At 64.2% G+C, this 56,365-nt stretch carries 56 protein-coding genes and 1 tRNA gene (2 of these 57 running past the window's edge); 41 read left to right on the top strand and 16 right to left on the bottom strand.

The annotated features are described in order from the left end of the window. The 5 genes from hisG to ASD73_RS06410 all read left to right on the top strand — a co-directional run. Window positions 1-91, top strand: the final stretch of a protein-coding gene (gene hisG / locus ASD73_RS06430) for an ATP phosphoribosyltransferase (RefSeq protein WP_056370793.1). It extends 572 nt beyond the left edge of the window; 91 of the gene's 663 nt are visible here — the last part of the coding sequence; its start codon lies beyond the left edge, outside the window; its stop codon occupies window positions 89-91. Beyond that, a complete protein-coding gene (hisD, locus tag ASD73_RS06425) occupies window positions 78-1,370 on the top strand; it encodes a histidinol dehydrogenase (RefSeq protein WP_056370791.1) in 1,293 nt (430 codons plus the stop codon). The genes hisG and hisD overlap by 14 nt, the downstream gene beginning before the upstream one ends. A gap of 10 nt (window positions 1,371-1,380) precedes the next feature. Beyond that, entirely contained in the window at window positions 1,381-1,830 is a 450-nt protein-coding gene (gene nusB, locus ASD73_RS06420; protein WP_056370790.1) for a transcription antitermination factor NusB, read from the top strand. Between the two features lie 111 nt (window positions 1,831-1,941). Then, window positions 1,942-2,874: a thiamine-phosphate kinase gene (gene thiL / locus ASD73_RS06415; RefSeq protein ID WP_056370787.1), complete on the top strand. Its 933-nt coding sequence runs from the start codon at window positions 1,942-1,944 to the stop codon at window positions 2,872-2,874. 182 nt (window positions 2,875-3,056) lie between these two features. Then, window positions 3,057-5,180, top strand: coding sequence for a sodium-translocating pyrophosphatase (locus ASD73_RS06410; protein WP_056370785.1), 2,124 nt, complete (start codon window positions 3,057-3,059; stop codon window positions 5,178-5,180). Window positions 5,181-5,272: 92 nt separating this feature from the next. Here ASD73_RS06410 and ASD73_RS06405 read toward each other — a convergent pair whose 3' ends face one another. Further along, on the bottom strand, window positions 5,273-6,055 hold the full coding sequence (locus tag ASD73_RS06405) for a tetratricopeptide repeat protein (protein ID WP_082521409.1): 783 nt from the start codon (window positions 6,053-6,055) through the stop codon (window positions 5,273-5,275). Window positions 6,056-6,111: 56 nt separating this feature from the next. Further along, window positions 6,112-6,924 carry an SDR family NAD(P)-dependent oxidoreductase gene (locus ASD73_RS06400; RefSeq protein WP_056370781.1) on the bottom strand — a complete coding sequence of 271 codons (813 nt, stop codon included), beginning with the start codon at window positions 6,922-6,924 and terminating at the stop codon, window positions 6,112-6,114. A gap of 313 nt (window positions 6,925-7,237) precedes the next feature. On the opposite strand from ASD73_RS06400, the gene ASD73_RS06395 reads away from it, so the two are divergent. Further along, window positions 7,238-7,765: a CarD family transcriptional regulator gene (locus ASD73_RS06395; RefSeq protein WP_037511307.1), complete on the top strand. Its 528-nt coding sequence runs from the start codon at window positions 7,238-7,240 to the stop codon at window positions 7,763-7,765. Window positions 7,766-7,849: 84 nt separating this feature from the next. Here the strand turns inward: ASD73_RS06395 and truA are convergent, their stop codons facing one another. Together truA and fmt are read right to left on the bottom strand one after the other, a co-directional pair. Next, window positions 7,850-8,593, bottom strand: a complete 744-nt coding sequence (truA, locus tag ASD73_RS06390; protein ID WP_056370779.1) for a tRNA pseudouridine(38-40) synthase TruA — start codon at window positions 8,591-8,593, stop codon at window positions 7,850-7,852. After that, window positions 8,590-9,510: a methionyl-tRNA formyltransferase gene (gene fmt / locus ASD73_RS06385; protein ID WP_056370777.1), complete on the bottom strand. Its 921-nt coding sequence runs from the start codon at window positions 9,508-9,510 to the stop codon at window positions 8,590-8,592. The genes truA and fmt overlap by 4 nt, the downstream gene beginning before the upstream one ends. Window positions 9,511-9,545: 35 nt before the next feature. Between fmt and recR the strand changes: the two genes are divergently transcribed. Together recR and def are read left to right on the top strand one after the other, a co-directional pair. Continuing rightward, the gene (gene recR, locus ASD73_RS06380; RefSeq protein ID WP_037511316.1) at window positions 9,546-10,142 is read left to right on the top strand and encodes a recombination mediator RecR; all 597 of its coding nucleotides are present in this window, start codon (window positions 9,546-9,548) and stop codon (window positions 10,140-10,142) included. Window positions 10,143-10,174: 32 nt separating this feature from the next. Continuing rightward, window positions 10,175-10,708, top strand: a complete 534-nt coding sequence (gene def / locus ASD73_RS06375) for a peptide deformylase (RefSeq protein ID WP_056370775.1) — start codon at window positions 10,175-10,177, stop codon at window positions 10,706-10,708. Between the two features lie 74 nt (window positions 10,709-10,782). On the opposite strand, the gene grpE is transcribed toward def, so the two are convergent. Together grpE and hrcA are read right to left on the bottom strand one after the other, a co-directional pair. After that, window positions 10,783-11,331 (bottom strand): nucleotide exchange factor GrpE, encoded by a 549-nt coding sequence (gene grpE / locus ASD73_RS06370; protein ID WP_056370773.1) that lies wholly within the window; start codon window positions 11,329-11,331, stop codon window positions 10,783-10,785. 4 nt (window positions 11,332-11,335) lie between these two features. Further along, the gene (gene hrcA / locus ASD73_RS06365; RefSeq protein WP_056370771.1) at window positions 11,336-12,379 is read right to left on the bottom strand and encodes a heat-inducible transcriptional repressor HrcA; all 1,044 of its coding nucleotides are present in this window, start codon (window positions 12,377-12,379) and stop codon (window positions 11,336-11,338) included. A gap of 91 nt (window positions 12,380-12,470) precedes the next feature. Here hrcA and ASD73_RS23005 point away from each other — a divergent pair, with 91 nt between their 5' ends. From ASD73_RS23005 to ASD73_RS06335, 7 genes are all read left to right on the top strand, one after another. After that, the gene (locus ASD73_RS23005) at window positions 12,471-12,896 is read left to right on the top strand and encodes a dienelactone hydrolase family protein (RefSeq protein ID WP_200934902.1); all 426 of its coding nucleotides are present in this window, start codon (window positions 12,471-12,473) and stop codon (window positions 12,894-12,896) included. A 22-nt stretch (window positions 12,897-12,918) separates the two neighbouring features. Then, complete coding sequence (locus ASD73_RS23000) at window positions 12,919-13,266, top strand: hypothetical protein (protein ID WP_200961041.1); 348 nt, start codon at window positions 12,919-12,921, stop codon at window positions 13,264-13,266. 48 nt (window positions 13,267-13,314) lie between these two features. Beyond that, on the top strand, window positions 13,315-14,031 hold the full coding sequence (gene rph, locus ASD73_RS06355; protein WP_056370769.1) for a ribonuclease PH: 717 nt from the start codon (window positions 13,315-13,317) through the stop codon (window positions 14,029-14,031). A gap of 1 nt (window position 14,032) precedes the next feature. Next, a complete protein-coding gene (gene rdgB / locus ASD73_RS06350) occupies window positions 14,033-14,659 on the top strand; it encodes an RdgB/HAM1 family non-canonical purine NTP pyrophosphatase (protein ID WP_056370767.1) in 627 nt (208 codons plus the stop codon). A gap of 58 nt (window positions 14,660-14,717) precedes the next feature. Then, the gene (locus tag ASD73_RS06345) at window positions 14,718-15,236 is read left to right on the top strand and encodes a DUF2239 family protein (protein WP_056370765.1); all 519 of its coding nucleotides are present in this window, start codon (window positions 14,718-14,720) and stop codon (window positions 15,234-15,236) included. 35 nt (window positions 15,237-15,271) lie between these two features. Further along, window positions 15,272-16,417, top strand: coding sequence for a radical SAM family heme chaperone HemW (hemW, locus tag ASD73_RS06340; protein WP_056370763.1), 1,146 nt, complete (start codon window positions 15,272-15,274; stop codon window positions 16,415-16,417). A gap of 109 nt (window positions 16,418-16,526) precedes the next feature. Continuing rightward, window positions 16,527-17,417, top strand: coding sequence for a tyrosine recombinase XerC (locus tag ASD73_RS06335; RefSeq protein ID WP_056370762.1), 891 nt, complete (start codon window positions 16,527-16,529; stop codon window positions 17,415-17,417). Here the strand turns inward: ASD73_RS06335 and ASD73_RS06330 are convergent. Genes ASD73_RS06330 through rsmI form a run of 4 tightly spaced genes read right to left on the bottom strand, consistent with a single transcriptional unit; the run spans window position 17,414 to window position 20,210 of the window. Next, window positions 17,414-18,019, bottom strand: a complete 606-nt coding sequence (locus tag ASD73_RS06330; protein WP_056370760.1) for a DedA family protein — start codon at window positions 18,017-18,019, stop codon at window positions 17,414-17,416. The two genes, ASD73_RS06335 and ASD73_RS06330, sit on opposite strands and share 4 nt — an antisense overlap. A 22-nt stretch (window positions 18,020-18,041) precedes the next feature. Then, entirely contained in the window at window positions 18,042-18,992 is a 951-nt protein-coding gene (gene gshB, locus ASD73_RS06325; RefSeq protein WP_056370758.1) for a glutathione synthase, read from the bottom strand. Between the two features lie 10 nt (window positions 18,993-19,002). Next, window positions 19,003-19,353 carry a YraN family protein gene (locus tag ASD73_RS06320; RefSeq protein WP_056370756.1) on the bottom strand — a complete coding sequence of 117 codons (351 nt, stop codon included), beginning with the start codon at window positions 19,351-19,353 and terminating at the stop codon, window positions 19,003-19,005. Continuing rightward, the gene (gene rsmI / locus ASD73_RS06315; protein WP_056370754.1) at window positions 19,350-20,210 is read right to left on the bottom strand and encodes a 16S rRNA (cytidine(1402)-2'-O)-methyltransferase; all 861 of its coding nucleotides are present in this window, start codon (window positions 20,208-20,210) and stop codon (window positions 19,350-19,352) included. Before rsmI ends, ASD73_RS06320 begins: the two co-directional genes overlap by 4 nt. 61 nt (window positions 20,211-20,271) lie before the next feature. Here rsmI and ASD73_RS06310 point away from each other — a divergent pair, with 61 nt between their 5' ends. Both ASD73_RS06310 and infC read left to right on the top strand, forming a co-directional pair. Further along, window positions 20,272-21,408 (top strand): penicillin-binding protein activator, encoded by a 1,137-nt coding sequence (locus ASD73_RS06310; protein WP_156377321.1) that lies wholly within the window; start codon window positions 20,272-20,274, stop codon window positions 21,406-21,408. A 171-nt stretch (window positions 21,409-21,579) separates the two neighbouring features. Then, a complete protein-coding gene (gene infC / locus ASD73_RS06305; protein WP_039572576.1) occupies window positions 21,580-22,116 on the top strand; it encodes a translation initiation factor IF-3 in 537 nt (178 codons plus the stop codon). Window positions 22,117-22,128: 12 nt separating this feature from the next. Here infC and ASD73_RS06300 read toward each other — a convergent pair whose 3' ends face one another. Next, window positions 22,129-22,851, bottom strand: a complete 723-nt coding sequence (locus ASD73_RS06300; protein ID WP_235534216.1) for an NRDE family protein — start codon at window positions 22,849-22,851, stop codon at window positions 22,129-22,131. 70 nt (window positions 22,852-22,921) lie between these two features. Between ASD73_RS06300 and ASD73_RS06295 the strand changes: the two genes are divergently transcribed. Genes ASD73_RS06295 through ASD73_RS06285 form a run of 3 tightly spaced genes read left to right on the top strand, consistent with a single transcriptional unit; the run spans window position 22,922 to window position 24,556 of the window. Further along, window positions 22,922-23,476, top strand: coding sequence for a DUF4287 domain-containing protein (locus ASD73_RS06295; protein ID WP_200934900.1), 555 nt, complete (start codon window positions 22,922-22,924; stop codon window positions 23,474-23,476). Window positions 23,477-23,486: 10 nt separating this feature from the next. Beyond that, window positions 23,487-24,095, top strand: a complete 609-nt coding sequence (locus ASD73_RS06290) for a TetR/AcrR family transcriptional regulator (RefSeq protein WP_056370753.1) — start codon at window positions 23,487-23,489, stop codon at window positions 24,093-24,095. 23 nt (window positions 24,096-24,118) lie between these two features. Next, window positions 24,119-24,556, top strand: a complete 438-nt coding sequence (locus ASD73_RS06285) for a hypothetical protein (RefSeq protein WP_056373276.1) — start codon at window positions 24,119-24,121, stop codon at window positions 24,554-24,556. A 68-nt stretch (window positions 24,557-24,624) separates the two neighbouring features. Here ASD73_RS06285 and ASD73_RS06280 read toward each other — a convergent pair whose 3' ends face one another. The 3 genes from ASD73_RS06280 to uvrB form a co-directional block, all read right to left on the bottom strand. Then, complete coding sequence (locus ASD73_RS06280; RefSeq protein ID WP_056370751.1) at window positions 24,625-26,133, bottom strand: S10 family peptidase; 1,509 nt, start codon at window positions 26,131-26,133, stop codon at window positions 24,625-24,627. A gap of 124 nt (window positions 26,134-26,257) precedes the next feature. Then, a complete protein-coding gene (locus ASD73_RS06275; protein ID WP_056370749.1) occupies window positions 26,258-27,226 on the bottom strand; it encodes a Gfo/Idh/MocA family protein in 969 nt (322 codons plus the stop codon). A gap of 7 nt (window positions 27,227-27,233) precedes the next feature. Further along, a complete protein-coding gene (gene uvrB, locus ASD73_RS06270; RefSeq protein WP_056370747.1) occupies window positions 27,234-29,420 on the bottom strand; it encodes an excinuclease ABC subunit UvrB in 2,187 nt (728 codons plus the stop codon). Between the two features lie 88 nt (window positions 29,421-29,508). Between uvrB and ASD73_RS06265 the strand changes: the two genes are divergently transcribed. The 11 genes from ASD73_RS06265 (at window position 29,509) to ASD73_RS06215 (ending at window position 39,224) form a co-directional block, all read left to right on the top strand. Continuing rightward, window positions 29,509-30,027, top strand: coding sequence for a DUF3617 domain-containing protein (locus ASD73_RS06265; RefSeq protein WP_056370746.1), 519 nt, complete (start codon window positions 29,509-29,511; stop codon window positions 30,025-30,027). A 168-nt stretch (window positions 30,028-30,195) separates the two neighbouring features. Then, window positions 30,196-30,861: a hypothetical protein gene (locus ASD73_RS06260; RefSeq protein WP_156377320.1), complete on the top strand. Its 666-nt coding sequence runs from the start codon at window positions 30,196-30,198 to the stop codon at window positions 30,859-30,861. 331 nt (window positions 30,862-31,192) lie between these two features. Next, entirely contained in the window at window positions 31,193-32,956 is a 1,764-nt protein-coding gene (locus ASD73_RS06255) for a tetratricopeptide repeat protein (RefSeq protein ID WP_056370742.1), read from the top strand. 31 nt (window positions 32,957-32,987) lie between these two features. Further along, on the top strand, window positions 32,988-34,187 hold the full coding sequence (locus ASD73_RS06250; protein WP_056370741.1) for a serine hydrolase domain-containing protein: 1,200 nt from the start codon (window positions 32,988-32,990) through the stop codon (window positions 34,185-34,187). Window positions 34,188-34,233: 46 nt separating this feature from the next. Then, a complete protein-coding gene (locus tag ASD73_RS06245; protein WP_003039428.1) occupies window positions 34,234-34,470 on the top strand; it encodes an acyl carrier protein in 237 nt (78 codons plus the stop codon). 157 nt (window positions 34,471-34,627) lie between these two features. Further along, the gene (gene fabF / locus ASD73_RS06240; RefSeq protein WP_056370739.1) at window positions 34,628-35,887 is read left to right on the top strand and encodes a beta-ketoacyl-ACP synthase II; all 1,260 of its coding nucleotides are present in this window, start codon (window positions 34,628-34,630) and stop codon (window positions 35,885-35,887) included. 210 nt (window positions 35,888-36,097) lie between these two features. After that, window positions 36,098-37,039 carry an endolytic transglycosylase MltG gene (mltG, locus tag ASD73_RS06235; RefSeq protein WP_056370737.1) on the top strand — a complete coding sequence of 314 codons (942 nt, stop codon included), beginning with the start codon at window positions 36,098-36,100 and terminating at the stop codon, window positions 37,037-37,039. 32 nt (window positions 37,040-37,071) lie between these two features. Further along, on the top strand, window positions 37,072-37,824 hold the full coding sequence (locus tag ASD73_RS06230; RefSeq protein ID WP_056370735.1) for an alpha/beta fold hydrolase: 753 nt from the start codon (window positions 37,072-37,074) through the stop codon (window positions 37,822-37,824). 142 nt (window positions 37,825-37,966) lie between these two features. Continuing rightward, on the top strand, window positions 37,967-38,527 hold the full coding sequence (locus ASD73_RS06225; protein WP_056370733.1) for a peroxiredoxin: 561 nt from the start codon (window positions 37,967-37,969) through the stop codon (window positions 38,525-38,527). Between the two features lie 73 nt (window positions 38,528-38,600). After that, a complete protein-coding gene (locus ASD73_RS06220; RefSeq protein WP_056373274.1) occupies window positions 38,601-39,086 on the top strand; it encodes a 2'-5' RNA ligase family protein in 486 nt (161 codons plus the stop codon). Window positions 39,087-39,147: 61 nt separating this feature from the next. Continuing rightward, window positions 39,148-39,224 (top strand) — tRNA-Met (locus tag ASD73_RS06215). 240 nt (window positions 39,225-39,464) lie between these two features. On the opposite strand, the gene ASD73_RS06210 is transcribed toward ASD73_RS06215, so the two are convergent. Then, the gene (locus ASD73_RS06210) at window positions 39,465-39,755 is read right to left on the bottom strand and encodes a hypothetical protein (protein ID WP_443027957.1); all 291 of its coding nucleotides are present in this window, start codon (window positions 39,753-39,755) and stop codon (window positions 39,465-39,467) included. Between the two features lie 257 nt (window positions 39,756-40,012). Here ASD73_RS06210 and ASD73_RS06205 point away from each other — a divergent pair, with 257 nt between their 5' ends. The 4 genes from ASD73_RS06205 (at window position 40,013) to ASD73_RS06190 (ending at window position 43,919) form a co-directional block, all read left to right on the top strand. Then, a complete protein-coding gene (locus ASD73_RS06205; RefSeq protein ID WP_056370729.1) occupies window positions 40,013-41,515 on the top strand; it encodes a sensor histidine kinase in 1,503 nt (500 codons plus the stop codon). Beyond that, window positions 41,508-41,954, top strand: a complete 447-nt coding sequence (locus ASD73_RS06200) for a response regulator (RefSeq protein ID WP_056370727.1) — start codon at window positions 41,508-41,510, stop codon at window positions 41,952-41,954. The genes ASD73_RS06205 and ASD73_RS06200 overlap by 8 nt, the downstream gene beginning before the upstream one ends. Before the next feature lie 5 nt (window positions 41,955-41,959). Continuing rightward, complete coding sequence (locus ASD73_RS06195; protein WP_235534214.1) at window positions 41,960-43,036, top strand: response regulator; 1,077 nt, start codon at window positions 41,960-41,962, stop codon at window positions 43,034-43,036. A gap of 268 nt (window positions 43,037-43,304) precedes the next feature. Continuing rightward, window positions 43,305-43,919: a response regulator gene (locus tag ASD73_RS06190; RefSeq protein ID WP_056370723.1), complete on the top strand. Its 615-nt coding sequence runs from the start codon at window positions 43,305-43,307 to the stop codon at window positions 43,917-43,919. Here ASD73_RS06190 and ASD73_RS06185 read toward each other — a convergent pair. Beyond that, window positions 43,905-45,899: a sensor histidine kinase gene (locus ASD73_RS06185; protein WP_235534208.1), complete on the bottom strand. Its 1,995-nt coding sequence runs from the start codon at window positions 45,897-45,899 to the stop codon at window positions 43,905-43,907. The genes ASD73_RS06190 and ASD73_RS06185 overlap by 15 nt on opposite strands. A gap of 610 nt (window positions 45,900-46,509) precedes the next feature. Here ASD73_RS06185 and ASD73_RS06180 point away from each other — a divergent pair. The 6 genes from ASD73_RS06180 to ASD73_RS06150 all read left to right on the top strand — a co-directional run. Further along, entirely contained in the window at window positions 46,510-52,299 is a 5,790-nt protein-coding gene (locus ASD73_RS06180) for an autotransporter domain-containing protein (RefSeq protein ID WP_156377319.1), read from the top strand. A gap of 194 nt (window positions 52,300-52,493) precedes the next feature. Then, window positions 52,494-54,800: a CHASE3 domain-containing protein gene (locus tag ASD73_RS06170; RefSeq protein ID WP_082521406.1), complete on the top strand. Its 2,307-nt coding sequence runs from the start codon at window positions 52,494-52,496 to the stop codon at window positions 54,798-54,800. Then, window positions 54,797-55,168, top strand: a complete 372-nt coding sequence (locus tag ASD73_RS06165) for a response regulator (RefSeq protein ID WP_056370709.1) — start codon at window positions 54,797-54,799, stop codon at window positions 55,166-55,168. The genes ASD73_RS06170 and ASD73_RS06165 overlap by 4 nt, the downstream gene beginning before the upstream one ends. After that, window positions 55,161-55,445, top strand: a complete 285-nt coding sequence (locus tag ASD73_RS06160; RefSeq protein WP_056370707.1) for an Hpt domain-containing protein — start codon at window positions 55,161-55,163, stop codon at window positions 55,443-55,445. The genes ASD73_RS06165 and ASD73_RS06160 overlap by 8 nt, the downstream gene beginning before the upstream one ends. An 87-nt stretch (window positions 55,446-55,532) precedes the next feature. After that, a complete protein-coding gene (locus tag ASD73_RS06155) occupies window positions 55,533-56,159 on the top strand; it encodes a response regulator transcription factor (RefSeq protein ID WP_056370704.1) in 627 nt (208 codons plus the stop codon). 139 nt (window positions 56,160-56,298) lie between these two features. Continuing rightward, a protein-coding gene (locus ASD73_RS06150) for a hypothetical protein (RefSeq protein ID WP_056370702.1) crosses the window boundary here: on the top strand, window positions 56,299-56,365 show its 5' end (the start). The gene runs 542 nt beyond the window's last position; 67 of the gene's 609 nt are visible here — the first part of the coding sequence; the start codon lies at window positions 56,299-56,301; its stop codon lies off the right edge, out of view.

Raw genomic sequence — 56,365 nt, 5'->3', positions numbered from 1 at the left:
CCGTGCGGCGTTCAAGCTGCGCTCGGCCGAAGTGCCCGCGCTGGTCGAGAAATTCCGGCAGGCTGTAGGGCAGGGCGATGCGGCGGCTTGACGCTTCCGGACCCGGCTTCGCGGCGGAGTTCGACGCGCTGGTCAATGATCGGCGCGAGAGCGATTCCGACGTTTCCGCCGACGTTGCCGCGATCATCGCGCGCGTGAAGGCCGAGGGCGACGCGGCGCTGGCCGATTATACCGCGAAATTCGACCGCTTCGATCTGGACGCGAGCGGGTGGAGCATTTCGAAGGAGGAGTGCGCCGCAGCCTATGAGGCACTCGCGCCCGAGCTTCGCGATGCGCTGAACCTCGCTGCCGATCGCATCCGCGCCTATCATGCCGCGCAGCTCCCCGAGAATCGCGACTATCGCGACGCCACGGGGGCGAGGCTGGGCGCGCGCTGGAATGCGGTCGATGCCGCAGGCGTCTACGTCCCCGGCGGGCGTGCCGCCTATCCGTCGTCGGTCTTGATGAACATCCTCCCCGCGAAGGTCGCGGGGGTCGAGCGCATCGTGATGATGACGCCGACGCCGGGCGGCGAGACCAATCCCGTGGTGATGGCCGCCGCGCATATCGGCGGGGTCGACGAAATCTGGCGTATCGGCGGCGCGCAGGCGGTTGCCGCGCTCGCCTATGGCACCGACAGGGTCGCGCCGGTCGACGTCGTCACCGGCCCGGGTAATGCCTGGGTCGCCGAGGCAAAGCGGCAGGTCTATGGCGTCGTCGGCATCGACATGGTTGCAGGGCCGAGCGAGATCGTCGTCGTCGCCGACGCGAAGAACGAACCGCATGTCATCGCTGCCGACCTCTTGAGCCAGGCCGAGCACGACCCGACAAGCCAGTCGATCCTGTTCACCGACGACGGCGATTTCGCCGATGCGGTGGCCGCGGCGGTAGAGCATCAGATTCCTAATCTGACGACCGCCGCGACGATGCGTGCCAGTTGGGATGCCAACGGCGCGGTGATCGTCGTGCCCACGCTCGCCGACGCGATCCCGCTCTGCGACCGGCTTGCCCCCGAACATCTCGAACTCGCGGTCGATGCCGCCGAAGCTGACGCGCTCTTTGCCAAGGTGCGCCACGCGGGATCGGTCTTCCTCGGCCGCCAGACCCCCGAAGCGATCGGCGACTATGTCGCGGGTCCCAACCACGTGCTGCCGACCGGCCGCCGCGCGCGTTTCTCAAGCGGGCTGTCGGTCAGCGATTTCATGAAGCGCACCAGCTTCCTCGCGCTCGACGAAACAAGCCTTGCCGCGATCGGCCCGGCCGCGGTTGCGCTCGCGGGCGCCGAGGGGCTTCCCGCCCACGCGCTTTCGGTCAGCCAGCGTCTCAGCTAAGAAAAGAGTCATGAACAAACGTTCCCAGTCCCGCTCCGCCGCCCGTCTCGCCGCCGTCCAGGCGCTCTATCAGCATGAGATGGAGGGCACGCCCGTGCCCAAGCTGATCCACGAATTCCATCAGCACCGCATCGGCGCGACGATCGAGGACGAGGAATATGCCGAGGCCGATACCGCCTTTTTCGATGACATCGTGAAAGGCACGCTCGCACGTCAGGAAGAGATCGACGTGGCGATCGTCGGGCGGCTCGCGAGCGGCTGGTCGATGGAGCGGCTCGACCGCACGATGAAGGCGATCCTGCGCGCGGGCTCCTACGAATTGATGGCGCGCGGCGATGTGCCCGTCGGCGCGGTGGTCAGCGAATATGTCGATGTGGCGAAGGCGTTCTTCGATACGCGCGAGGCGGGCTTTGCGAATGGCCTGCTCGATGCGATCGGCAAGGATGTGCGGGCGAAGTAACGTCCCGCTCCCGGCGAAAGCCGGGTCCCCAGCTCATTTGAGTGGATGTTAGGTTGGAACGCTCTGGGTCCCGGCTTTCGCCAGGATACGGCTTGCGCTAAGCTCTGCAGTATGAGCGAAGCCGATTTCATCGCCCGCCTGCGTGCCATAGCGACCGATCCCGCCGCGCGCGGGCTGGCCGACGACGCCGCGGTGCTCGGCGACCTTGTCCTCACCCACGACATGATCGTCGAGGGCATCCATTTCCTCCCCGACGAACGGCCGCAGGATGTCGCGTGGAAGCTCGTTGCGGTGAACCTTTCCGATCTGGCGGCGAAGGGCGCGGCGCCGCTCGGCGTGCTCGTCGGCTATAGTCTGACCGGCGACGAGTTTTGGGACGCGGCCTTCGTCCGCGGTCTGGGCGACGTGCTGCGCCGGTACGAGGTGCCGTTGCTCGGGGGCGATACAGTGGGCATTCCCGCCGGCGCGCCGCGCACATTCGGACTCACCGCGATCGGCAAGGCGCCTGCGACCGGCGCGCCGGCGCGGAGCGGCGCCAAGCCCGGCGACCAGCTCTGGGTCACCGGCACGATCGGCAATGCCGGGCTCGGTCTCGCGATGCGGCTGGGCCAAATCGATCCGAATGAAACCTGCCTTGCCGCTTATTGTCGCCCCGAGCCTCAGCTGGCCTTCGGGCAGGCGGTGGCGCCGCACGTCCATGCGATGATGGACGTGTCCGACGGCCTGCTGATCGACGCGCAGCGCATGGCCGAGGCGAGCGGATGCCAGCTTGGCATCATGCTGGAATCGGTGCCACTCTCGGCGGCGCTGCTCGCGGTGCGTCCCGACGTGCTCGACACGCGGCTCGCGGCGGCGAGTGCGGGCGACGATTATCAGTTGCTGTTCACCGCCGATCCTTCAGCCGCCGCGGCGATCCGCGAGATTGGGGCGGGGCTGAATGTCGCCGTCACGGCCCTCGGCCACGCCGGGGTAGGCGAGGGAATCATGCTGACGCACCGGGCGCAGCGGATTGCGCCGCCCGAGCGTCTCGGTTTCATGCACTGATGCGAAAACACGGAAAAGCGCGGAATAACCGGGCTTGCCCTTGGCTTTCTTTCTTCCCATAAATCGGCGTCCAAATTTGGGGCGGTCGCATCAGGGGAGAGAGCGAACCGGCATCAATAAGTCGGACGTGCTCGACTGCTATCTTCTGCGTCGCCCTTCTCAACGGGAAGGAATAGTCACGCATGAATCCGGATCCGGTTTTGATCGCGATAGCGTGCGGCCTCGTCGCCGTGCTCTATGGCTTCATTACCTCGCGGCAGGTGCTCAGCGCCTCCGCCGGTAATGAAAAGATGCAGGAAATCGCCGCCGCCATTCAGGAAGGCGCCAAGGCTTATCTGGGCCGCCAATATCGTACCATCGCCATCGTCGGCGTCGTTGTCGCCATTCTTGTCGGGCTGTTCCTTGGCCCGATCTCGGCGACCGGCTTCGTCATCGGCGCCGTCCTGTCGGGGGTTGCCGGCTTCGTCGGCATGAACATCTCGGTCAAAGCCAATGTCCGCACTGCGGCTGCGGCGCAGACCGGGCTGCAGGCGGGCCTGACCATGGCGTTTCGCGCCGGCGCGATCACCGGCCTGCTCGTGGCGGGGCTTGCCTTGCTCGCAATCTCGGTCTTCTTCTGGTATCTGATCGGACCGGGGGGCTTCACCGTTGGCGGTGAGGATCGCACCGTCGTCGACGCGCTCGTCGCGCTGGCGTTCGGCGCCTCGCTGATCTCGATCTTCGCGCGTCTCGGCGGCGGTATCTTCACCAAGGCGGCCGACGTTGGCGCCGACCTCGTCGGCAAGGTCGAGGCCGGAATTCCCGAGGATGACCCACGCAACCCCGCCGTCATCGCCGATAACGTCGGCGACAATGTCGGCGACTGCGCCGGCATGGCCGCCGATCTGTTCGAAACCTATGTCGTCACCGTCGGCGCCACGATGGTGTTGATGGCGCTGCTCTTGAAGGGCGCGGGCGACCAGCTTCTTCCGCTGATGAGCCTGCCGCTGCTGATGGGCGGCGTCTGCATCATCACCTCGATCATCGGCACTTACTTTGTCCGCCTCGGCGGCGGCAAGAATGTCATGGGCGCGATGTACAAGGGCTTCCTCGTCACCGCGGTCCTCTCGGTCCCGGCGATCTGGTTTTCGACCAGCTATGTCCTGAAGGGCGACATGGCGACCGACATCACGGGCCAGGCGTTCAATGGCTGGGACCTGTTCTATTGCTCGCTGCTCGGCCTGATCATCACCGGGCTGATCATCTGGATCACTGAATATTACACCGGCACCAACTATCGCCCGGTGCGCTCGATCGCCAAGGCCTCGGAAACCGGTCACGGCACCAACGTGATCCAGGGTTTGGCTATCAGCCTTGAATCGACCGCGGCTCCGACGCTGGTGATATGCGCCGGCATCATCGCCGCGTTCCAGATCGCGGGTATCGTCGGCATCGCCTTTGCGGCAACCGCAATGCTTGCACTCGCGGGCATGGTCGTGGCGCTCGATGCTTATGGTCCGGTCACCGACAACGCCGGCGGCATTGCCGAAATGGCGGGTCTTGATGACAGCGTGCGTGAAAAGACCGACTTGCTCGACGCCGTGGGCAACACGACCAAGGCGGTGACGAAGGGCTATGCCATCGGGTCTGCTGGTCTCGCGGCGCTGGTGCTGTTCGGTACCTATACCGCCGACATCACCGAATATTCGGCCAAGCTCGGTCTGACCGAGCCGCTGACTTTCTCGCTGTCGTCGCCCTATGTCATCGTCGGACTGTTGCTCGGCGCGTTGCTGCCGTATCTGTTCGGTGCGTTCGGCATGACCGCGGTCGGCCGCGCGGCGGGTGAGGTCGTCAAGGATGTTCGCGACCAGTTCAAGAACAACCCGGGCATCATGACCTATGAGAGCAAGCCCGACTATGCGCGCACGGTCGACCTGGTGACCAAGGCGGCGATCAAGGAAATGATCATCCCGTCGTTGTTGCCGGTGCTCGCACCGATCGTCGTGTTCTTCGTGATCCGCGCGGTGGCCGGTCCGGCCGCTGCGCTCGAAGCGCTCGGCGCGCTACTGCTCGGCGTCATCGTCAGCGGGCTCTTCGTGGCCATCTCGATGACCTCGGGCGGCGGCGCATGGGACAATGCCAAGAAGTATATCGAAGACGGCAACCATGGCGGCAAGGGCAGCGAGGCTCACAAGGCCGCGGTGACCGGCGACACCGTCGGCGATCCGTACAAGGATACCGCGGGTCCGGCGGTGAACCCGATGATCAAGATCACCAATATCGTGGCGATCCTGCTACTCGCAGCGCTGGCGCACGGCGCGGTCTAAGCGCGCCGCCTACGGGCAAAGAAAAGCCCCGTCGGAGCGATCCGGCGGGGCTTTTTTGTAGGCATTTCCTGCTTCATGGCGCGGCGAGGGCGTTATTTCTCGGTCGCCAACTGCACCACCCGCGCCTGCTCGCAGCTATCGTCATTCCCCGCCTTGCACGATTTCTGGTAGAGCAGGAGCGCGCGCGCCAGATCCTGTGGTACGCCTTCGCCGCTCTCATAGGCGGCCGCCGCGAAGTGGCAGGCGTAGCTTCCGAATTGGTCGTCGCTTTTGCTGATGTCGCACGCGGTTCGGTACATCGCGACCGCGCGATTGCCGTCCTGCGGTGCGCCATTGCCGTCGCGATACATATGGCCGAGCGTCAGGCAGTCGATCGCCACCCCGTCGTCGCAGCCCTGCCGCATATCGTCAAATGTGATCGGAGCCGGGGCGGACGGGTCGACTTCGGGCTCGGCCGCGTCTTCCGCCGCCGCCTCGGCCGCCGTGATGGCTGCGGCGGTGCTTTCGGCTTCGACTTCGGCTTCCGCCGAAGCGCGATGGGCCTCGACTTGCCGCACGGCATCGCAGGCGACCGCGTTGCCGAGGTCGCAGCCACGCTGGAAATATTCGAGGGCCCGGTTCATGTCGGGCTCTACGCCGCGCCCCTCGCGCGTGTATTTCGAACCGAGCAGGGCGCAGGCGGCGGCGTCATCCATGCCGCATGCTTGCCGATACAGGTCTGCCGCGCGGGCCGGGTCGCCGGCTTCTTCGGCCTCGACGCCCGCTATTCCAATTTCGGTGCCCGGCATGGCTTCCGCCTGCGCCCAACATGTGGCGCCCACACCAAGGCACGCCAGCGTCGACGCTGCCGACGCGAGAATCCGTCGGTATATCATGATGCCCCCTCCCCCTTGTTCATCGCAGCCCGCGTGAACACGTCATTTGTGCGCTCTCAGCGCTGCGCTTTCATCTGCGCGGCATAGCCCGCCTGCACCATCGCGCTCATCCGGTCGAACAGCGCGTCGGGGTCGCTGCGGCGGAGGCCGGCGATCATCGCTTCGGCGCCCTCGGCGACGATCAGTTCGCGCGTTCCGGCATCGACCGCCGCGAGCATCTGCGCCGCCGCATCGTCGGGCGACAGGCCGTTCTCGATCGCGGCGTCGCTTTCCCCGCGCGTGCTGCCGTCGGCGTTGAGCGCATTGCGACTGACGTTGGTGCGTACCGAACCCGGCGCGACGACGAGCACCTTCAACCCCAGATGCTCATTTTCGGCGCGCACGCTGTCGTGATAGCCGATCAGGCCATGCTTGGCCGCCGAGTAAGCGCTGCGCAGCGGCACGCCCGCGATGCCCGCGACGCTGGAGATCGCGATGATCTGTCCGCCACCCGCACCGACCATGCGCGGAAGCAATTGCTGGGTGAGGGCGATCGGCGCGAGCAGATCGACGCCGATGATTTGCTGATAAACCGGAAAATCGGTCTCGATCGCGAGGCTGCGCTGCGAGATGCCGGCGTTGTTGACGAGCCCGTCGATGCGGCCCTGCCAGCCCCACGCCTGCTCGGCGATGGCGGAGAGGGCGGAATAGTCGGTCGCCTCGAACGGCAGGACCATCGATTCGGTAGCGCAGTCGGCGGCAACGGCCTCCAATGCAGCGACGTTGCGCCCCGACAGGATCAGCTTTGCGCCGCGTGCGCCGAGCGCCCGTGCCAGCGCCGCGCCGATGCCCGAGGAGGCGCCCGTGATCCACCAAATTTGATCCTGCATACCGGCTCCCTATCTATGATTTCGTTTCAACCTGAAACGGGTATGAGGAGCCGTCAAGGTGCCGACCGACGCATTTCCGCGCAGGGGTGGCAATTTTGTTGCGAATCTGTTATAATAAATATCAACACGCCGACACCCTGCCTCTTCCCGCCGCTCGGGCTGGGGCACATTCGGCGTTTCCGATGGAGCCATATCCCTTGTCACTCTGACTGGCTAGCGCCGCCCGAATGCTCATCCCCCTCAATACGGAGGGCCGGATGTCCCGGTGTTGTCGCAGTTTCCGGTCAGGGTCAAGGCACAGAAAGGAATTTGCATGTCCGTGAACACGCTCTTGTTCGAAGTCGGCGATTATGTTGTTTATCCCAAGCATGGCGTGGGGCGCGTCATCGAACTGCAGCGGTCGGAAATCGCCGGCATGCAGCTCGAACTTTATGTCCTGCGCTTCGAAAAGGAAAAAATGACGCTTCGCGTGCCGACGAACAAGGCTGAAGGCGTGGGCATGCGCAAGCTGTCGTCGGACAAGACGCTGAAGGAAGCGTTGCAGGTCCTGACCACTAAGCCGAAGGTGAAGCGCACCATGTGGTCGCGCCGCGCGCAGGAATATGAAGCGAAGATCAACTCGGGCGACCTCGTGTCGATCGCCGAGGTGACCCGCGACCTTTTCCGCGCCGACGACCAGCCCGAACAGAGCTATTCGGAACGTCAGATCTTCGAAGCGGCGTCGAGCCGCCTCGCGCGCGAACTCGGCGCGATGGAAGAAAGCGACGAAAAGACAGCGCAGGCGAAGATCCTCCAGATCCTCAACGAGCACGCGCCGCTCTATTACGCCGAAAAGGTGTAATCGCGTCCACAGCGATGAAGGAAAGGGCGGTCTGGTAGGGCCGCCCTTTTCGATTCTGTACCCCGGCGAAAGCCGGGGAACAGCTCAAGCCGGATAGGTCGCGCTCACAAAATACAGCCCGTCGGGCGGGGCATTCAGCCCCAGCGCATTGCGATCCGCCGCCTCCAGCGCTGCCTTCAAATCGCGCGCCGACCATTTGCCGTAACCGACAAGCGCGAGGCAGCCGACCATCGAGCGCACCTGATGGTGCAGGAAACTGCGCGCGGCCGCCTCGATAATCAGCTCGTCGCCGTGGCGGCTGACGGTCAGTTTATCGAGCGTCTTCACCGGGCTTTGCGACTGGCAATGCGCCGAGCGGAAGGTGGTGAAATCGTGCAGGCCGATCAGTTGCTGCGCCGCCGCGTGCATCGCATCGGAATCGAGCGGCCGGGCAACCTGCCACGAAAGCCCCTTGTCCCACGTCAGCGGCGCGCGGCGGTTGACGATGCGATACTCGTAAGACCGGCCGATGCAGGCAAAGCGCGCGTGCCAGTCGTCTGGGACGATCTCGCATCGCACCACAGCGATCGGCGCGGGGCGGAGCTGCGCGTTGAGCGCCTCGGTCAGCTTGAACGGCGTCAGCGGCTTTTCGATGTCGACATGCGCGCGCATCGCTATGGCATGGACCCCCGCGTCGGTGCGCCCGGCGCTGAATACCTGCACCGTCTCGGCAGTGAAGCGGTGGATTGCTTCCTCGATGACCTGCTGGACGCTGGGACCGTGCGCCTGCCGCTGCCAACCCATATAGGGGCGGCCGTCAAATTCGATCGTGAGGGAAAAGCGCGTCATGCGAGGCGCGTGCCCGCCGCTATCGCGCGGCCGCGCAGCAGTTCGCCGGCATCCATTGCGGGCTTGCCGGCGCGCTGGACCCGCGTCGCGCGGATCGCGCCGGGGTTGCAGGCGACAGTCAGCGCATCGTCGAGAGTGGCGCCGGGAGTGGCGCCCGCGACCGTAGCGGACGGGTGCACGACCTCGGCGGCCAAAATCTTGTAGCGTTCGCCGTCGAGTTCGAAAAAGGCGCCGGGCATGGGATTGAACGCGCGAACCTGCCGCTCGACCTGCACCGCGCTGGTCAGGAAATCGAGCCGCGCTTCGCTCTTGTCGATCTTGGCGGCGTAGGTGACACCTTCGTCGGGCTGGGCTTCGGGCGCGAAGGCGTGCAGGTCGCTCAGCACCTTCACCATCAGCTCGGCGCCGATCGCCGCCAGCTCGTCGGTCAATTCGCCCGCGGTCTTGCCGTCGACCGGGGTGCGTCCGATCAACCGCATCGCACCGGTGTCGAGCCCGACATCCATCTGCATGATCGTCACACCCGTCTCGGCATCGCCCGCGAGGATCGCGCGCTGCACCGGCGCCGCGCCGCGCCAGCGCGGCAAGATCGAGCCATGGACGTTGAGGCAACCTTCGCGCGGCGCGTCGAGGATCGCCGACGGCAGGATCAGGCCATACGCCGCGACCACCGCGACATCGAGGTCGAGCGCCGCAAATTCGGCCTGCGCCTCCTCATTCTTCAGGCTCTTCGGTGTGCGGACGGGCAGGCCATGTTCCTCGGCCCAGACATGTACCGCGCTCTGCTGCACCTTCTTGCCGCGCTGCGCCGGACGCGGCGGCTGCGTATAGACGGCCACGACCTCATGCCCGGCGGCATGAAGCGCGGCGAGCGTCGGCACCGCGAAGGGCGGCGTTCCCATAAAGGCGATGCGCATTGTCATTTCTTGCGCGCCGCTTAAGACCATCCGTCATGGCATCGCAAGAGATTGAAGCGCTCGTCCAGCAACTCGCCCGCCTGCCGGGCCTCGGCCCGCGTTCGGCGCGGCGTGCGGTTCTGCACCTGATGAAGAAGCGCGAGTCGGCGTTCGTGCCGCTGCTCGCCGCGCTCCAGACGGTGTCCGAACGGCTCGTCACCTGCGGCATCTGCGGCAATGTCGACACGCACGACCCCTGCGCGATCTGCGCCGACCCGCGCCGCGATGCGCGGTCGCTGTGTGTCGTCGAGGAAGTGTCGGACCTCTGGGCGCTCGACAAGTCGCGGCTGTTCCCCGGAAAATATCATGTCCTCGGCGGACGATTGTCAGCGCTCGAGGGGATTCGTCCGCAGGATCTCGCGATCGACGCACTGGTGAACCGCGTCGCCGCGGGCGGCATCGACGAGGTCGTCCTCGCGATGAACGCGACCTTGGAGGGGCAGACGACGGCGCATTATCTCGCCGAGCGGCTCGAGGGCTATCCGGTGCGGCTGACGCAGCTGGCGCACGGTTTGCCGGTCGGTGGCGAACTCGATTATCTCGATGAGGGGACGCTGGCGCAGGCGCTCAGAGCACGACGACCGGTGGGTTGACGCCGGGCGTTCGAGTTCATACCTGAGCCCCCATGGCCTTACTCCCTATCATAGAGACCCCGGATCCCCGGTTGCGCGTCATTTCCAAGCCCGTCGAAACCTTCGACGCCGAGCTCAAGACGCTGATCGCCGACATGTTCGAGACGATGTACGACGCGCCCGGCATCGGGCTGGCAGCGATCCAAGTCGGCGTGGCGAAGCGCATCCTGGTGATCGACCTGCAGGAACCCGATCCTGACGACGAAGAGGGCAAGGCCCTGATCCGCGAGCCGCGAGTCTTCATCAACCCCGTCTTTTCGGACGAGAGCGAAGAGCATAGCATCTATCAGGAAGGCTGCCTGTCGGTCCCCGAACAATATGCCGAAGTGACGCGCCCCGCCGAAGTCACGGTCGACTGGCAGGACGAGGATGGCAAGCACCATCAGGAACGCATGACCGGGCTGATGGCGACGTGCATCCAGCACGAGCACGACCATCTGGAAGGCATCCTGTTCATTGACCATCTGTCGCGGTTGAAGCGCGAGATGGTGCTGAAGAAGCTGGCAAAGCTCCGCAAGGCGGCCTGACCGACCGATAACCGACAAAAAGAAACCCCGGCTTTCACCGGGGTTTCTTTTTGTCTGCGATGTCGCGGCGGCGGTTACCCCGCCTTTGCCACCGCCACCATTGCGGGGCGCAGCAGGCGGTCTTTCAGCATATAACCCGCCTGCATTTCCTGCACGATCGTGCCTGGGCTCTGCTCGCTCGGGATTTCGAGCATCGCCTGATGCTGGTTCGGATCGAGCGGCAGACCGATCGCGGCGATGCGCGTGATGCCGTTGCGTTCGAAGACGCTGAGCAATTCGCGCTCGGTCGCTTCAAGCCCGGTGATCAGCGGCTTGATCGCCTCGTCGGCGCGCTGTTCCTCGCTGAGTGCGGCGAGCGCGCGGCCGAGATTGTCGGCGACCGACAGGATATCGCGTGCGAATTTGGTCGCGGCATAGGCGTGCGCGTCGGCAATTTCCTTGTCCTTGCGGCGCGTGACATTCTGCGTCTCGGCGCGCGCATAGAGCAGGTCCTGCTGAAGCGAGGCGACCTGTTCGGCGAGCTGTGCCAGCTCTTCATTCTCGCTGTTTGCGGGGGCCGCTGCCTCGGCAGCTTCGGTGTTCGCGCCGTCGTCGACCGGCGTGTCGTTTTCAATGTTCGTCATAAACCTATCGTATCAGTCTGGAGAGCGATTGTGCGGTGAAATCCACCATGGGAACGATCCGGGCATAGTTCAAGCGCGTCGGGCCGATGACCCCGACCACGCCGACCACGCGCCCGTCCGATCCGCGATAGGGCGCCGCTATCACGGACGAGCCCGAAAGCGAGAATAATTTATTCTCCGAGCCGATGAAAATCCGGGTTGCGGCACCTTCGCGCGCGCTGTCGAGCAGGTGCGCGATATCCTGTTTCGTTTCGAGTTCGTCGAGAAGCTGCCGCACCCGGTCGAGATCGCCGACCGCGCTGTCGTCCAGCAAATTGGCCTGCCCGCGTACGATCAGCACCGGGCGATCGGCGCCGTCGGAGGACCAGATGGCGAGCCCGCGCGACACGAGGTCCTGCGCCGCGCGGTCGATCGCGATGCGCTCGGCCTCGATCTCGCGGCGCACGCGCGCCATCGCTTCGGTGAGCGTCAGCCCGGCGAGCGTCGCGCTGATATAGTTGCCCGCCTCGACAAGTGCCGAGGGATTGAGTCCCGGCGGAATGTCGATGACGCGGTTCTCGACCGCGCCGTCGCCCGCGACGAGCACGACGAGCGACTGGTTCGCCGAGAGCGGCACGAAGGCGAGCTGTTTGAGAACGCGCTCGTGCTTGGGAACGAGGACGAGGCCCGCGCACGCCGACAGCCCCGACAGCGCCGAGGTGGCCTGCGCGAGCGCACTTTCGATCGGGCCGGCGTCGGACAGGCTCGCCTCGATCTGTGCGCGGTCCTCGGCCGAGGGCTCGGCGACCTGCATCATGCCGTCGACGAAGAGGCGGAGGCCTTGTTCGGTCGGCAGGCGGCCGGCGCTGGTGTGCGGGCTGGCGAGCAGGCCGAATTCCTCAAGGTCCTGCATCACGTTGCGGATCGATGCGGGCGAGAGGTTCAGCGCCGCGAGCTTCGACAATGTGCGCGACCCGACGGGCTGGCCGGTCTCGAGATAGGCGTCGACGACCAGCCGGAACACGTCGCGGGCGCGCGTGGTGAGTTCGGTGATCGGCGGGGTAGTCATAGTGGGGATTTAGGGATGGGGAGGGGTTGGGGCAAGCTTTGCTGGCCAGTGCGTGCAAGCAGCGTTAACCTCGCTCGCGGGGGAGAAAATCATGACGACACCGCCACTCGACCGCGACGACCCGCTCGACGATTTTGAGCATCGCGACATCACCCTGCTCGGCCGCAAGCATCGCGTGTACACGATAGGAAGCGGTCCTGCGGTGATCGTGATGACCGAAATGCCCGGCATCAGCCCGCACGTCGCGCGCTTCGCCCGCTGGGTCCGCGACGCCGGCTTCACCGTCTATATGCCGCATATCTTCGGCAAGGATGGAGCCATTCCGCGCATGCCCGGCGCGCTGTTCACCATCGTCGGTGGCTGCATCAGCCGCCGGTTCCGCGCCTTCCAGGCGAATGAAAGCTCGCCGGCGACGCAGTGGCTCCGCGCGCTGGCAGCGCAGCGCATCGGGAATGCGGCGGCAAGGGCGTCGGGGCGATCGGCATGTGCTTCACCGGCAATTTTGCGCTGTCGATGATGCTCGATCCGTGCTCGCGCCCGTGCTGGCACAGCCCTCGCTGCCGCTCAACGACGCGGCCGGGATGCATATCGCGCCCGATGAGCTGGCTGCGGTGAAAAAGCGGATGGAGGCCGAGGACCTGACCGTGCTTGCCTACCGCTTCGAGGGCGACAAATATTGCCAGGCAGCGCGCTTCGCGGCGTATGCGGATGCGCTCGGCGACCGCTTTATCGGCAAGGTGTTGCCCGACAGCGCCGCAAACCCCGACAGCCCGATGAAGAACCCGCATAGCGTCGTCACCATCCACCTGATCGACGAGGCGGGCCAGCCGACCGTGCAGGCGCGCGACGAAATCCTCGATTTCTTCAAGATGCGGTTGAGCGAATGAGGTCGGCGGCCTAAGGGCCACCGCAATCACCAATCGAAAGGACAGTCTATGCGCCCCTCAGGCCGCGCGCCCGACCAGATGCGCCCCATCGCGATCGAAACCGAATTCACCATCCACGCCGAGGGCAGCGTGCTCGTCAGCTTCGGCAACACCAGGGTGCTGGTGACCGCCAGCGTCGACGAGAAGGTGCCGTCGTGGATGCGCGGCAAGGGCGCGGGCTGGGTCACCGCCGAATATGGCATGCTGCCCCGCGCGACGCACACGCGCGGCAGCCGCGAAGCGGCGAAGGGCAAGCAGTCGGGACGGACGCAAGAAATCCAGCGGCTTATCGGCCGCAGCTTGCGCGCCGTCGTCGATATGAAGAAGCTCGGCGAGCGCCAGATCATCATCGACTGCGACGTGATCCAGGCCGATGGCGGCACGCGCACCGCGTCGATTTCGGGCGCGTGGATCGCACTGCGCATCGCGGTCGACAAGCTGCTCGCGGCGAAGACGATTGCCGAAGATCCGATCGTCGACAAGGTCGGCGCGATCTCGTGCGGCATCTATAACGGCACGCCGGTGCTCGACCTCGATTATGATGAGGATTCGGTCGCCGAGGCTGACGGCAATTTCGTGCTGACCGCGAAGGGCCAGATCGTCGAAGTGCAGGCGAGCGCCGAGGGCGCGACCTATGACGAGGAGGGCCTGCTCCGACTGCTCCGCCTCGCACGCATCGGCTGCGCCGAGATTTTCGCGGCGCAGGACAAGGCGACGGGTCGCTGAGATGACGCGCAGGCTCGCCCCCGGCAGGCTGGTGATCGCCAGCCATAATGCGGGCAAGGTGCGCGAGATCCGTGCGCTGCTGGAACCCTTCGGGATCGAACCCGTGTCGGCGGGCGACCTCGGCCTGCCCGAGCCGAAGGAGACGGGGACGAGCTTTCGCGAGAATGCGCTGCTGAAGGCGCATGCGAGCGCGTCCGCGGCGGGACTTCCGGCGCTCGCCGACGACAGCGGGCTCGAGGTCGCGGCGCTCTGCGGCCGGCCCGGCGTCTACACCGCCGACTGGGCCGAGCGGCAATGGTTCGAGGGCAATCCGGGCCGCGACTGGTATATGGCGATGGGCAAGGTCGAAGGATTGCTGGCGGAGCAGGGGCCTGATGTCGACCGCAGCGCGCGCTTCATCTGCACCCTCGCGCTCGCCTGGCCCGACGGCCATGCCGAAGTGTTCGAGGGCCGCGCTGAGGGCAGTTTAACCTGGCCGCCGCGCGGGAAACTGGGCTTCGGTTATGATCCGGTCTTTATTCCGGTCGGTAACATACTGACTTATGCTGAGATCGATCCAGCGAAAAAGCATGCGATCAGCCACCGGGCAGACGCTTTTGCCAAATTGGTCGCAGGCGCTTTCGAATAGGTCGTAATTATACCCGGGTGATATTGACTTATATTTTACCCGGGTGTAATGGGCGGCTATGACTCAAGAACATCAAAGCGTCACCGCCTTCCTCGGAGATTCACGCCTGGCTTCGGGCAGCCGCGAAACGGTCACCCGCACGCTCGAAGATCGCTATCCCGCCGACCTTGGCGCGATCCTTGTCTTCGACGACGTGACCGGGCGGCTGACCGACCTCGATTATTGGGATGCCGCGAAGGCCGCACCCGCGCCGCCATCGGCGGGGCGTCCGCGGCTTGGCGTCAAGGCGCGCGAGGTCACGCTGTTGCCGCGGCACTGGGATTGGCTCGCGGCGCAGCCGGGCGGCGCGTCGGCGGCGCTGCGCCGGCTGGTTGAAACCGCGAGTAAGGGCACGCCCAGCGCAAAGCAGCGGCGCGACACCGCGTATAACTTCATGAGCCACCTTTGCGGCGACCGCCCCGGTTATGAGGAGGCGCTTCGTGCCCTTTACCGCGACGACGATGCCGCTTTTGCCGGACTGATCGCGAACTGGCCCGAGGATATCCGCCATCATATCGGGCATCTTTTGGGCCGCTAGCTGACATTCGCAGCGCATCCCCTATATGGCGGCCCATGGCCGAACCGCTTGCCCTGTATGTCCATTGGCCGTTTTGCGTGTCGAAATGTCCCTATTGTGACTTTAACAGCCATGTGCGCGAGAGCGTGGATCAGGCGGAGTGGTGCGACGCCTTGCTCGCCGATCTGCGGCATGAGGCGGCACTGCTGCCGGGGCGCACGGTCGGGTCGATTTTCTTTGGTGGTGGTACGCCCAGCCTGATGCCGCCCGCGACCGTCGCGACGGTGATCGCGGCGGCGGGCGATGTGTGGGACCTCGCGGATGACGTCGAGATCACGCTGGAGGCGAACCCCAATTCGGTCGAGGTGGCCAATTTCGCCGATCTCGCCGCTGCGGGGGTGAATCGCGTTTCGATAGGGGTTCAGAGCTTCGATTCGGAAGTGCTTGAATTTCTGGGCCGCGCACACAGCGAGAATGAGGCGCGCCGCGCTATCGCGACGGCGCAGGAGCATTTCGCGCGCGTCAGCTTTGACCTGATCTACGCGCGGCCCGCGCAGTCGATGGCGGCGTGGGAAAGCGAACTGGCGGGCGCGCTCGCCTTCGGCACCGACCATCTTTCGCTCTATCAGCTCACCATCGAACCCGGCACGCGGTTCGCGACGCTCGCGGCGAAAGGCGACCTCACCATCCCCGATGGCGATGCTGCCGCTGACTTGTTCGATATGACGCAGGCTATGACGCGCGCCGCGGGATTGCCGCGCTACGAAGTGTCAAACCACGCGCGCGTCGGGCAGGAGAGCCGCCATAACCTCGCTTACTGGCGCTACGCCGATTATGCCGGCGTCGGCCCCGGTGCGCACGGGCGGCGATTGGGGCAGGCGACCGAACGGCACAAGAAGCCCGAGAATTTCGTCGCCGCGGTGGAACGCAACGGTCATGGGCTGAAGGTCGAAAGCGACCTGCCAGCTGCCGAACGCGCGACCGAGGCGATGCTGATGGGGCTGCGGCTGACTGAAGGGATCGATCTGGCGCGGATCGAAGCGCGGAGCGGGCTGGCGCGCGACGCGTTCGTCGATGCGGGTGCGGTGGCACGGCTCGCGAAGCAGGGGCTGATGACGCACGACGGCGACCGGATTGCCGTCACCGACGACGGCATATTGTTACTCGACTCGATCCTTTCCGAGGTTGTCAAAACCCACTAGCTTGCTCTCGGTCCGTTCGTGTCGAGTGAAGTCGAGATGCCCCTCGACCTTGCGCGCCGCGGAGGGGCATCTCGACTTCGCTCGATGCGAACGGGAATGGGGATATGGTTTGCCGCAGCATTTGATCCGCGACTGGGATGCCCATCTGGCGCACGAGAAGCGCCGGTCGGAGCATACGCGCCGCGCCTATATCGCAACTGCCGGGCGGTTTTGCGCCTTTCTGTCGCGGCATCGCGGCGGCGCGGTCGATGCGCGCATGCTGAAGGCGCTGACCCCGAACGATCTGCGCTCCTATCTCGCCGACCGCCGCGCCGAGGGGCTCGGCAATGCATCGGCGGCGCGCGAGCTTTCTGCGCTGCGCGGCTTTCTGCGCTTTGTCGGCGGATCGGGCGCCAGCGTGCCGCAGATGCGCGGGCCGCGGGTGAAGAAGGGCCTGCCGCGCCCGGTGTCGCCCGCCGAAGCGCTCGCGCTGGCGCAGGATGTCGAGGACAATGCGCGCGAGGGCTGGGTCGGCGCGCGCGATTTTGCGCTGCTCTTGCTGCTCTATGGCGCGGGGCTGCGCATCGGCGAGGCGCTGTCGCTGACGGGCGCGGTATTGCCCCTCGGCGAGACGCTGCGCGTTACGGGCAAACGGGGCAAGACGCGGATCGTGCCGATCCTTCCAGCGGTCGCCAGCGCGGTGTCACGCTATGTCGAAGCCTGCCCCTGGCCGATCGCCAAGGATGCGCCGATCTTCGTCGGCGCGCGCGGCGGGCCGCTCCAGCCCGGCGTGGTGCGTGCGAGCGTGCGGTCGGCGCGGCGCGCATTGGGCCTTCCCGAACGCACGACCCCGCACGCGCTGCGCCACAGTTTCGCGACGCATTTGCTCGCGGGCGGCGCCGATCTGCGCAGTCTGCAGGAGTTGCTCGGCCATGCGAGCCTTGCCTCGACGCAGGTCTATACCGCGGTTGATGCCGCGCATCTGCTCGACATCTACCGCAGCGCACACCCGCGCGCCTAATCGGCCTGCTTCGGCTTCCAGGTGATGACGCGGTAGATATAGACGACGACGAGCGAGCCGATCGCGACCAGCGCGACGGGGCCGACAAAGGCGTCGAGATTCGCGAACTTTCCGCCGAACCAGTTACCGGCGCCCGCGAGCGCGGCGATCCAGATCGTCGATCCGGCGGCGGTCCAGGTCAGGAATTTCGCCTGGTTCATCTTCACCATGCCCGCGGGCAGCGACACCATCGTCCGCGCGACGGGCATGAAGCGCGCCACGAAAATGATCGCGGGGCCATATTTCAGGAAGAAATTGTGGAGCCGCTCGACCTCCGCCCAGTCGAGCGTCAGCCAGCGGCCGTGTCGGTCGATGAAGGGCTTGAGCCGTTCATAGCCTATCCAGCGGCCGATGCCGTACCAGACCCAATTGCCTGCGGTCGTGCCCGCGACCGCGACCGCGACGAGCGTCCAGAAATCGAAATGGCCTTTGGCAACTGCGATGCCGCCGAGCCCCATGATCACCTCGGATGGGATCGGCGGAAACACATTTTCGAGGAACATGAGGACGAAGATCCCCGCATAGCCCCAGCTCTGGATCAGATTGAGTATGAAATCGGTCATGAGGAGGGAACGCGCGGGCGCGTCAGCCGATCCGCCGCACGATGGCGTCCCAGATCAATCCCGCCGTATCGCTGTTGTTGAAACGGTCGATCGCGACGATCCCGGTGGGCGAGGTGACGTTGATTTCGGTGAGCCATTCGCCGCCGATCACATCGATGCCGACGAAGACGAGGCCGCGTTCGCGGAGCTGCGGGCCGAGCACGTCGCAAATCTCCTGCTCGCGCGGGGTCAGTTCGGCCGCCTCGGCAAAACCGCCGACCGCGAGGTTCGAGCGGAATTCGCCTTCACCGGGCTTGCGGTTGATCGCGCCGGCGACCTCGCCGTCGACGAGCACGATGCGCTTGTCGCCTTTCGACACGCTCGGCAGGAATTGCTGGACCATGAAAGGTTCGGGCCACACCTGTCCGAACAGCTCGACGAGTGCGCCGAGGTTGCCGCCGTCGGCATCGATCTTGAACACCGCCTTGCCGCCATTGCCGTGGAGCGGCTTGATCACGACCGCGCCGTGGCGTGCCTGAAAATCCTTCACCGCGTCGAGGCTGCGCGTGACCATCGTCGGCGGCATGAATTCGGGAAAATCGAGCACGAACACTTTTTCGGGGGCGTTGCGCACCGATACGGGGTCGTTGACGACAAGTGTCTGGCCCGCGAGACGTTCGAGCAGCCATGTACCGGTGAGATAGCCGAGGTCGAAGGGCGGGTCCTGCCGCATCAGCACGACATCGACGTCGCGGCCGAGATCGAGCAGCACCTCGTCGCCGAATTTATAGTGGGCGCCCGCTTCACGCTGCGCCGCGATGATGCGGTGCGCCTTCGTCGTCAGCCGCCCAGCCTCCCAGGTCAGTCCGCGCACATCGTAATGATAGAGTTCGTACCCGCGTTCGAGCGCCTTCAGGATCAACGCAAAACTGCTGTCGCCCCCGATGTTGATATTGTCCATCGGGTCCATTTGTACCGCGGCGCGCAGGATCATTATTTCTTCCTCAGGGTTGCCAGACGTGGACCAGATGGCGTGGCAGGCGCCCTGGCGCAAGGAGCATCACGTCGATCCTGATGTCGTCGCGCGGGCCGGCGAAGCGCGGGCGCAGCATTTCGGCGGCGGCGGCGACGCGGCGCAGGCGATAATGGTCGATCGCGAGGTCGAGGTCGGCGGCGCGGTCGCGCCATTTGACCTCGATAAAGGCGATCGTGCGCCCGCGCCGGGCGACGAGATCGACTTCGCCGACGGGGACGCGCAGCCGCTCGCCGATTATGCGCCAGCCGTGGAGGCGCAGCCACCATGCGGCGCGGCGTTCGGCCTTGCGCCCGCGCGCTTCGGCGGTGGCGCGGTTCAAGCCTGCTCTTTCAGCGTCAGCGCGCGCGCATAGACGTCATGACGGTCGAGGCCGAAACGTTTGGCGACCGCCTTCGCCGCCTGCGCGACGGGCTTGTCGGCCATCGCTTCGCGGAGCGCCGAGTCGAGTGTTGCATCGTCGGCTTCCTCGGTGGCGGCTTCGCCGGGCGGGCCGACGACGACGACGATCTCGCCCTTGGGCGGCGCGTCGGCATAGCGCGCGGAAAGCTCGGTCAGCGTGCCGGTGACGCATTCCTCGAACATCTTGCTGATCTCGCGCGCGACGGCGGCCTCGCGATTGCCGAGCCCTTCGGCCATCGCCGCGAGCGACGCCGACAGCCGCGGCCCGCTTTCGTAAAACACCAAGGTCGCGCGCAGCCCGGCGAACTCGGCGAGCGTGTCGGCGCGTCCCTTGGCCTTGTTCGGCAGGAAGCCCGCGAACAGGAAGCGGTCGCTCGGCAGGCCTGACAGGGTGATCGCGGCGATCGCAGCGCAGGGGCCGGGCAGGGTCGTGACGTGGCGACCGGCTGCGCGGGCGTCGCGGACGAGCTTGTAGCCGGGGTCCGAAATCAGCGGGGTTCCCGCGTCCGACACCAAAACGACGACGTCTTGCTCCATCCGCGCAACCAGAGCGGCGCGCGTGCGTTCGTCGCTATGATCATGATAGGGGGTCATCGGCACACGCAATCCCAGATGCGACAGCAGTTTCGCGGTCACACGCGTGTCCTCCGCGGCGATTACGCCGGCGGAGGCGAGCGTCGTCGCCGCGCGCGTGCTGATGTCGCCAAGGTTGCCGATGGGCGTCGCGACGATATAGAGACCGGGCAAGGGAGAATCTGAGATGTTCGAATCTGGCATGACGCCGAAAATGGCAGAAACTGCCGACCAGCGCCAAATTAAAGCATCGCCGCGCCGCCAAATGTTACGCGGGCTGGGTGTGATGGCGATGGCGGGGTTGCTCGCGGCGTGTCAGGTGGTGCCGAAATCCAACGGCCCGGCGACCCCGCCGCCCCCGACGAACCCCGACGACAATGTCGGCCCCGGCTTGCCGACCGACGCTGATCGCCACCGCGTCGCGCTGCTCGTGCCGCAGACGGGCGCCAACGCCGACGTCGGCACCGCGATCGCCAACGCGACGACGCTGGCTTTGCTCGATTCGCGCACCGAACGTGTCCGCATCACCACCTATGACACCGCGCTCGGCGCTGCCGCAGCGGCGCGGCAGGCGGTTGCCGACGGCAACAAGCTGATCCTCGGCCCGCTGCTCAGTGAAGATGTCACCGCGGTCGCGCCGATCGCGCGCGCGGCGAAGGTGCCGGTGCTGAGCTTCTCGAACGACAGTGGCGTCGCGGGCAACGGCGTCTTCATCATGGGCTTCGTCCCCGGCCAGTCGGTCGAGCGCGTCGTCGCCTTTTCACGGGGCAAAGGCCATCAGCGCTTCGGCGCGCTTGTGCCCAAGAATGTCTATGGCGACCGCTCGGCAGCGGCGTTCCGCGCCGCGGTGGCGGAAGCAGGCGGCACGCTCGTCGCAGTCGAAAGCTATGACCGCAGCGCGACCGCACTCACCGGCGCGGCGCGGCGCCTCGCCAACGCGGGTGCGATGGACGCAGTGCTGATCGCCGACAGCGGCGGCAACGCCATTCGCGCGGTGCCGGTGATCAAGACCACGGGGAACAAGCAGATTCTCGGCACCGAACTGTGGAACACCGACGCCGCGCTCGGCAGCAGCGCGGTGATGCGCGGGGCGTGGTTCGCCAGCGTTTCGGACGGCCTCTATGGCCAGCTCGCGACCAAATATCGCACGCGTTTTGGCAAGACGCCGTACCGGCTTGCGAGTCTCGGGTATGACTCGGTGCTGCTGACGGTGCGCATCGCGCGCGACTGGAAACCGGGCACCAATTTCCCTGCGAACCGGCTGCTCGCCGCCGACGGTTTTGGCGGCATCGACGGCATCTTCCGTTTCAGCAACCGGGGTATCGCTGAGCGTGCGCTCGAGGTCAGTGAAATCGGTGCGGGCGGGTTCCGCGTCGTCGATCCCGCGCCGACCAAATGGTAGTCGCCTCTGACAGTGGCAGAGCGGCCACAGTCAGCCCGAAAAGCGTTATAAGGTGAGCGTCGCGGCCTTTACGACGGCGCTTTGATCACTATATGACCACCACGCGTGTTTTTGCGTCGATGCTGCACGCCTATTTTAAATGTTCCAGGAGATACAGCTATACCACCGCCCATGACCCGTCGCCCAATGGCACCGATGCCGCCCAAAAACGGCCCGCGTTACAACGAATTTATCGCCTCCCCCAAAGTCCGCGTGATCGACGAGGAAGGCGAAAATCTGGGCGTGATGCTGACGGCCGAAGCGATTGAGCAGGCGGCTTCCGTCGGGCTAGACCTGGTTGAAGTATCCCCGAACGCCGATCCGCCGGTGTGTAAATTCCTCGACGTCGGCAAGTTCAAGTATGAGGCGCAGAAAAAGGCGAACCTCGCACGCAAGAGCCAGAAGACGCAGGAAATCAAAGAGATCAAGATGCGTCCGAATATCGACGATCATGATTTCGACGTGAAGATGCGCAAGGTGTTCGATTTCCTCGAGGAAGGCGACAAGGTCAAGATGACCATGCGTTTCCGCGGCCGCGAAATGAGCCACACCCAGCTCGGCCTGAACGTGCTCCAGCGCGTCGCCGAACTGACGTCGGAAATCGCGAAGGTCGAGGCGCATCCGCGCACCGAAGGTCGCCAGATGCTGATGGTGATCGCGCCGAAATAGGGCGCGACCGGCTCAGCCGAGACGAAATTCGAGGGCGGTCGTTCCGATGGGGCGGCCGCCCTTTTCGTATCGGCGTTCGATCATCTTGACGTCGCCGTCCGCCGAAATCGCGACGAGCGTCGAGGCGCGCGTGCCATAGACCTCGCCGCGCAGGAACAGCGCGGGGTCGTCCTCGGCCATCAGCGTGTCAAGCAGGCCCTCGGGGTCGCCGCCGTCCGCGACCGTCGCATCGAGGGCAAGGCGCAGCCGCTCGGCGCGCGGGCAGGGCGCATCAACGGGCTCGTTGGCGAGCGCATGGACGCCGGGCTGGAGCGGCATGATCAGCGGGACCGGCCGGTTGGTGAGCAGCCGCGTATTGCCGTCGCCCACCGCGAAGAGGTTGAACGCATTGAAGCGCGGCAGATCGTCGGCTGCGGGGTCGGCAAAGCGTCCTTCGCCCCGCAGCATGTTCGACACCAGCGCACCGCGCGACTCCTTCGCGGGATCGGGCATCGCACCTCGGACATTGGTCACGACCACGGCGCGGCCGCTTGGACGATGAACCCCAAGCCATGTCCCGCCGGCCTGCAGGTCGCGGCCCGCGACGATCCCGCTGCCATCGCCCCATTCGGCGAGCGGCGCGGCAGCGCGCGCGTGGAGCTCGTCGCGATTGCCGATGAGGATGAGGGGCCAGTCGGGATGGGCTTTGTGAGCAAGGGCGACGACGCACATGCTGCGCATATCGGGGCTCGCCACCCGCTTGCCAAGCTTCTTGACAAATCGCTTGATTGAATGTTCAATCAACTCATCTTGAGGGAGGACGGTTGTGGCCGACGAATTCGAGAAAATGGGCAAAAGCCTCCGTGCCAAGACCGGCAAGGGGCTGGACGAATGGGTCGCCGCGGCACGCGCGACGGGCATCGCCGGCCATATGTCGCTGGTGAACCACCTGAAATCCGAACATGGGCTTGGGCACGGCTACGCCAATATGATCGTGCATGCCGCCAACGAGTCGTCGTCGCTGTCGCAGGACGACGACTCGCTGGTCGCGGCGGCGTTCGACGGCGCCCGGGCGCATTGGCGGCCGCTCTATGACCGGCTGACCCGGCTGGTGCAGGGGTTTGGGAACGACGTCGAACTGGCGCCGAAGAAGGGTTATGTCAGCCTCCGCCGCAAGAAGCAGTTTGCACTTCTCCAGCCCTCGACCAAGGACCGCTTCGACATCGGCCTCGCGCTTAAGGGCGAGGAGCCCGCAGGTAAGCTCGAAGCCGCGGGCAGCTGGAACGCGATGGTCTCGCACCGTGTGCGGATCGCCGCCGATGCCGAGGCGGGCGACGATGTGGCGGGCTGGCTCCGCGCCGCCTATGATCGTACCGGATAGGGGGAAGCCATTGAACGCCGCCGACACGCGCCAGCGCATCCTGATGACCGCGATGGAACTGTTCTGGGAGAAGGGCTATCTCTCGACCTCGGTCGCCGACATTCTTTCGCGCAGCCAGGTGCATTCGGGCAGCCTCTATCATTTCTTCCCGGGCAAGCAGGACGTGCTGGTTGGGGTGCTCGAACTCTATCGCGATGGGATCGACGAAATGCTGCTCGCCCCCAACTGGGAGGGAGTCGTCGATCCGATCGACAAGATTTTCGCGCTGCTCGCGGGCTATCGCACGCATCTGATCGTCACCGATTGTACTTATGGTTGCCCGATCGGCAGCCTCGCGCTTGAGATCCACGAGCCCGATCCGGTGGTGCGCGACCTGATGGCGGCGAACTTCAGCAATTGGTCCACCGCGATCGCGGGCTGCTTCGATGCCGCCGCCGATCGCCTTCCGAAGGGCGCCGATCGCAAGGCGCTCGGCGAATTCGTGCTCACGGTGATGGAGGGCGCGGTCATGCAGGCGCGCACCTATCGCGACATCGGTTATTTCGACCGCAACATTGCTGTATTGCGGGACTATATCACCACGTTGATGGCGACGGCAAAGGATGATAGCTTCGCCTGACTTTCTGGAGGGGGAGACTTATGATGACCGAAGTGCGCAAAACACCCTGGCACCTGTGGGTGGTCGGGGCGGTGTCGCTGATCTGGAACGCCTTCGGCGCGATGGATTATACGATGACCAAAATGGGCAATGCGGAATATCTCGCGGCCTTCACGCCCGAACAGCAGGCCTATTTCGCCAGCTTTCCCGTCTGGGCGAACATCGGCTGGGCGCTTGGGGTATGGGGAGCGCTGCTCGGTTCGCTGCTCCTCCTCGTGCGCAGCCGCCACGCGGTAACGGCATTCCTCGTCTCGCTGATCGGGCTGGCGCTCAGCAGCGTTTATCAATTCGGCATGCACTATGGCGACCTGATGCGGATGTTCGGCGCCTTTCCGATGATTTTCACCGCAGTGATCTGGGTGATCGCGATCGGGCTCTTCCTTTACGCGCGATCGCAAGCGGCAAAGGGTGTGCTGCGCTGACTCAGCGTAGCAAGCTCGTCATCCCGGCCTTTGCCGGGATGACGAGCTTGGAAAGACGGTAGTTTGGGTTACCGCCCCCGGATGAAAGCGCGCACGTCGGCCGACAATTTATGCCGGTCCTCGTCGCGGATATACATCATGTGGCCCGCGCCATAATAGGTGTAGCTGATGCGATCCTGCGGGATGCCGGTGCGCGACAGCGCATATTCGGCGGCGAAAAAGGGCGTCGCGAAATCATAATAGCCCTGCGCGACGAGCACCTTCAGCCCCGAATTCTCGCGCAGCGCCTGCCCGATATACGGCGCAACGTTGAGGTAGCTATTGCTGTCGCGATCGCCGATCCGCCAGTCCCACTGCCCGCCAATCCGGCCGATCGATTGATATTCGCGGTCGGTCTTGAACCCCAGCCCGTCGCGGCTCCAGCTGTTGATTGCGGCGGTATAGCTCGCGTCGATGCCATAGAAACTGGGGTCGTTGTCGGGGCCTTCGCCCGCGCTGTCATAATCCTTGCCGGTGTAGCGGCTGTCGAGGCGGCCGACGGTCAGCCCGCGGTCGCGCAGCAGTTCCTTGTAGAAACGGTTCGGCGTGACGCGGAGGTCGGCGTTTTCGAGGAAGGTTTCGGACAGGCCGGTGAAGCGCGACAATTCGCGGCGGATCGCGGCGCGTTCCTCACCCTGCAATTTCTGACCCTTGAGCAGCGCGGTGGCATAGGGGCCGATCGCCCATTGCCGTGCTTCCTCGACGAACCCCTCGACCGACGGCGCTGTCGCCTTGCCATGATAGAGCGCGGTCGCGGCCATCGAGGGCAGGTTGGTGATCGGCGATAATTCATTGCCCGGGGTGTCGGCGCCCGCCGCGAAATCGAGCACGGTCGAGATCAGGATGATGCCGTTCAGCGCAACGTCGTTGTAGGTCTCGTTCATCAGCTGGTTGGCGACCGCCGCCGAGCGCGTCGTGCCATAGCTTTCGCCGCCCAGATATTTGGGGCTGTTCCAGCGGCCGTTGTCGTTCAGCCAGCGGCGGATCACCTCGGCGACCAGCTTCGCGTCCTGCGTCACCCCGTAATAATCCTTGGGGTCGGCCTTGCCGATCAGGTGCGAAAATCCCGTGCCCGGCGGATCGATGAAGACGACGTCGGTGACGTCGAGCAGCGCGTCGGGGTTGTCGACGATCGGATAGGGCGGGGCGCCGTCGTCGACGCCGGTGCCGGGGATCGCGACGCGCTTCGGCCCGAAGGCTCCCATCATCAGCCAGACGGTGCCCGATCCGGGGCCGCCGTTGAACAGGAAGGTGATCGGCCGGGCGGGGTCGCGCGGTTCCTTGACATAGGAGGTGGTGACGACCGCGACTTCGGGCACGCCGTCCTTGTTCTTGATGATCGTCTCGCCGATCGTCGCGGCATAGTTGATCCGCTGGCCGCCGAAGGTGCCCGACAGCTTGGTAGTGCGAACCTGCGGTTCGACCTCGGCGGGCTTTTCAGCCCTCGCCTTGTCTTCGGCAGGCTTGTCCTGCGCGTAAAGGACGGCGGGCGCAGCGGCAGCAAGCGCCAGGGTGATAAGCGACAGACCTGTTTTCATTAGTGGTTCTCCCCGTTTTCGGGGCGGACCCTAGGCAGCGTCAAGCATGGCGGCAAGAGCGCTTGTCGGAAAACGTATACGTTTTGTCGAAGCGCATCGAAGATGAGGCAGATGTAATCCCGCCTCACCGGCGCGACAGAATCCGGTCCATCACCCAAGCAGTGTGCGCGCCGCTTTCGCCCGTCGAAGGATGCTTCGCACGGCCGGCGAGATGATCGCGCATCGCTTCGACGTAAAAATACTGGATGGTGGGCGGATTGGCGATGACCGTCTCGATATGTTCATCACCGCACACGAGTCGGAACGGTTCTTCGTCGAATATCGAAAAGATGATGTGGCCGGCGCTGCGGGTAATTTCGACCCGGTCCTGTCGTTCGGCCGCGCCGAAGTTCCAGCTTCCCGATCCGGTAACGCCGCCCTTGTGCAGCCAGCATCCGGTCACTGCGTCGGCCGCGCTGTACCGACCCTGCTGGTTGACGGCGAAGCCCGCGACATCCTCCACCTCGCCGAACAGCCAAGAGAAGAGGTCGAGGCCGTGGCTCGCGAGGTCGTCGAAATAGCCGCCGGGCGCGACCGCGGCGTCGACGCGCCAGTTGGCATCCGACAAATCGGCGGGGCTGGCCGGCTTGGTTAGCGCCCAGTGGATGTGACGGACGGTCCCGATCGCGCCGTCGTCGAGCCATGCCTTGACCTGCCGGAAGCGGGGAAGCGAACGGCGATAATAGGCAATGAAGAGCGGCAATCCCCGATCGGCAAAGGCGTCGCGGATACGGAGCGACGCGGCACGGTCGGGCGCCATCGGCTTTTCGATGCAGCAGGGCTTGCCCGCCCGGGCGACTTCGAGCGCATAGGCTTCGTGGCTGTCGGGGGGCGTCGCAATATAGACGGCGTCGATATCGGGGGCGTGGATCAGTGTCGCCGCGCTGTCGAAGATTTGCGGGACGCCGTGACGCGTCGCATAATCCTCGGCCTTCGCGCGGGTCCGGCTGAAGACGCCATGCAAGGCAAATCCTTCGACCTGTTGATAGGCGGGTGCGCTTTTGCGCTCGGTCACGTCGCCGCAACCGATCATGCCCCAGCGGATCAGGGTCATCGGATCGTCACCGCCCCCACTTGGTCTTGCTCTGCTTGCCGAAGCGGCCCTTGCGCGTGCCGGGCTTGCCCTCGTTCGAGCGGCCGACGCGCGGTGCGACCTGCTGATCGGCGGGCAGCCCGAGTTCGTCGGCTTCGAGCTTGCGGATCTCGTCGCGCAGGCGGCCGGCTTCCTCGAATTCGAGGTCGGCCGCCGCATCGCGCATCTTCTTTTCGAGGTCCTGGATGTACGCGCGCAAATTATGTCCGACCATGTGCGCGGGCTTGTCGTCGCCGATGTCGATCGTCACCTGATCCTTCGACGCGACATGCGCGATGATGTCGCCGATGTTGCGCTTGATCGTCGTCGGGGTGATGCCGTGCGCGACATTATATTCGGTCTGCTTTTCGCGGCGGCGGTCGGTTTCGCGCATTGCGCGTTCCATGCTGCCGGTGATGCGGTCGGCGTAGAGGATGACGCGCCCGTCGACGTTGCGCGCGGCGCGGCCGATCGTCTGCACCAGCGAGGTTTCGCTGCGCAAAAAGCCTTCCTTGTCGGCGTCGAGGATCGCGACGAGCCCGCATTCGGGAATGTCGAGCCCTTCGCGCAGCAGGTTGATGCCAATGAGCACGTCGAACACCCCGAGACGCAGGTCGCGGATGATCTCGATACGCTCGAGCGTCTCGACGTCCGAGTGCATGTAGCGCACCTTCAGCCCCGCTTCGTGGAGGAATTCGGTGAGATCCTCGGCCATGCGCTTGGTGAGCGTCGTGACGAGGGTGCGGTAACCCGCCGCAGCGGTCTTTTTCGCCTCGACGATCAGGTCGTCGACCTGCTCCTCGACCGGCTTGATCTCGACAGGCGGATCGATCAGCCCGGTCGGGCGGATCACTTGTTCGGCGAAAACGCCCTGGGTGCGATCCATCTCCCACGTGCCCGGGGTTGCCGACACGCTGACCGTCTGCGGGCGCATCATGTCCCATTCGGCAAAGCGCAGCGGCCTGTTGTCGATACAACTCGGCAGGCGGAAGCCATATTCGGCCAGCGTGATCTTGCGGCGATGATCCCCCTTCGACATCGCGCCGATCTGCGGGATCGTCTGGTGGCTCTCGTCGACGAACAGCAGCGCGTTGTCGGGCAGATATTCGAACAGGGTGGGCGGCGGCTCGCCGGGCAGTCGGCCGGTGAGGAAGCGGCTGTAATTCTCGATGCCCGCGCAGCTGCCCGTCGCAGCGATCATCTCGAGGTCGAAATTGGTGCGCTGTTCGAGCCGCTGCGCTTCGAGCAGGCGCCCCTCGGCCTCGAGTTCCTTCAGCCGTTCGGCGAGTTCGTGCCGGATCGCCTCGCTCGCCTGCTTGAGCGTCGGGCCGGGGGTCACATAGTGCGAGTTGGCGAAGACGCGGACATAGTTGAGGGTTGCGATCTTCTTGCCGGTCAGCGGGTCGAACTCGGTGATTTCCTCGATCTCGTCGCCGAAGAAGCTGACGCGCCACGCCATGTCCTCATAGTGCGAGGGGAAGATTTCGAGGCTGTCGCCGCGGACGCGGAAATTGCCGCGCGCGAAGGCCTGGTCATTGCGCTTATATTGGAGCGCGACGAGCTTGCGGATGATCTCGCGATTGTCGGCGACCTGGCCCTTTTTGAGGTCGAAGATCATCGCCGAATAGGTCTCGACCGATCCGATACCGTAAAGGCACGACACCGATGCGACGATGATGACGTCGTCGCGTTCGAGCAGCGCGCGCGTCGCCGAGTGGCGCATGCGGTCGATCGCCTCGTTTACCGAGCTTTCCTTCTCGATGTACGTGTCCGAGCGCGGCACATAGGCTTCGGGCTGGTAATAGTCGTAATAGCTGACGAAATATTCGACCGCATTGTTGGGGAAGAAGCTTTTGAACTCGCCATAAAGCTGCGCCGCGAGGATCTTGTTCGGCGCGAGGATGAGGGCGGGGCGTTGCAGTTCGTCGATGACTTTCGCCATCGTGAAGGTCTTGCCCGATCCGGTGACGCCGAGGAGCACCTGATCGCGCTCGCCGTCGAGCGCGGTCGACACCAGTTCCTTGATCGCGGTAGGCTGGTCGCCCGCGGGCTCATAATCGCTAACTAGCTCGAATCGTTTGCCGCCTTCGACCTTGTCGGGGCGGGCCGGGCGATGCGGGACATAGCCCTCCGCCGTGTCGATTTCATCGAGCGATGTACGAATCTGAATTGCCATTGCTGCCAATATGGTATCGATGGGGCGGGTCCACAATCGCAATGAATCAAAACAAAGCCCCCAAACGGATAGTCACAGGAGACAGGGTATGAAGAAATTTCTGACGGTCGCCGCCATCGGCGCCCTCATCGCGGTGTCGGGTTGCGGCAAGAGCGAGAATGCGGCCGCCAGCGGCCCCGTGAAACGCGAAGCCGGTAACTGGAAGACCGACGTCAAGCTGGTGAAGTTCGAAATGCCCGGCATGCCGCCCGAGGCGAAGGACCAGATGACGAAGATGATGGAAGGCGCCAGCGGCATGGACCAGTGCTTCACGCAGGAACAGGTCGACAAGGAAGACATCGCGGCCGAACTCGCCAAGGGTCCGGGCAACGGCGGCGAGTGCAAATGGTCGAAGAAGGATGTCGCGGGCGGCAAGATCGACATTGCGGGCACCTGTACGCAGAACGGCCAGACGGTCGACATGGCGATGGCGGGCACGATGGATGCCAAGAAGAACGACGTGACCATCACGACCAAGGGCAAAGCCCCGACCGGCGGCGACATGGAAATGGTCATGCAGATGACCAGCGTCCACACCGGTCCGTGCAAGGCACCGGCCACGACCTAAGTCCTGCATCTTTTGATGAAAAATAATGGGGCGTCGGTGGAAACCGGCGCCCCTTTCGTATATGCAGCAAAAAATGGGGGTCGCAAATATGCCTGGTTATGGGACGTTGGGCGCCGACGAGCTGACATGTGCGCGGGCCCGCGCCTTTCGTATCGAAGCCGCCTGAATTTGACCGGCTGGCTCGACCGCCGCGGGACCCCGCTCTGGCTCGGCCTCGCCGCCGGGCTGCTCGCGGTCGCTGCGGGATTATTGGCGGGCGGCGATGCCGCCGAGCGCGCGGGGCTGGCAGCGCGGTGGACCGCGCGCGCCGGCCTGCCGCTGTTCCTTGTTGCATTTCTGGCATCGACGCTGGTGCGCCGCTGGCCGGGCGCGACAACGCGCGCGCTGCTTCGACGGCGGCGGCAATGGGGGCTGGGCTTCGCGCTCGCCCACACGATCCACCTCGTCGCGCTGGGAATCAACGTCATCGTCTATGCGCCGGGGCGGACCTGGCAGTCGCTCATCGGTGGCGGGCTCGCCTATGTCGTCCTCTTTCTGATGGCGCTGACCTCGACCGACGGGTGGCAGCGGCGGCTGGGCCAATGGTGGGGGCACCTGCACCGGTTCGGTATCTACTATATCTGGTTCATTTTTACCGCGAGCTATGCCGGGCGTGCCTTTGGCGCCGATCCGGGCAAGCGGGTCGTCGGTATCGTCTTTGGCAGTGTCATGGTCGCGGCGCTCGCGCTGCGCCTGTGGCCAGCACGGCGCGCGGAGGGAAGAGCGGGGAATGTCGACTTGCCGGGCGACAGAACAGGTGGGGCTGTCGGGCCGCCCGGCGAAGTCTTGAAATGAGGCCTGAGGGGGATCGAATGGTGCCAGGGACCAGCTCGCACCTTTCGCCTTTTGGCCTCAACACCGCGTCATCGTAGGAATGCCGCGATGCCCAAAGGATGCCACAGTTTCGAAACCGTGGCAGTTACAAGGGGTCACATGCCGCGATGTTGCCATTTGATAACCAATCCTTAACCGGTTTTCGCGTTTTTCCTCGCAGATTGGCGATGGGCTTTTCTTCTGATATGGCGTGCGGCCGCCTTGTTACCGTTACGTCGAAGTAACAATGGGTGGCCGCGCTTGTTGATTGGCGTATCACCCGCACCGCCCGACAGGGGTATTTGAGGGTAGCATGGACCAGGCGAAAACGAACGAGACACAGGACCCCGCCGAGGTCGATCGGATCATCGCGGGAGAACTCGAGAGGTTGCTCGATTCCCCGATGTTCACCCGCTCGCCGGTGCTGTCACGGCTGCTCCAATTCCTTGTCGAACATCGTCTTCGCGGCGGGCGAAGCTCGCCCAAGGCCTATGCGATCGCGACTGAGGCGCTCGGCCGCAGCGAAGATTTCGACCCGGCGGTCGACAGCTATCCGCGCGTCATGGTGGGGCGGCTGCGCAGCCTACTCGACCGCTATTATGCCGACACGCCGTGGGTTCATCGGCTGCGCGTGCCGCAGGGCAGCTATGAAGTTGTCGTCCAGTATCGCTCGGCGCCGCCGTCGGCGCGATCGGCCGACGATCCGGCAGGCGAAGATGACTTCAAGACCGCAGGCCCCGCTGGCGCCGCGGGGCGGCCGGCGGGGTCCGGCGGCGTCCGGCGCCCGCACGACCGCGGCGCCCGATTTGGCCGCTGGCTCGTCGTTCTGATCCTCCTCGCGCTCGCGCTGTTTACGCTCTGGACGCTCCGCGGCGGGTCCGACCGGCTGTTCGTCGGCGACCCGGTGCCGGTTCCCCTGCTCGAAGTCAGCGCGCCAGTCGCAGGAAATCTGCCCGAATCGCGCGCGCTTGCCCGGGCGCTCGATGGAAAGCTGCGCGACGGGCTGCGGCGCTTCGATCTCGTCGACCTTTTGAGTTCGAAGACCCCCGGCAGCGCCGCTACCGGGGCCACAGACTACCGGCTCGACACTTCGCTCGTCCGCACGGTCGAGGGCAATACCGACGTCACGCTCGTTCTCAACCGCGTCGCGGACCAGCGCGCCATCTGGTCGCAACAACTGCGCGTGACACAGGATGAAACGCCCGAATTTACCGCCATCGAGCCGCTGATCGCGCAGCTTGCCGGGGACTATGGCGTGATCGTGCGCGATCAGGTCCAGCGCCAACCCGACAATTTCTCGCCCGGTTTCCCGTGCCTCGCGCAGTTCAACCGGATGCGCCAGATGCGCAATGTCGCGAACGCGAAACAGGTCGACGCCTGCCTGCGTGCGACGATCAAGGCCAACCCGCGCGATCCCGTCACGCTCACCGCACTGTCGCTCGTGCGCTATGGCGACTGGCAACCGCATCGCATGACGCCGGCGGGGCGCGAGGCGTTTGCCGAAGCGCTGGCGCTGGCGCAGCGCTCCTATGAAAGCAGTCCGAATTCGTCGGCCGGCCTGTTCGCGATGGCGCGCGCCAATTTCTATACGGGCAATTGCGCCGGCGGTAATGCGATGGGCGACGCCGCGATCGCGCTCAACCCTTACGATGCCGACATGGCGGGCTTTCTCGGCCTGTTCAAACTGACGTGCGGGATGGGGCCGGAGGGTGAGCTGTTGCTTCGGCGGTCGCTCCAGCTCGATTCCTCCTATCCCGGCGTTCCGGCGGTCACGCTCGCCTTCACCCTGTCGCAGCGCGGCGAACAGGATGAGGCGCGACGGATCCTCGATCAAATGCCATCGCCGAGCAATATGGAGCCGCAATATATGATGGTGCGCGCGATCGTGCAGGCGCGGCAGGGCCAGGTGGCCGAGGCGCGCGCGCAATGGCAACGCCTGCTCGCCTATACGCGCCAACCCGCCGATGCGACGCCCGAGCAGGTGCTGGGCCGGTTCATCATCACCCCGGTGGTGATCCAGCGCGCCTCGGCCGCGCTTCGCGATTCGGGTATCGTCCCCGCCAAATCGGCGCCTTGACGCTGCGCCGGGCGCTGCGCAGAGTGGCGCCATGCTCTCGCTTCTAGCCCTGCTGACTTCGGTCGCGTCGCCCGCCCCCGCCGCCGTGGCAGTGCATTTCAACCGCGAAGGACAGGTCGAGACGCGCGTCGCCCAGGGGCTGGCCGACCGGGCGAGCGGCCGCGCGATCGCGCCCGACGATCCGGTGCGCGTCGCTTCTGTCTCCAAGCTGATCGTCGCGCTCGGCGTGCTGCGGCTGGTCGAGGCGGGCAAGCTCGATCTCGACCGCGACGTGTCGGACTATCTCGGCTGGCGGCTGCGCCATCCCGCTTATCCCGACCGGCCGATCAGCCTGGCGCAGTTGCTGGGGCACCGGTCCGGGCTCAACGACGAAACCGACTATGCACTGCCGCTGGATGCCGATCTCGAAACCGCGCTCGGCAATCCGGCCGCTTGGGACAAGGCGCGTCCGCCGGGCGGCGACTTCGCCTATGCCAATTTCAACTATCCGGTCGTTGCCGCGGTGATCGAGGGCGCAACCGGCGAGCGGTTCGACAAGGCGATGACGCGGCTCGTTTTTCGCCCGCTCGGTGTCGATGCCTGTTTTAACTGGCCGACCTGCAGCGACGCGGCGGTCGCGCGTGCGGTCGTGCTGTACGATACCGCCGGCAATGTCGTCCGCGATGACTTGAGGGGCGCGCGGCCGGCCTGTCCGGTCGTGCCGGCGGCGAATGGCAGCTGCGACCTCGGCGTCTATCGACTTGCCCGCCACGGCGCGGGTTTCAGCCCGCAGGGCGGCGTGCGCATTTCGGCGAACGGCCTCGCGCGCATCGGCGTCATGCTGCTGCGCCGCGGCGACAGGTTCCTGAAACCTGAAAGCATTGCCCGGCTCGAAGCGATGGCGCGCGTCCATCCGACGAGCGGCGAGGGGACGGGCGGCTTTTTCTGCGAATATGGCATAGCTATGCACAGCACGGGCGGTCCGGCGCTCGGCGATCCGGCCTGCCGCGACGACCTGTTCGGCGACGGCCGCCTGCGCCTCGGCCATTCGGGCGACGCCTATGGATTGCGCTCGGGCCTGTGGTTCGACCTTGAAGGCGGCGATGGCATTGCCTATTTCGTCACGCAGGTGCCGGAGGGGCAGAAAGGGACACGGTCGGCTTACAGCGCTGCGGAGGAAGTCTTGGTCGATACGGCGCTTCGCCGCGCGGCCGATGCCAGCCCTCTTGCCAGCCCCGCCCACGGGCACTAGGGCAATTTTCAACATTCACGACATAGTCAGAAAAAAGGAACTGTGCATGAGCGATTCGGCCGAAAAGGTTAAGAAGATCGTCGTCGAACATCTGGGCGTCGAAGCCGACAAGGTCACCGAAGAAGCGAGCTTCATCGACGATCTGGGCGCCGACAGCCTCGACATCGTCGAGCTGGTGATGGCGTTCGAAGAAGAATTCGGCGTCGAAATCCCCGACGATGCGGCGGAAAAAATCGCCACCGTCAAGGACGCGATCGACTATATCGAAGCGAACAAGGGCTAAGCCCCTGCGGTCCGGCCCCGCCGGAGCCGCCCACGCGTTTCCGGCTTCCCGGTCCCGAGCGTTCGCGCGCAGAGGCCGGGAAGCTTTTTTTATGGATATGCGTTTTCTTGAATGACGCGGCGCCCTGCGGGGGCAGGGGCCGATGAAAGGAATGACTATGCGCCGGGTTGTGGTGACGGGTTTGGGTTTGGTGACGCCGCTGGGCGCCGATGTGGAAACCACATGGGCCAATCTGCTCGCGGGCAAATCGGGCGCCGGGACGATCACCCATTTCGATGCGTCGGATCAGAAATGCACGATCGCGTGCGAAGTGAAGGGCCCCGAACACGAATATGGTTTCGACCCGGGCAAGCGCGTCGACCACAAGGTCCAGCGCCAGGTCGATCCTTTCATCATCTATGGCATCGACGCCGCGGGGCAGGCGATCGAGGACGCCGGCCTTGAGGATATGCCCGAGGAAATGAAGCTGCGCGCGGGCTGCTCGATCGGCTCGGGCATCGGCGGCCTGCCGGGCATCGAAAGCGAAAGCTTGCTGCTCGCCGAAAAGGGCCCGGGCCGCGTGTCGCCGCACTTCGTCCACGGCCGTTTGATCAACCTGATCTCGGGTCAGGTCAGCATCAAATATGGCCTGCAAGGCCCCAACCATGCGGTTGTCACCGCCTGCTCGACCGGGGCGCATTCGATCGGCGACGCCGCGCGGATGATCCGCGACGATGATGCCGACATCATGCTCGCGGGCGGCGCCGAGGCGACGATCTGCCCGATCGGCATCGCGGGCTTCGCGCAGGCGCGCGCGCTCAATATGAGCTATAACGACCGGCCGGAACAGGCGAGCCGCCCCTATGACAAGGACCGCGACGGTTTCGTCATGGGCGAGGGCGCGGGTGTCGTCGTGCTCGAGGAATATGAGCATGCCAAGGCGCGCGGCGCAAAGATTTACGCCGAGGTCGTCGGCTATGGCCTGTCCGGCGACGCCTATCATGTGACCGCGCCGCACCCCGACGGTTCGGGCGCGTTCCGCTCGATGGAAATGGCGCTGAAAAAGGCGGGCATGACCGTCGCGGACATCGACTATATCAACGCGCACGGCACGTCGACGATGGCCGACACGATCGAGCTCGGCGCGGTTAAGCGCCTGTTCGGCAATGAAATCGCCAATGTGTCGATGAGCTCGACCAAGTCCGCCATCGGCCACCTGCTCGGCGGCGCCGGTGCGGTCGAGACGATCTTCTGCATCCTCGCGATCCGCGATCAGATCGTCCCCCCGACGCTCAACCTCGACAACCCCGACGAGGGCACCGACGGTGTCGACCTCGTCCCGCACAAGGCGAAGAAGCGCGAAGTGAAGGCCGCGCTCAACAACAGCTTCGGTTTCGGCGGCACCAACGCCAGCGTCATCGTCAAGGCGATCGACTAAGCCAAATCCCGTAATTCCTCATTGCCGCTTTCGCGGGAATGAGGATGATAGGGCTGACAGCAAAATCTCTTTCCTACATTTCACCGTCATGCTCTAGCAGGCAGCGAAATCGTTGAGCCGGTCTTAAAGCCACAAAGGACACAAAAAGACGCTCCACACGCGGGTTTTTTGTGGCTTTGAGCAGAATCATCCGATTGACGGGAGAAACAGGTGCATCCGTTCCGCTGGCTAACGATCGCGATCCTGGCGCTGTTGCTCGCCGCTTGCTCGGGCGGCGCGCCCAAAGATGCCGAGGTCGTGATACCTCCGGGCGCAAGCATCGCGAAAGCGGGCGAAATCCTCGAAGACGCCGGGCTCGTCTCGGCTTCGAGCTTTCGCAACGAGGCGCGCTTCTTCGGCTCGGACGATCCGATCAAGCCCGGTGAATATAAGGTCGAGAAGGGGATGGACGCGGGGGACATCCTCGAACTGTTCCAGTCGGGCAAGACGATCCAGCGGATGGTCATGATTCCCGAGGGCATGCCGTCGATCATGGTGTGGGAACGGCTGATGGCGGAAAAGCGGCTGAAGGGCGAAATCCCGGTTCCGGCCGAGGGCAGCATCCTTCCCGACAGCTACGCCTTCACCACCGGCGAAAGCCGCGCCGCCGTCGTCAAGCGCATGCAGGCGGCGATGGACAAGGCGTTCAACGAGCTTTGGGCCAAGCGCACGTCGCGCACCGCGGTGAAGGATCGCAATCAGGCGATGACGCTCGCGTCGATTGTCGAAAAGGAAACCGGCGTCGCCGCCGAGCGGCGCACCGTCGCGGGGGTCTATACCAACCGCCTCGGCGTCGGCATGCGGCTTCAGGCCGATCCGACGATCATTTATCCGATCACCAAGGGCAAGCCACTCGGCCGCCGCATCCTGCGGTCCGAAATTATCGCAGTGAACGGGTATAATACCTACAGCATGATCGGCCTGCCGCAGGGCCCGATCGCCAACCCCGGCAAGGCGTCGATCGCCGCGGTGCTCGATCCCGAAGCGAACGACTATCTCTTCTTCGTCGCCAAGGGCGACGGCGGCCACATCTTCGCGCGTACCCTCGCGGAGCATAATGCCAATGTGCAGAAATGGTATCAGCTGCGGCGCGACCGCGGGGAGATGGAGTAACCGTCTGCACAGCCGACAGAGGGGGCCGAATGATGACAACTGCCAAACTCTTCCTCCACGGCGTCCCCGACAGCCCCGCCATCTGGCGTCCGCTGCTCGCCGCGCTCGATCTCGGCGACACGCCGGTTGCGATTCCCGCGCTGCCGGGCTTTACCAGCCCGCTTCCCGCCGGCTTTCCGGCAACGAAAGAAGCCTATGCCGACTGGGCGGTGGGGCAGGCGGAGGCGCTGGTCGCGGCGCACGGCCCGATCGACATCGTCGGCCACGATTGGGGCGCGCTCATCGCGCAGCGCGCCGCGATGCTCCGCCCCGATCTGATCCGCAGCTGGGCGGTTTCGAACGCGGTGATCGATCCCGACTATCGCGGCCACCGTATCGCGCGCATCTGGAACACGCCGCTGCTCGGCGAAATCTTCATGGCGCTCAGCAAGCCCGCCAAGCTCGCCGAGGGGCTGGCGGCGCAGGGCATGCCCGCCGACATCGCGCGCGAAGAAGCGGCGCAATGGGCGAACAAGGACAAGCGCCGCGCGATCCTGAAACTCTATCGGTCGGCCAAGGGGCTCAGTTTCGAGCATGACTGGGCACGCGATATCGGCAAGCTGCCTGCGAATGGTGCGCTGATCTGGGGCGCGGGCGATCCCTATGTCGAGCTGTCGGTTGCGCAGCGCTTCGCGGCGAACGCCGGCACACCGCTGACGGTGATCGAGGGGGCAGGACATTGGGCGATCGCCGAACGGCCCGTCGAGGTCGCCGCTGCGCTGCGCGGATTCTGGGCCAGCCTATAGCCCCGCGCCCGCATTTGGCATTCGAATTTCTGCAATCCGGGTTGATCGAAAAATCCGATCAACCTTTGCCAATTTATCGATTGGACCGCAGTCGCCTTTCATGCGCTTAGGCGCACGAAACCAACAACAGAAAGGCTCTCCCATGATCAATCAGCCCGTTCCCGCCGTGACGCTCAAGACGCGCGTGCGCGACGAAGCCGTCGACGGCCCGAACCCGTTCCGCTGGCAGGATGTCGACACCGGCGAGCTGTTCGGCGAAGGCCGCCACATCCTGTTCGGCCTGCCCGGCGCCTACACCCCGACCTGCTCGAACGAGCAGTGCCCGGGCTTCGAGCGTCTGCACGGTGACTTCGCCGCTGAAGGCGTCGCCGACATCCATTGCATCAGCGTCAACGACGCCTTCGTCATGTTCAACTGGGGCAAGAACCTCGGCGTTGAAAATGTGAAGATGGTTCCCGACGGCTCGGGCGCGTTCACGCGCCGCATGGGTATGCTGATCAACAAGGATCACCTCGGCTTCGGCATGCGCAGCTGGCGCTACACCGCGATCGTCGATGACGGCGTCGTGGTTCAGATGTTCGTCGAACCCGGCATCAACGACGTCGGCACCGACAGCGATCCCTATGTCGAATCGACCCCCGAAAAGGCGCTCGAGTGGGTGAAGGCGAACCCGTACCAGGGCAAGCTGTCGCAGGCGGCGTAAACCGATAAGCGGCCCGGCATCCCCCCCTCCCGTCCGGGCCGCTGGCGCCGTACCCATCATCGTGACCGCGACGATGGGTGCGGCGGACCAGCTCCACTTCAACAATTTGCGCGCGGCGCATTATCCGCCCGAGCGCAATCATCTTGCGGCGCACATCACGCTGTTCCATCAGCTGCCGCCGTCGTGCCTCGATGAACTCGACCGGCTGATTCGCCGCATCGCCGCCGACACACCGCCCCCAGCCGCCAGCCTGCGCGGCATATATTCGCTCGGCGGCGGCGTCGCCTTTCGCATCGACAGCGCAGACCTGCTGGCGATTCGCGAGCGCATCGCCGACCATTTCACCGGGATGCTGACGCTGCAGGATCAGGGAACGCCGCGGCTCCACATCACGGTCCAGAACAAAGTGGAGCCCGCCGAGGCGCGCGCGCTCCTCGCCGAACTCGCCGCAGACTTCCGGCCGCGCGCGCTGACGATTGCGGGTCTCGCGGGGCATCACTACCTCGGCGGGCCGTGGCAACCGGCCTTCGCGCGCAATTTTCGCGGATTGCGCACATGATATTGACCAGCGCGAATGCCCTGCCTATAGGCGCTGCTCGCCCATCGCGGCGGCCTTTCGGGGCGGAGTAGCTCAGCTGGTTAGAGCAGCGGAATCATAATCCGCGTGTCGGGGGTTCGAGTCCCTCCTCCGCTACCAAAAAATCACGAAATTCCTAGATTTTTCAGCAGCTTATGCGGCGATTCTTTGATCGAGAAATCGGCAATAATCGGCGCACAAAATCGACGGCGGCGATCGGTGGGCCACGATTCTGCTGGATTGTGTGGGAAATTGTGTGAACTCCCCGCTTGAAGCTCCATCCATTGGAAAAATATTTGCTATTATCAATATCTTGAAGATAGGATGTTGTTTCTGACACGCGGATTTTTGCTCCGTGAATCAGGCTAGGGACGGAAATTGGCCTTTCGCGAGCAGCAGACCGTTCCATTCGAGACGAAGGCGTTTGGGTAATAACCAGTAGCGAACGCGCGCTTCGATCTGATGACCAGCGAACCGTCCCGCGCCTCCGGAGGCGTCACGGACGCCGGTCGTCGAGAAGCTGTCGAAGCGCGATGCCAGCCAGAGCGGCCGATAGGCGGCAAAAGCGTCGATGCGTTTCGGTACGGGGTTAGCGCCCGTAATCGAAAGCTGCACATCCCTGATTTCGCAGCTCTCGCGAAGTGTGCGCACTTCCAGCGGAATTATCTTGGTTTTGACGATAGTTGTAGGCGCCGACTGTTAATCGAAAGATGGGTTACCCTGCGGGAGGAACAACATGCATCTCAACGCTGGCCAGGTTGAGTCTGCTTTTCGCATTTTTGGTCAGAAGCGGACAGACCGCTACCGGCCAATAGCGGACCGCCTACGCGTCGCTTGCAGGGTACGTCAAGGACGGGCATGAAGCTTCACCGCGCAGCTTGCAGATTCAACGAGGACGCGGACGTTTCATGGATTCAGTAAGGCTGACGTCGCTCGGGCGCGACACCCGCGCCAACCGGCTCATCATCTTGCTGCTCTCGGTCGGCTTCGTTGCCTTGCTCGGGGCGGCGGTGGCCGCGTTCTGGGTGCAGCGACAGAATGACGGGGACGCGCGCATGGTTGCGCACACGCTCGCGGTAGAGGCGAGCCTGGGATCATTTGCGAGTGCGAAAGAGCGCATGGAAACCGCGCGCCGGGGATTGCTCCTTACGGGCGATCCCTTGTTCAACGATCTGGTCGCGCAATCCCAGCGCGCCGCGCGCGCCCAACTTGGAGAGCTCGACAAGCTGATCGCCGACAATCCCGAGCAGAAGGCGCGCGTCAAGCGCCTTCGCGCCCTGCTCGACGCCTATAGCGGTAATTATCGCCAGTCTGTCGGGCTCAGCGGAGCGGCGCGCGAGCGCATGCTGGCCGATTTCACCAACGACGCTGCCGTCGCAAATGTGCGGGCGGCGCGGGATGTCGTGAGCGAAATGGTGAGCGACGAGCTGGCGCTGTTGCGGGCGCGCGAGGCGAACCAGAAGCGCACGCAGGGCCTGTTCAGCGCGATCCTGATCGCCACCGGACTGCTGATCGTTATTGTCGCAGCGGTCACGCTCTGGCTCGTCCGTCGCAACTTGGTCGAGCTCAGGGAGTCGCGGGAAGAGCTCCACAGCCTGAACCTCGGGCTGGAATATCTCGTCGACGCGCGCACGTCAGAGCTCCAGCGCGCCAATAACGAAATCCAGCGCTTTGCATATATCGTCTCGCACGATCTGCGTTCGCCGCTCGTGAACGTCATGGGTTTTACTGCCGAGCTCGAGACGGCGCGTAAGGCAATCACGGATTATCTGGCAAAGAGCGATGCCGATGGCTGGAAGCCGCCCGAAAAGGGAACGCGCCTCGCGATCGAGGAGGATCTGCCCGAAGCGATCGGCTTTATCCGCAGTTCGACGCAGAAGATGGACCGGCTGATCAATGCTATTCTCAACCTGTCGCGGCAGGGCCGGCGGACGCTAACGCCCGAGGCGCTTGATCTGACATCCGTTGTCAAAGGCATTGTCGACAGCCTGCAGCACCGGATCGACGAGACTGGTACAAAGGTCGACGTCGCACCACTGCCGACGGTCGTGAACGACCGCGTAGCAGTCGAGCAGATCCTCTCGAACCTTGTCGAGAACGCCTTAAAATACCTCCTGCCCGGAAGACCGGGCCTGATCAGCGTAAGCGGGGGGATTGATCACGGCCGCGCAGTTGTGACGGTTACCGACAATGGCCGAGGTATCGACCCGCGCGACCATGATCGGGTGTTCGATCTGTTCCGCCGCTCCGGGGTTCAGGACCAGCCGGGCGAGGGCATCGGGCTTGCGCATGCCCGTGCGCTCGCATATCGCCTCGGCGGATTCATAGAGTTGCAGTCGGCGTTGAACGAAGGATCGACCTTTCGCTTGATCCTGCCGACCGAGTACGCAAGCGGGAACGATGATGCCTGACCAAAAGCCAGTTAGTATCGTGATGATCGAGGATGACGAAGGTCATGCCCGACTGATCGAGAAAAATATCCGCCGCGCCGGGATCTCGAACACGATCCATCATTTTCTCGACGGCACGTCGGCGCTCGATTTCCTTTATGACGGCAAGGATGGTCCTGTTCGCAACGGCCCCGCGCTCGTCCTGCTCGACCTGAACCTGCCCGATATGAGCGGCACCGATATTCTCGCAAAGTTGAAGGCCGACGACAGCCCGCTTCGCCGCACGCCGGTCGTGGTGCTTACCACGACCGACGACAAGGTCGAGATCCAGCGTTGCTATGATCTGGGCTGTAACGTCTACATCACCAAGCCGGTGAATTATGAGAGCTTCGCCGATGCGATCCGCCAGCTTGGCCTTTTCCTGTCGGTGATCCAGGTTCCCGACCCCGATCCAGTCTGAGACGCGTGCCACCACATATTCTATACATCGATGACGATGAGGGCATCAGGCGCCTCGTTTCGCGTGCGCTCACGCGAAAAGGCTTTGAGGTCAGCCTTGCCGCCAGCGGCTGCGAGGGCGTCGCAATGGCGCAGACGACGCAATTCGATCTCATCGCCGTCGATCATTATATGCCAGGACAGGACGGGCTCGCGACGATCGAGGCGCTGCGCGCGCTGCCCGATTGCCCGCCCATTGTCTATGTCACAGGCTCCGAGGAAAGCCGCATTGCGGTTGCAGCCCTTAAAGCTGGCGCCGACGATTATGTCGTGAAATCGGTCGGCGAGGACTTCTTCGATTTGCTCTCCAGTACCTTCGCGCAGGTTCTCGAGCGCGCCGAGCTTCGCCGCGCACGCGAGCTCGCCGAGACCGAACTTCGCGCGAGCAATGCGCGGCTCGAAGCCATGCTTAAGGAAGTCAACCACCGCGTCGCCAACAACCTTCAGATGGTCATGTCCTTTATTGCGCTCCAGTCGAAGGGTCTGGCGGACGCGGGTGCGCGAGAAGCGCTCCAGAAGACGCAGCAGCGCATTGCTACGATCGCGCAGGTGAACCGGCGTCTTTACACTACCGACGACGTCGAGTTCGTCGCAATGGACGATTACCTGGCTGGGCTTGCCGACGATATCGGCTCGACTTGGTCGACCGGGAGCGCGCGTCGCACGGTCGTCGCGGCGGTCGATCCGATCCGGTTGTCGACCGACAAGGCAGTGGCGCTCGGCATGATCGCCAACGAATGGGTCAGCAACGCTTGCAAATATGCCTATGGAGACGGCGAGGATGGGGAGATTCGGCTATGTCTCCGCCAAACGGGGGACAAGGAAATCGAACTGAGCGTCGAGGACGACGGTCCCGGTATGCCAGCTAACGGCGTGGTTCAAGGGACCGGTCTCGGCACCAAGTTAATCGATGCATTGGCACGGACGAACAAAGCGGAAGTTTACTACCGCGCCGTGAACGACGTGGGAGCGCGCCCGGGAATGCGCGCCTCGACGACATTGAAGGTGCAAGCGAAGGATCTGCGCGGCAATTCAGGGGAATAAGCGTCGATTGGCCCCTATCGGCAGGAACGCGTAGATTGTCGGTTGGAAGGGCTGCTATTCACATTCTGGATCGCAAAGCGGACCTTCTCCTGTCGGCCAGATGCAGCGGTACCGTCCGAGGCCGGAAATGCTCCATTCGGAAGGGTGGGGCCTTTTCGTCCGCAGAGTCGCCCCGCAGACCAAATCTCGTGCACCCCACATTAATTCGGGTTGCGGCGGCCGTCCATTCTTCGGACAAGGCTTCTCGGGCGAGAGGGGTACGGGCTTGATGCTGAAACATAATATCCTGATCGTGGACGATCATCGGATTACGCAGAGCGGGCTGCGTTTCCTGTTCGGATCGCTCGACCGTTACGCCGTGGTCGGTTCACTCGATCGCGGAGCGACCGTCAACGCATTTATCCAGTCGCAGCCGGTCGATCTGGTCATCCTCGACCTCAACCTGCCCGACGTCCGTGGGATCAACGTACTCGCCGAGATCGTCGGATCGCGCGACATGACGGTGATCATCCTGACTGGCGAGACGCACCTCAACGAAATCCATTCGGCGCTCAAGCTCGGCGCACGCGCGGTCGTCAGCAAATCGGACCCGCTCGACTCTATTGTCGCCGCCTGTGACGCGGCGCTTGCGGGCGAAGTCTATATTTCTCCGCATATCGGGGAGGCGCTCGGCAAGTTTCAGCAGCCGCCGGTCGCGCTCTCGTCTCGCCAGATGGCGATCCTCCACTATCTGGCGCAGGGCGAAACGAACAAGGAGATCGCGTATCGACTTGCGATCGCTCCGCCGACCGTTTCCTTCCACATCGCCGAGCTGCGGCGAAAACTCGACGCTCCGCACAATCGCAAGATCGTCGAACGCGCCAACGAGCTAAATCTCCTTTGACGCCTTTGCGAGAAGAGGGTGCTGCAATAGTTCGCTGCACGCTGGCTTGATCGCGACCATGGTGACAAGCTCGCTCAGGCGTCCGCGCGTGACGGTGCTATCGTCATAGGTCAGCGCGATGACGGGCTTGTCCGCTTGCTCGGACGACGCCAGCGCCGCGCCGAATTCGCTACGCTTGTCGAAATCGACAATGGTCCATTCGGGGAGACATATCCGCAACTCGTCGGCCGTGATCGGGGTGGTCGCGGCGAAGGCGCCGGGCAGCACGATCCGGATCGTGGTGCCCTCCGAGGTAGAAGAGACGATCTCCAATTTTCCCCGGAGGGTTTCGACAATGCGTTTGGCCGATCCGAACCCTGAGCCCGTCCCAACCGTGCTTTCATCACCCCGTATTCGTCCGTCGGCATCGCCGTTCAAGGCTGCGGCGACCCTCGCAGGCATTCCGCTGCCGCTGTCGGCAATCTCGATTACGGCTTGTCCGCCTTCGAGCGTGAGGGAGATGCGTGCGCCCCCGAACTCGGTATATTGATAGCTGTTACTCAGTAAATTGGCCAGAGCACGCATGAGGAGCGGCTTGTCCGAAATGATCGTGACTTGATCTTCCACGCTCACCTTGAGCGCCAATTTTTTGCTCGCGAACAGCGCTTTGAACATCATCGCCAGCGGTTCGAGCAGCGCGTAGCCGCGAAATGCGCTGAGGGTGACGAAATGGGAGTCTCCTGCCGCGATATTGGCGCCCGAGATCGTCGTCGAGACAATCTCGCTCAGATAGTCGGCCGAGCTTTCGAGCATTTCGACGAGGGCTGGATCGCCAGCCGGCGCCTCCTGCCGCTTCAGGACCTCTACCGCGCTGTTGAGCGCAAGAATGACCTGCCGGCTATCATGACCCGACGCGTGCAGTAGGGCGTTTTGACTGTTGACGGTCTCGAGCGCGAATGCTTTCTCTTCGGCGAGCCGCTTTGCCCGTTCGCTGATTTCGAGGCGCTCGCTGAGCGACTGCGCGACGTTCGCGTCGGCGGCCAGCTTTTCCTGCTGGATCTTTTTGAGGTTCAGTCCGAGCGCCAGCGTGACCATGACCGATTCAAAAAGCCCGACCGGGCCGGCGAGATGCCAGTTGATCGGGAGCCAGCTGAACACCCCCATCGACGCGATTGCGGCATAGATGATGAACAGCGCGAGGCTCGCCCATCCCGCGAAGAGGGGCCAGAGCTGGAAGCCGAGCTGTTTGATCGCGGCATAGCCGACGAAGGGAAGAAAGAGCGCAACGGCAACTGCCACGAGCCATCCGGACAGATGGAGGAAAAACCGAATCTCGGGCGGGTAAAGCGACAATCCGGGCTGCAGCAGCATCACGGCGACGGCAAAAAGGATGAGCCCCTTCAAAATGAGGTCGCTCTTGGGGAAATTGCGCCTCGTTTTGACGAAGCTCCGACAGAATTGAGCCATCGCGGCCGCAAATCCGCATTTGAAGAAATCTTCGACGGCAATGCCGGTAAGCGGTTTGTCGTACAGAAAGAAGATGGTGATGTAGCCTTCCGAGTGAACCGTATTCAGCGCGAAAAAGGCCTCGGCAACCGCCAGCCACAGAAACTCCTTGAATCCGGTGATCGAGAAGAAGAGGAAATTGAGGAGGAGCAGGGTCAACGCGCCGACGACGACACCCGACACCATCGATATATTGGCCCGCCGGTCCTTGAAGAACGTGCCGTAGCTCTCGATCCGGAGCGGCATATAGGTTGAATTCTCGGAAACGAACTCGATGACGACCAGTTTTTCCTGACGCGGGGCTAGCACGAGCTCCGAGCTGAAAGCCTGGTAGGTGCCGAGATTTTGCCGCGCCACCTGTGGGTCGGTGCCGTCGACGATCAGGGAAAGCCCGTCTTCCTCGCCTTCATAGAGCCGGAAATGCTTGAGCGATCCGCGACCGGTGGTGAGGATCCAGCTTCCCTGCTCGTGGCTCGCATTGCGGACTTTGAGCATGACGATGGTACGGGTCCCGGGCGGCCCGAAATGAATGGTCGATCCCGCGATATGCTGAAGCGGACCAGCCAAGATGGCGTCTACCTGCGGCGTTCTCGTCGGCCCGGGGCGCCTCGCGAAACGGACAAAAGAAGTGAGCGCCGGCGCATCTTCACCTGCCCGCAGATCAAGCAGCGGCAACTTTTCGGGTTCGGCTCGCGCCGTCTGCGCTGCCAACAGGAATACGAGACCAAGGATCGCGTATAAAATTTTCATTTGCGCCCCCGCGCCGGGCGGGGATCGGACGCGTCATTGCGTCCCCGACAGGAACGCGCATGCCGCTCGTCCCCCAATTATCGCGTCCCACCCCCCGGTGATCCGCTTCCGTAGCGGCGTCAGGCGCCCGCATGCAAGGGCGGCAGCAACGGCCCGTCGCAAAATTACCCTAAATAACATTGGGTAGACGCTGCGCTGCGCCTGCCCCTAGTCATCCGCACAAAGTCAGGGGTCAAGTCGCCCAATCGGCTGGGGGAAGCAAATTTCGAGGTGGGGTGGACCGAGCCGGGGAGCCATAGCTGCTCTCCGGCAGACCCCTTGCCTTGCCTGCAACGTCAATGGGGGACTCTGAATAATGTCACGCATCTCGAAATCTCGCCTGCTCGCCACCAGTGCGATCGTTGGTCTCTCCATAGTTCAGGTGTCGCCCGCGGCCGCCCAGGATGCGTTCGGCATCCACAATGACCAGCCCGAGCGGCTCGAAGTCGAGATCGACGAGGGCGAAACCATCGAGGGTGACCTCATCGGCGTTTACGCCGACAACGGCCCCGTCACGGTCGGCAACGCCGGCGTCATCCGCGGCAATGGTATCGACGTGGGTGGCATCGACAGTCGCCCGAGCGGCGGCGTCGTGATCGCGCAGCCCGATTCCATTGTCACCAATGCCGGTGAAATCAGCGGCGCGGCCAACGGTGTCGTCACCTCCTATTTCTTCAGCGAGGACGCGAACGGTGACGATCTTCCTCCGCAACCGCTGGCGGCGAACACGCAGGTCTCGAACAGCGGCGTGATCCGCGGCGAGGCCGGGTCGGGGGTCGCGCTGGTCGGTGGGGGTACGATCACCAACGGGGGCACCATCTCCGGGTTCAGTGGCACCGCAGGGAGCACCATCAACGGCACCGGCGTGTCGATTTCGGAATTCCCGGGAGCGGCGGCCGCGAATATTACCGGCGTGGGTTCGATCACCAACAATGACGGCGGCGTGATCGAGGGTCAGTTCTTCGGCGCAGTGCTGCAGGGCGGCGGGACCGTCACCAACATGGGGACCATCCGCAGCTTCGGTAATCCGAATCCCGCGACCCCGAACGTCAGCCCTTTCGGGCTGATCGTCGGCGCCATCGCCGAGCAGACCGGCCGGGTCGCGACCGTAGACAACATGGGGACGATCTCGGGCTTCCTTGGCGTTCTGGCGGGCGGCGCACTGGAAAGCGCGACGATCAACAACGACGGGACGATCAGCGCGACGGCGATCGCGATCATCGGGCAATCGACGGGCAATCTCACGGTCAACAATTTCGAAAACGGCGAAATCCGGGCAAACGCGGCGGCCATCGCGTCGAACGCGGGCAAGCTGAACGTCGACAATAAGGGCTTTATTTTCAGCGCCGGGCAGAGCGCGATCAACATAACCACCGCCGACGCCGTCATCACCAACAGCCAGGGCATCGTTGGAGCGCTTTCGGGCGTCACGACCGCTGTTTTCCAGAACGCCGAGGGGACGCAAGCCCGGGCGAGGAACACCGCAGTGACCAATTCGGGCACGATCGAGGGTCGCTCGGGCAGCGGCGTCGCGCTGGCCGGCGGCGGAACGGTCGTCAACAGCGGTATTATCCGGGGGCTGAACGGCAATAGCGGCTCGGGCACCGGCGTTGTCCTTTCCGAGTTTGCGCAATCGATCGCGACCGATGTCGCCGGCATCGGAACGGTAACGAACACCCCGGGCGGGCTTATCGAAGGCCAGATGTTCGGCGTCGTCGTCCAGGGCGGCGGCACGGTCGACAATGCCGGCACCATCCGCAGCACCGGGACGTTCAATCCCGCGAATCCGAACGTCAGCCCGTTCGGGGTGATCCTCAACGCGACGGCCGATCAGACGGGGCGCGTCGGGACGCTCAATAATAGCGGCGTCATTGAAGGCTTCCTTGGCGTCCTCGCGGGTGGCGCGCTCAGCAGCGCGGTGATCGAAAACGAAGGACGGATCAGCGGCCAGGCGGCGGCCATCATCGGCCAATCGACGGGCGTCCTCACCATCAATAACCATGACGATGGCGAGATCGTCGCCAACGGTACCGCGATCCGTTCCAACGAGGGGTCGTTGATCGTCAACAATGCGGGTTTGATAAGCGCTGGCGCGCAGGACGCGGTCGTCATCACCACGGCGGACGCGGCGATCGTCAACAGCGGCCGGATCATCGGCGGCCAATACGGGATCGTCACCACGCCGATGGCGAATGGGACGGGCCGTGCAATCAACAGCTCGATCACCAACAGCGGCGAAATCATCGGCCTCAATAATGACGGCATTCGTCTTGCCGGTGGCGGGAGCGTTACCAACAGCGGCTACATCGTGGGTGTCAATGCAGGTGCGCAAGGCACGGACGGTATCTCGATGTTCGCCCACGCGGATCAATCCAACGAAGATTATTCGGCCCGCGTCACCAACGATGCGAACGGCCGCATCGAAGGCCAGCGGTTTGCAATCATCCTGTCCGGCGGCGGAGAGGTCGTGAATGCCGGCGAAATCGAGGGCGTCAACGGCGGCGTCTATATTCAGGGCACTGCCCTCAATACCGACCCTAGCGAGGATCGCAGCGGCCTGACCGCCAGCGTCGTCAACACGGGATACATCCGCGGCACCGGCGATCTCGGCGGCAGCGGGGGCGACGGATATGGGGTTGGCTTCGGCAGCGACATGTCCACTGCCAGCCTCGACAACAGCGGCACGATCAGCAGCGATTTCGGCGCCGGCGTTTCGCAAGGCTCGCGCGCCGATGTGACGATCACCAACGCGGCGGGCGGCACGATCACCGGTGCGACCTCGGGCATCTATTCCTTTGCGACTGGCACGCTCGACGTGAACAATGCCGGCGTGATCCGCGGCAATGGGACCTATGATGGGTTCGACGCCGCGCCCGACGCCGGCGTGACGATCACCACCGCCTCGTCGAGCGTCACCAACAGCGGCACGATTTCGGGCGCTGGCGCCGGGATTACGACCGCCTATCAGTTCGACGAGGATATCGGCGACATCGTCGGCATCGCGATCGGCACCCAAGTGTCGAATAGCGGCGAGATCGTCGGCGAAGCGAATGATGGCGTCCGCCTGATCGGCGGCGGCAGCGTGACCAACAGCGGTTCGATCCGCGGCGAGGGGAGCGCTCTGGCCGACGGCATTTCGATCTATCCCTATGATGGCCAGGCGCTGACCGGCTATGCAAGCACGGTCACCAACGGCCAAACCGGCAGCATCAGCGGCTCGCGTTTCGGCATCATCATGTCGGCAGGCGGTTCGATCGACAATGCCGGGACGATCAACGGTGACGGGCCGGGCGGCGTGCTGATCCAGCGCGGAGCCGGCCTTGCCCAAGGAGCGGGCAATGAAGGCACGCTTTCCAACGCCGGCACGATCACGGGCACCAACGGTTATGGCGTGGCGGTCGCCGGATCTCTGGATACGGCTGGCATCGTCAACAGCGGTACGATCACCGGCGCGACCGACGGCGTTATCCTCGGAAACCTCGGCGCCGCGACGCTGGTGAATACCGGAGCGATTTCGGGCGGCGGCCGGGGCGTGTGGGGAGACGGCCGCGGCGCAGTCGTGCTCGACAACTCCGGGACGATCACTGGCGACAGCGGGATCGCGGTCGAGCTTGGCGGTTTCGACGACAACGTGACCTTGCGCACCGGTAGCGCGATTTCAGGGCTGGTCGACGCCGGTGCGGGCGTCGACAGCCTGACGCTCGACGGCAACATTCTCGAGCTGACCGAAGCGCAGCAGATTACCAGCGCGAACGGGTTCGAAACGCTCGACGTTGCGGCTGGCTACTGGTCGACGTCCGGGTTCGTCGGCGACTTCGACAATGTGACGATCGCCGAAGGGGCATCGCTGCAGGTCAACGAAGTCGACTTGGGTGCAGGCGACACCTCATCGCCCATCCTGACACCGTCGGTCCGGACGAACGGCCTGCTCATTCTGAACTTCGGCACCGACGATGTCGTCTCGGACCTCGCCGACCTTACGATCGACGGAACGGGGCAGCTGCAGCTGATCGGCGACGCCGTCTTCACCGTTGACACCGCGAGTATCGCGCACACCGGCGGCACGACCATCTCCAGCGGCGGTCTTGTCCTCACCGGCCTCCTGCAGGGCGATGTGAAGACCGAAGGCACCGGTTTCTTCGAGCTGGGCGCCGGGGGAACCGAAGGCGGCTTCTCGGGCAATATCGTCAACGACGGGCGCTTCGTCTTCAACCGCTCCGACGACTATGATTTCCTCGGGGCCTTTTCGGGCAGCGGCATCCTCGACAAGAAGGGCGACGGCGCCCTGACGTTCATGGGCGATTATGCCTTCCAGGGCGTGACAAACATCCTCGGCGGATCGGTCCGCATCGGCGGCACCATCGATCCGGCCACCGAATTCGACCTCGGCGAAGGCGGAACGCTCGATATCACGGGCAAGGACCAGACGATCGGCGGCCTCGAAGGCGATGGAGGATCGAACGTCGTGATCGGCGACAGCGAGCTCACGGTCGACCAGAGCGGCGACACCGCGTTCGGCGGCAATATCTCGGGCAACGGCAGCCTGGTGAAAGAGGGCGGCGGCACGCTCAACCTGACCGGCAACAGCAGCTACACCGGACCGACCTCGGTCAACGGCGGCACGCTCGCGGTCAACGGTTCGATCGCATCGCCGGTCATGGTGAACAGCGGCGGCACGCTCGGCGGGAACGGCTCGGTCGGGACGACGACCGTGGGCAGCGGCGGCACGATTGCCCCGGGCAATTCGATCGGCCGGCTGACCGTCAACGGCGACCTCGCGTTCGCCGCTGGCGCGATCTACGAAGTCGAAGTCAACGCTGCGGGGGCGGCAGACCGCCTCGATGCGACCGGCGCCGTGACGATCGCCAGCACGGCAAGCGTCGCGGTCCTGGCCGAGGACGGCAACTATAATCCGCGGACCGACTATGTCATCCTGACCGGCGGTGCGGGGATTACCGGGACGTTCGGTTCGGTGACGACCGATCTCGCCTTCCTCGACCCGCTTCTTCGCTACAGCGCCAACTCGGTGACCCTGTCGCTCTATCGCAACGACATCGATTTCGCCGATATTGCCGTGGGCTTCAACCAGATGAGCGTGGCCGCCGCGGTTCAGGCGCTCGGCGTTGACAACCCGCTGTACGAAGCGGTGCTGGTGCAGAATGCGACGGCTGCGCAGGCGAGCTTCGGCGACTTGTCGGGCGAAATCCTGGCGAGTGCGATCAGCGGCCTGACCGACGACAGCCGCCATCTTCGCAACGCGCTGATGGGTATGAAGGCACCCGAAGAGAGCGGCGCTTTCGTGTGGGGCTCGGCCTTTGGCGGCTGGGGTGATTTCGACGCCAATCGCAGCAATTTCGCGATGGATACCGATCACAAGGGTCTGATTGCGGGCTTCGGCTTCGGCGGCAACGGCTTCGCCGCCGCGCTGTCGGCGGGCATCGGCGGGTCGGACTTCCGCTTCGGCGGTCGCAGCGACCATTCGGATGTCGAAAGCAAATATCTGGCGGCGCATGCCACCTACGGCATCGGTGAGGGGCTGCGCGGTACGATCGGTGTCAGCTACGCCTGGCACGAAATCGACACGACCCGCGCCATCAGCGCCGCGCCGCTCGCGCAAACGCTGACCTCGAAGCGCGACGCCGATACGCTGCAGATATTCGGCGAGATCGGCTACGACATCGTCACCGGCAATTTGGCGATCACGCCCTTCGCCCGGCTAGCGCACGTCGATACCGGCAGCGATGCTTTCGTTGAGACCGGCGGCACCGCGGCTCTGACCGTCGGAAAAGCCGACCAGAAGACGACCTTCGTCAGTCTTGGTGCGCGCGCGCAGTTCAACGCCGGCCAGCCAGGCTTCCAGCCTTATGTGTCAGCTGCCTGGAATCGCGCGCTGAACGACCGCAGCGCACCGATCGAATCGCGGTTCACGGCGGGCGGACCGTCGTTTGGCATCTTTGGGACGGGCATCCCGAAAAGCTCGGCAGAGGTTGAAGCCGGATTTGAATTCACCACGGGCTCTTTCCGTCTCGGTGCCGCCTACACTGGTACACTGGCGTCGGATCGCAACGCACATGGTGCAAGGGTAACTGCGCGTTTCGCCTTTTGATTAGCGACCCATCAGGAACGTGAAACGTGCAGTTTGGCCGAGGTGATAATCATCATCACCTCGGCCTCTTTTTTGTTTGCGGTGAGGGGACGGGCACAGCTCGTTGCCAAATTTCGCCCGTGTCCGCTTCAGTGATCTTCCAATCCAAAGGAGACAGCCCGTAATCGGCCAAAAGAGTTCGCTCGGCGAGCTCAATGCCTCGCGGTCTACCGCGCTATTTTTGCGTTGTGATGTCGCTGATTAACCACTCGTTTCGATGCGTGTGCCACCATCATCTGCTATCGGCATCCAAGCACAGGGTTTCAGTCCGTCACAAAGGATTGCGTGGCATGCGTAAGGCGTCGAGTTGGGTGGGGACGATAAGAGCCAATTGGGTTCTCGTCTTCACTTGCGTGGGCGCCTTACTCATTTTGTCCTTTCTATCGCTGGCCACCGATCGAGGTTTCGAACAGAATGCGCGACTGCGGCAAGAAGTCTCCAACTCATATGATGCGAGGGCCGCCCTGCAGGGCGTACTGACGCGACATCAAGATATTGAACTTGGCCAGCGCGGCTATGTCATCACCGGGGATCCGAAATTTCTTGCCCCGTATCGAAGTGGAGCATCCCGCATTGACGCCAATCTCGACCTGTTTGCCAAGCTTGCAGGAAGCGATGGGCAATCGAAACTGGTCGACGATCTTCGCCGTACCTCTGTCGAGAAGCGCCGATTTGTTGCCCGGACGATCGGCCTTGTCGAAGGGGGAAGACGTGACGAGGCCGTGAATCTTATCGGCAGCGGTGAGGGCAAGCAGTTGATGGACCACATCCGCGTACTGATCGGCGAAATTTCCGAAGCTGAACGGGTGAAGCTCGAGGTGCGCACTGCCGCGGTGAATGCGGCTCGCGAGCGATTGCGCGACCGCACCTTTACGTTGCAAATCGGGCTGATCCTGTTGCTCGCGTTATCCGCTATCCTGATCGGGCGCAGCCAATGGGCGTTAAAGAACGCGCATCGCCGTGCGCGCGACCTTGCCATGCGACAGGAGGCGATTTTCGACAGTGCCAAGGACGGGATGATTCTCCTGAACCCGAGCGGCAGCATCGAGAGCCTGAATCCCTCGGCCGCCAAGATGTTCGACGTGCCGTCGGAGTCGCTTCTGCGGCGTGACATCGGATCACTTTTTGAGATCGCGCCCGACCGGGGGCAAATCGAAACCTTCCTGCGCCGGTTGAAGGCGAACCGGAAGGAGAATTACGGGCAGATTCAGGAATTCGTCGGCCGCCGCCAGAATGGCGCGACCTTTCCGCTCGAAGTGTCGGTCAGCCCCGTGCATCTCGCCGACGGAACTTTGTTCGTCGCGGTGATCCGCGATATCAGCGACCGCCGCGAGGTCGAGCAGATGAAGGGCGAGTTCGTCGCGACCGTCAGCCACGAACTGCGCACCCCGCTGACCTCTATCGCGGGCTCGCTCGGGCTGATCAGCGGCGGGGCGGCGGGCGAGATTCCGCCGAAGGCCGCGCGACTGGTCGAGATTGCGCACAGCAATGCGGCGCGCCTCGTGCGATTGATCAACGACATTCTCGATATCGAGAAGATCGAGGCGGGGCGGATGCAATTCGATCTCCGTCCGCTCGCGCTGAGGCCGCTGCTCGAGGCGGCCGAGCATCAGACCGCCGGGTTCGCGGGCGAATATGGCGTGGCGGTGCATGTCGAGCCGGTCGCGCCCGGCGCCGCCGTGCTTGCCGACGAAGACCGGTTGATGCAGGTCGTCACCAACCTGCTGTCCAACGCGATCAAATTTTCACGGCGCGGTGAGGCGGTGACGGTGCGGGTAACGCCGCTCGACCGGCGCTACAGGATCAGCGTCATCGACCGGGGCGAGGGGATTCCCGATGCGTTCCGGGGCCGCATCTTCGGCAAATTCGCACAGGCCGACGCATCGGACTCGCGGCAAAAGGGCGGTACCGGGCTGGGGCTCAGCATCGTGCGCGAAATCGTCGTCCGGCTCGGCGGTTCGGTCGATTTCGAGAGCGTCGAAGGCGCAGGCAGCATCTTTCACGTCGATCTGCCCGCTGCCGAATTGCCGGGGACAGTGCAGGCGCCGACGAGCGAGGTTGAAGCGCCGCTGTCCAGGGATCCTGCGCTGCCGGTTGTGCTCCATGTGGACGACGATCCCGACATGCTCGCGGTCGTCGCCAGCGCCTTCGATGGCAAGGCGGCGATCCATTCGATGCCGAGCGTGGCCGAGGCGCGCGCGGCGATCCGGCGGACGCGCTATGACGGGGCGATTCTCGATGTCGGGATGCTCGATGGATGCGGAACCGACCTTGTCGCGCCGCTGCGCAAACGCGCGCCGAGCTTGCCGGTCGTCCTGTTCACCGCGCAGGAAGTCGACGGCGCGCCGAAAGAGGGTATCGACCTCGTCCTCGTCAAATCGCGCGCCAGCCTCGACACGCTGGTCCGCGAGGTGACCGACCGGATCGGATCGAAGCGGGTGAATGGCGGAGGCGGCAAATGAGCAGTCGGATTCTCTATATCGACGACGAGGACGATATTCGCGAGGTCGCCGAAATGGCGCTCGAACTCGATCCATCGTTCGTCGTACGGACGTGCGGGTCGGGACGCGGAGGGCTGGCGGCGGCGCGCGAATGGCAACCCGACCTGATCCTGCTCGACGTGATGATGCCCGAACTCGACGGGCCGGGCGTGCTAGAGATTCTGCGTCAGGAGCCCGCAACCGCCACGATCCCGGTGGTGTTCATCACCGCGCGGACGCAGGCGCATGAAGTGGCGCGGCTGCACGAACTTGGCGCACGGGGCGTGCTCGCCAAACCCTTCGACGCGATGACGCTCGCACAGCAGGTGCGGAGCTTCCTCGATGGCTGAAATCGACGCGCGTCTGGCCGCGATTGCCGAACGCTTCGCCGCGCAGGCGGGCGAGGCCGCGACGGAGATTGCCGCGGCGCTCGATCGCAAAGACTGGTCCGAACTGGCGCGCTTAAGTCATAGTCTTGCGGGGCGTGCAGGAATGTTTGGTTATGCTGCTATCGGCGAAGCTGCGCGGCGCGTCGAGGAGGCGGTCGACGCCAAGCTTTCGACCGACACGATTGCGAGTCTGGCGCAGGATTTGCTGGTCAGAATGGCGGAGCTAAATCGCGCCTGATTGGTTGTTATGATTAATGGCGAGGGTGGACCATGGCTCGCGCCAGATGATAATATATAAATTCAACAGCATCGTGGTGGATTTGAAATGACGAAAGTGCTCGTGGCGGACGATGATCCGCTCACCATGGCAGGGATTACGGCGCTTCTCGACAAGAGTAATTTCGATGTGGTGGCGACGGTCAATACCGGCGCGGCGGTGCTCGATACGCTCGCCGGCGCGCGACCCGACCTGTTAATCCTCGACAATGGCATGCCCGAACGAAGCGGCCTCGACGTATTGCGCACGCTGCGCAGCCGCGGCGACAACCGCCCGGTCGTCCTGCTGACCGGCGGCCTCAACGACGAACTGGCGCGCGAGGCGATCCAGTTATCGGTCAATGGCATCGTCATCAAGGCGACCGCGCCGCGCGATTTGCTCACCTGCCTCGAAAGCGTGGTGCAGGGGCGGCGCTGGCTCGACCAGGATGTAATGCAGCGCGTGATGGAACAGGCGATGTCGCCGGATGCGCCGCGTGATCCGTTCGAGGTGCTGAGCGGGCGCGAGCGCGCGGTCGCCTCGCTCGCGAAGCGCGGGCTGCGCAACAAGGAAATCGCCGACGAGCTGGGGCTGACCGAAGGAACCGTAAAAGTACATCTTCACAAGGTTTTCGATAAGCTTAGCATCCGCGGCCGGACCGAATTGATCCTGCTCGCGCAAGACCGCGGACTTTGAATTTATACCGAAAGTTATAGAGGTTTTTCGCCGTTGGAGAGCGGCTTTGTCGCCTCCCGGTGAATATCGCCCGCGCGAGAGTTAGCGCATCTGTCGATCAAGTTGGCGGCATCGGGCCGTCACCGACGACAGGCGATTCATGGGCTTTCTGCGCACCCTTATCTTGCTGGCCTTGGCGGTGATCAGTGTGATCGCCAGCCAGCATG

It is taken from the genome of Sphingopyxis sp. Root154, assembly GCF_001427105.1.
Classification (GTDB): Bacteria; Pseudomonadota; Alphaproteobacteria; order Sphingomonadales; family Sphingomonadaceae; genus Sphingopyxis.
Note: the sequence above shows the minus strand (reverse complement) of the source record. Positions and strands in the feature narration are given on the sequence as shown.

Coding starts and splice junctions, on each gene's coding strand:
- hisD (WP_056370791.1), top strand. CDS start 78: ATGCGGCGGCTTGACGCTTCCGGACCCGGCTTCGCGGCGGAGTTCGAC.
- nusB (WP_056370790.1), top strand. CDS start 1,381: ATGAACAAACGTTCCCAGTCCCGCTCCGCCGCCCGTCTCGCCGCCGTC.
- thiL (WP_056370787.1), top strand. CDS start 1,942: ATGAGCGAAGCCGATTTCATCGCCCGCCTGCGTGCCATAGCGACCGAT.
- ASD73_RS06410 (WP_056370785.1), top strand. CDS start 3,057: ATGAATCCGGATCCGGTTTTGATCGCGATAGCGTGCGGCCTCGTCGCC.
- ASD73_RS06405 (WP_082521409.1), bottom strand. CDS start 6,055: ATGATATACCGACGGATTCTCGCGTCGGCAGCGTCGACGCTGGCGTGC.
- ASD73_RS06400 (WP_056370781.1), bottom strand. CDS start 6,924: ATGCAGGATCAAATTTGGTGGATCACGGGCGCCTCCTCGGGCATCGGC.
- ASD73_RS06395 (WP_037511307.1), top strand. CDS start 7,238: ATGTCCGTGAACACGCTCTTGTTCGAAGTCGGCGATTATGTTGTTTAT.
- truA (WP_056370779.1), bottom strand. CDS start 8,593: ATGACGCGCTTTTCCCTCACGATCGAATTTGACGGCCGCCCCTATATG.
- fmt (WP_056370777.1), bottom strand. CDS start 9,510: ATGCGCATCGCCTTTATGGGAACGCCGCCCTTCGCGGTGCCGACGCTC.
- recR (WP_037511316.1), top strand. CDS start 9,546: ATGGCATCGCAAGAGATTGAAGCGCTCGTCCAGCAACTCGCCCGCCTG.
- def (WP_056370775.1), top strand. CDS start 10,175: ATGGCCTTACTCCCTATCATAGAGACCCCGGATCCCCGGTTGCGCGTC.
- grpE (WP_056370773.1), bottom strand. CDS start 11,331: ATGACGAACATTGAAAACGACACGCCGGTCGACGACGGCGCGAACACC.
- hrcA (WP_056370771.1), bottom strand. CDS start 12,379: ATGACTACCCCGCCGATCACCGAACTCACCACGCGCGCCCGCGACGTG.
- ASD73_RS23005 (WP_200934902.1), top strand. CDS start 12,471: ATGACGACACCGCCACTCGACCGCGACGACCCGCTCGACGATTTTGAG.
- rph (WP_056370769.1), top strand. CDS start 13,315: ATGCGCCCCTCAGGCCGCGCGCCCGACCAGATGCGCCCCATCGCGATC.
- rdgB (WP_056370767.1), top strand. CDS start 14,033: ATGACGCGCAGGCTCGCCCCCGGCAGGCTGGTGATCGCCAGCCATAAT.
- ASD73_RS06345 (WP_056370765.1), top strand. CDS start 14,718: ATGACTCAAGAACATCAAAGCGTCACCGCCTTCCTCGGAGATTCACGC.
- hemW (WP_056370763.1), top strand. CDS start 15,272: ATGGCCGAACCGCTTGCCCTGTATGTCCATTGGCCGTTTTGCGTGTCG.
- ASD73_RS06330 (WP_056370760.1), bottom strand. CDS start 18,019: ATGACCGATTTCATACTCAATCTGATCCAGAGCTGGGGCTATGCGGGG.
- gshB (WP_056370758.1), bottom strand. CDS start 18,992: ATGATCCTGCGCGCCGCGGTACAAATGGACCCGATGGACAATATCAAC.
- rsmI (WP_056370754.1), bottom strand. CDS start 20,210: ATGCCAGATTCGAACATCTCAGATTCTCCCTTGCCCGGTCTCTATATC.
- ASD73_RS06310 (WP_156377321.1), top strand. CDS start 20,272: ATGTTACGCGGGCTGGGTGTGATGGCGATGGCGGGGTTGCTCGCGGCG.
- infC (WP_039572576.1), top strand. CDS start 21,580: ATGACCCGTCGCCCAATGGCACCGATGCCGCCCAAAAACGGCCCGCGT.
- ASD73_RS06285 (WP_056373276.1), top strand. CDS start 24,119: ATGACCGAAGTGCGCAAAACACCCTGGCACCTGTGGGTGGTCGGGGCG.
- ASD73_RS06280 (WP_056370751.1), bottom strand. CDS start 26,133: ATGAAAACAGGTCTGTCGCTTATCACCCTGGCGCTTGCTGCCGCTGCG.
- ASD73_RS06275 (WP_056370749.1), bottom strand. CDS start 27,226: ATGACCCTGATCCGCTGGGGCATGATCGGTTGCGGCGACGTGACCGAG.
- uvrB (WP_056370747.1), bottom strand. CDS start 29,420: ATGGCAATTCAGATTCGTACATCGCTCGATGAAATCGACACGGCGGAG.
- ASD73_RS06265 (WP_056370746.1), top strand. CDS start 29,509: ATGAAGAAATTTCTGACGGTCGCCGCCATCGGCGCCCTCATCGCGGTG.
- ASD73_RS06255 (WP_056370742.1), top strand. CDS start 31,193: ATGGACCAGGCGAAAACGAACGAGACACAGGACCCCGCCGAGGTCGAT.
- ASD73_RS06250 (WP_056370741.1), top strand. CDS start 32,988: ATGCTCTCGCTTCTAGCCCTGCTGACTTCGGTCGCGTCGCCCGCCCCC.
- ASD73_RS06245 (WP_003039428.1), top strand. CDS start 34,234: ATGAGCGATTCGGCCGAAAAGGTTAAGAAGATCGTCGTCGAACATCTG.
- fabF (WP_056370739.1), top strand. CDS start 34,628: ATGCGCCGGGTTGTGGTGACGGGTTTGGGTTTGGTGACGCCGCTGGGC.
- ASD73_RS06230 (WP_056370735.1), top strand. CDS start 37,072: ATGACAACTGCCAAACTCTTCCTCCACGGCGTCCCCGACAGCCCCGCC.
- ASD73_RS06225 (WP_056370733.1), top strand. CDS start 37,967: ATGATCAATCAGCCCGTTCCCGCCGTGACGCTCAAGACGCGCGTGCGC.
- ASD73_RS06220 (WP_056373274.1), top strand. CDS start 38,601: ATGGGTGCGGCGGACCAGCTCCACTTCAACAATTTGCGCGCGGCGCAT.
- ASD73_RS06205 (WP_056370729.1), top strand. CDS start 40,013: ATGGATTCAGTAAGGCTGACGTCGCTCGGGCGCGACACCCGCGCCAAC.
- ASD73_RS06200 (WP_056370727.1), top strand. CDS start 41,508: ATGCCTGACCAAAAGCCAGTTAGTATCGTGATGATCGAGGATGACGAA.
- ASD73_RS06190 (WP_056370723.1), top strand. CDS start 43,305: ATGCTGAAACATAATATCCTGATCGTGGACGATCATCGGATTACGCAG.
- ASD73_RS06185 (WP_235534208.1), bottom strand. CDS start 45,899: ATGCTCAAAGTCCGCAATGCGAGCCACGAGCAGGGAAGCTGGATCCTC.
- ASD73_RS06180 (WP_156377319.1), top strand. CDS start 46,510: ATGTCACGCATCTCGAAATCTCGCCTGCTCGCCACCAGTGCGATCGTT.
- ASD73_RS06170 (WP_082521406.1), top strand. CDS start 52,494: ATGCCTCGCGGTCTACCGCGCTATTTTTGCGTTGTGATGTCGCTGATT.
- ASD73_RS06165 (WP_056370709.1), top strand. CDS start 54,797: ATGAGCAGTCGGATTCTCTATATCGACGACGAGGACGATATTCGCGAG.
- ASD73_RS06160 (WP_056370707.1), top strand. CDS start 55,161: ATGGCTGAAATCGACGCGCGTCTGGCCGCGATTGCCGAACGCTTCGCC.
- ASD73_RS06155 (WP_056370704.1), top strand. CDS start 55,533: ATGACGAAAGTGCTCGTGGCGGACGATGATCCGCTCACCATGGCAGGG.